General features: G+C 67.2%; 37 protein-coding genes. 16 read left to right on the forward strand and 21 right to left on the reverse strand.

The window, feature by feature from the left end; translation table 11 throughout:
- The 3 genes from QZ271_RS05060 to QZ271_RS05070 form a co-directional block, all read right to left on the reverse strand.
- Positions 1-644: IS5 family transposase (locus QZ271_RS05060; RefSeq protein ID WP_291429595.1), on the reverse strand; the 644-nt coding region annotated here is incomplete at its 3' end.
- A 539-nt stretch (positions 645-1,183) separates the two neighbouring features.
- Positions 1,184-1,891, reverse strand: a complete 708-nt coding sequence (locus QZ271_RS05065; RefSeq protein ID WP_291429597.1) for a response regulator — start codon at positions 1,889-1,891, stop codon at positions 1,184-1,186.
- Positions 1,888-3,543, reverse strand: a complete 1,656-nt coding sequence (locus tag QZ271_RS05070) for a sensor histidine kinase (RefSeq protein ID WP_291429598.1) — start codon at positions 3,541-3,543, stop codon at positions 1,888-1,890. Before QZ271_RS05070 ends, QZ271_RS05065 begins: the two co-directional genes overlap by 4 nt.
- Positions 3,544-3,749: 206 nt before the next feature.
- Between QZ271_RS05070 and QZ271_RS05075 the strand changes: the two genes are divergently transcribed.
- The 3 genes from QZ271_RS05075 to QZ271_RS05085 all read left to right on the forward strand — a co-directional run bounded on the left by QZ271_RS05075 (position 3,750) and on the right by QZ271_RS05085 (position 6,976).
- Positions 3,750-4,700, forward strand: coding sequence for a tripartite tricarboxylate transporter substrate binding protein (locus QZ271_RS05075; protein WP_291429600.1), 951 nt, complete (start codon positions 3,750-3,752; stop codon positions 4,698-4,700).
- Positions 4,701-4,949: 249 nt separating this feature from the next.
- Positions 4,950-5,486: a tripartite tricarboxylate transporter TctB family protein gene (locus QZ271_RS05080; protein WP_291429602.1), complete on the forward strand. Its 537-nt coding sequence runs from the start codon at positions 4,950-4,952 to the stop codon at positions 5,484-5,486.
- Positions 5,486-6,976 carry a tripartite tricarboxylate transporter permease gene (locus QZ271_RS05085; RefSeq protein WP_291429661.1) on the forward strand — a complete coding sequence of 497 codons (1,491 nt, stop codon included), beginning with the start codon at positions 5,486-5,488 and terminating at the stop codon, positions 6,974-6,976. The genes QZ271_RS05080 and QZ271_RS05085 overlap by 1 nt, the downstream gene beginning before the upstream one ends.
- 112 nt (positions 6,977-7,088) lie before the next feature.
- On the opposite strand, the gene sodA is transcribed toward QZ271_RS05085, so the two are convergent.
- A complete protein-coding gene (gene sodA / locus QZ271_RS05090) occupies positions 7,089-7,712 on the reverse strand; it encodes a superoxide dismutase [Mn] (RefSeq protein WP_291429604.1) in 624 nt (207 codons plus the stop codon).
- Between the two features lie 218 nt (positions 7,713-7,930).
- Between sodA and QZ271_RS05095 the strand changes: the two genes are divergently transcribed.
- Together QZ271_RS05095 and QZ271_RS05100 are read left to right on the forward strand one after the other, a co-directional pair.
- Positions 7,931-9,604, forward strand: coding sequence for a chloride channel protein (locus tag QZ271_RS05095; RefSeq protein WP_291429605.1), 1,674 nt, complete (start codon positions 7,931-7,933; stop codon positions 9,602-9,604).
- 383 nt (positions 9,605-9,987) lie between these two features.
- On the forward strand, positions 9,988-11,229 hold the full coding sequence (locus QZ271_RS05100) for an MFS transporter (protein ID WP_291429607.1): 1,242 nt from the start codon (positions 9,988-9,990) through the stop codon (positions 11,227-11,229).
- A 162-nt stretch (positions 11,230-11,391) separates the two neighbouring features.
- Here QZ271_RS05100 and QZ271_RS05105 read toward each other — a convergent pair whose 3' ends face one another.
- A complete protein-coding gene (locus QZ271_RS05105; RefSeq protein ID WP_291429609.1) occupies positions 11,392-12,216 on the reverse strand; it encodes an amino acid ABC transporter ATP-binding protein in 825 nt (274 codons plus the stop codon).
- 344 nt (positions 12,217-12,560) lie between these two features.
- Here QZ271_RS05105 and QZ271_RS05110 point away from each other — a divergent pair, with 344 nt between their 5' ends.
- The 3 genes from QZ271_RS05110 to QZ271_RS05120 all read left to right on the forward strand — a co-directional run bounded on the left by QZ271_RS05110 (position 12,561) and on the right by QZ271_RS05120 (position 17,381).
- Positions 12,561-13,529 (forward strand): TAXI family TRAP transporter solute-binding subunit, encoded by a 969-nt coding sequence (locus QZ271_RS05110; RefSeq protein WP_291429611.1) that lies wholly within the window; start codon positions 12,561-12,563, stop codon positions 13,527-13,529.
- 326 nt (positions 13,530-13,855) lie between these two features.
- Positions 13,856-16,012, forward strand: a complete 2,157-nt coding sequence (locus QZ271_RS05115) for a TRAP transporter permease (RefSeq protein WP_291429613.1) — start codon at positions 13,856-13,858, stop codon at positions 16,010-16,012.
- Positions 16,013-16,202: 190 nt separating this feature from the next.
- Positions 16,203-17,381 carry an AI-2E family transporter gene (locus QZ271_RS05120; protein ID WP_291429615.1) on the forward strand — a complete coding sequence of 393 codons (1,179 nt, stop codon included), beginning with the start codon at positions 16,203-16,205 and terminating at the stop codon, positions 17,379-17,381.
- A 251-nt stretch (positions 17,382-17,632) separates the two neighbouring features.
- Here QZ271_RS05120 and QZ271_RS05125 read toward each other — a convergent pair whose 3' ends face one another.
- The 7 genes from QZ271_RS05125 to purB all read right to left on the reverse strand — a co-directional run bounded on the left by QZ271_RS05125 (position 17,633) and on the right by purB (position 25,451).
- The gene (locus QZ271_RS05125; RefSeq protein WP_291429618.1) at positions 17,633-18,424 is read right to left on the reverse strand and encodes an amino acid ABC transporter permease; all 792 of its coding nucleotides are present in this window, start codon (positions 18,422-18,424) and stop codon (positions 17,633-17,635) included.
- 334 nt (positions 18,425-18,758) lie between these two features.
- Positions 18,759-19,517, reverse strand: coding sequence for an ABC transporter substrate-binding protein (locus QZ271_RS05130; protein WP_291429620.1), 759 nt, complete (start codon positions 19,515-19,517; stop codon positions 18,759-18,761).
- 267 nt (positions 19,518-19,784) lie between these two features.
- The gene (locus QZ271_RS05135) at positions 19,785-20,957 is read right to left on the reverse strand and encodes an ABC transporter ATP-binding protein (protein ID WP_291429623.1); all 1,173 of its coding nucleotides are present in this window, start codon (positions 20,955-20,957) and stop codon (positions 19,785-19,787) included.
- Between the two features lie 573 nt (positions 20,958-21,530).
- Positions 21,531-22,607, reverse strand: a complete 1,077-nt coding sequence (locus QZ271_RS05140) for a type IV pilus twitching motility protein PilT (protein ID WP_291429625.1) — start codon at positions 22,605-22,607, stop codon at positions 21,531-21,533.
- A complete protein-coding gene (panC, locus tag QZ271_RS05145) occupies positions 22,604-23,530 on the reverse strand; it encodes a pantoate--beta-alanine ligase (RefSeq protein ID WP_291429627.1) in 927 nt (308 codons plus the stop codon). Before panC ends, QZ271_RS05140 begins: the two co-directional genes overlap by 4 nt.
- The gene (locus QZ271_RS05150; RefSeq protein ID WP_291429630.1) at positions 23,527-23,898 is read right to left on the reverse strand and encodes a phage holin family protein; all 372 of its coding nucleotides are present in this window, start codon (positions 23,896-23,898) and stop codon (positions 23,527-23,529) included. The genes panC and QZ271_RS05150 overlap by 4 nt, the downstream gene beginning before the upstream one ends.
- Positions 23,899-24,143: 245 nt before the next feature.
- Positions 24,144-25,451, reverse strand: coding sequence for an adenylosuccinate lyase (purB, locus tag QZ271_RS05155; protein WP_291429632.1), 1,308 nt, complete (start codon positions 25,449-25,451; stop codon positions 24,144-24,146).
- Between the two features lie 261 nt (positions 25,452-25,712).
- Here purB and QZ271_RS05160 point away from each other — a divergent pair, with 261 nt between their 5' ends.
- The 8 genes from QZ271_RS05160 (at position 25,713) to QZ271_RS05195 (ending at position 35,985) form a co-directional block, all read left to right on the forward strand.
- Entirely contained in the window at positions 25,713-25,889 is a 177-nt protein-coding gene (locus tag QZ271_RS05160) for a hypothetical protein (RefSeq protein ID WP_291429634.1), read from the forward strand.
- A gap of 94 nt (positions 25,890-25,983) precedes the next feature.
- Complete coding sequence (locus tag QZ271_RS05165; RefSeq protein WP_291429664.1) at positions 25,984-26,919, forward strand: histone deacetylase; 936 nt, start codon at positions 25,984-25,986, stop codon at positions 26,917-26,919.
- 363 nt (positions 26,920-27,282) lie between these two features.
- Positions 27,283-27,909, forward strand: coding sequence for a cyclic nucleotide-binding domain-containing protein (locus QZ271_RS05170; protein WP_291429636.1), 627 nt, complete (start codon positions 27,283-27,285; stop codon positions 27,907-27,909).
- Positions 27,910-28,042: 133 nt separating this feature from the next.
- The gene (locus QZ271_RS05175) at positions 28,043-29,065 is read left to right on the forward strand and encodes a nuclease (protein ID WP_291429638.1); all 1,023 of its coding nucleotides are present in this window, start codon (positions 28,043-28,045) and stop codon (positions 29,063-29,065) included.
- A gap of 47 nt (positions 29,066-29,112) precedes the next feature.
- Positions 29,113-30,885, forward strand: a complete 1,773-nt coding sequence (locus tag QZ271_RS05180) for an ATP-binding protein (RefSeq protein WP_291429666.1) — start codon at positions 29,113-29,115, stop codon at positions 30,883-30,885.
- A gap of 255 nt (positions 30,886-31,140) precedes the next feature.
- Positions 31,141-32,121, forward strand: a complete 981-nt coding sequence (locus QZ271_RS05185; protein WP_291429640.1) for an RluA family pseudouridine synthase — start codon at positions 31,141-31,143, stop codon at positions 32,119-32,121.
- A gap of 70 nt (positions 32,122-32,191) precedes the next feature.
- The gene (locus tag QZ271_RS05190) at positions 32,192-33,757 is read left to right on the forward strand and encodes a choice-of-anchor I family protein (RefSeq protein WP_291429642.1); all 1,566 of its coding nucleotides are present in this window, start codon (positions 32,192-32,194) and stop codon (positions 33,755-33,757) included.
- Between the two features lie 422 nt (positions 33,758-34,179).
- A complete protein-coding gene (locus QZ271_RS05195; protein ID WP_291429644.1) occupies positions 34,180-35,985 on the forward strand; it encodes a DEAD/DEAH box helicase in 1,806 nt (601 codons plus the stop codon).
- Between the two features lie 486 nt (positions 35,986-36,471).
- Here QZ271_RS05195 and QZ271_RS05200 read toward each other — a convergent pair whose 3' ends face one another.
- The 9 genes from QZ271_RS05200 to ilvB form a co-directional block, all read right to left on the reverse strand.
- Complete coding sequence (locus QZ271_RS05200) at positions 36,472-37,188, reverse strand: metallophosphoesterase (protein WP_367114309.1); 717 nt, start codon at positions 37,186-37,188, stop codon at positions 36,472-36,474.
- A 20-nt stretch (positions 37,189-37,208) separates the two neighbouring features.
- On the reverse strand, positions 37,209-37,580 hold the full coding sequence (locus tag QZ271_RS05205; protein ID WP_291429648.1) for a hypothetical protein: 372 nt from the start codon (positions 37,578-37,580) through the stop codon (positions 37,209-37,211).
- 59 nt (positions 37,581-37,639) lie between these two features.
- A complete protein-coding gene (locus tag QZ271_RS05210) occupies positions 37,640-38,047 on the reverse strand; it encodes a phosphotyrosine protein phosphatase (protein ID WP_291429649.1) in 408 nt (135 codons plus the stop codon).
- A complete protein-coding gene (locus QZ271_RS05215) occupies positions 38,044-38,337 on the reverse strand; it encodes an antibiotic biosynthesis monooxygenase (RefSeq protein ID WP_291429651.1) in 294 nt (97 codons plus the stop codon). The genes QZ271_RS05210 and QZ271_RS05215 overlap by 4 nt, the downstream gene beginning before the upstream one ends.
- Positions 38,338-38,430: 93 nt before the next feature.
- A complete protein-coding gene (locus QZ271_RS05220; protein WP_291429653.1) occupies positions 38,431-40,005 on the reverse strand; it encodes a 2-isopropylmalate synthase in 1,575 nt (524 codons plus the stop codon).
- 407 nt (positions 40,006-40,412) lie between these two features.
- Positions 40,413-42,728: a DUF11 domain-containing protein gene (locus QZ271_RS05225; protein WP_291429656.1), complete on the reverse strand. Its 2,316-nt coding sequence runs from the start codon at positions 42,726-42,728 to the stop codon at positions 40,413-40,415.
- A gap of 228 nt (positions 42,729-42,956) precedes the next feature.
- Positions 42,957-43,967, reverse strand: a complete 1,011-nt coding sequence (gene ilvC / locus QZ271_RS05230) for a ketol-acid reductoisomerase (protein ID WP_291429657.1) — start codon at positions 43,965-43,967, stop codon at positions 42,957-42,959.
- A gap of 111 nt (positions 43,968-44,078) precedes the next feature.
- Positions 44,079-44,705, reverse strand: a complete 627-nt coding sequence (gene ilvN, locus QZ271_RS05235) for an acetolactate synthase small subunit (protein WP_291429659.1) — start codon at positions 44,703-44,705, stop codon at positions 44,079-44,081.
- A complete protein-coding gene (gene ilvB / locus QZ271_RS05240; RefSeq protein ID WP_291429668.1) occupies positions 44,702-46,402 on the reverse strand; it encodes a biosynthetic-type acetolactate synthase large subunit in 1,701 nt (566 codons plus the stop codon). Before ilvB ends, ilvN begins: the two co-directional genes overlap by 4 nt.
- Between the last annotated feature and the right edge of the window lie 471 nt (positions 46,403-46,873).

The following is a 46,873-nucleotide window of genomic DNA, read 5'->3' on the forward strand; positions in this document are numbered from 1 at the left end:
AGACACCGAATGACATGCTCGACCCGCAGGCGGGTCGACGCCAGTTCCCGGTTCTGCTGACGCTGTTCAGGGGTCAGGGGCGCGTTCTTCGTCGCTTTGTGAGGTGTCACCGAGTGACCGTGGTGTCGCCGAATGCCCTGGTAGCCGGCGTCGCCGATCAGCGGCGTCTTTGGATGGATCTGGACGCCCGACTGCCGGAACAGGGTGAGGTCATGCATGGATCCGAAGGCGGTGGCGACGCACAGGATCAAGCGGGTAGACACGTCGATCATGACCTGCGTTTTCAGGGTGTGTCGTTTCTTCTTGCCGCTGTACCAGCGGCGTTGCTTGCTGGTGGGCCGCTCACAGGGGGTTTCGGTGGCATCCACGGCGATGATCTGAAAGACGTCCTTTTCCTGTTTGAGGCTCTTGCGGCCAGGAAGTCGGAACGTTCCGCTCCCGATCAGGGCGGTTTCGACGCGTTCCACCGTGCGCTGCACAGTGGTTTCGTGAATGTTCCAGTCGTGGCCGAGGTGAGCAAAAGTGCGGTATTCCCGCCAGAATTCGAGTGTGAGGAGGAGTTGTTCAGCCGCGTTGAGAGCGGGAGGTCGACCAGACTTTTTCTTGGAGCAAGAGTTTCCACGCCTGTTGGAGTCGTGTGCCACACGACGTCATGAGGGCGCGCAGACGGAGAAACGTCGGTCAGCACGTCATTCTTTCCGTTGCATCCTGGAGGGGATTGTTGGCCGTGACAAGCCGTTCTCAGCCTGAACAGCCCGGAGACAAGCATCTGGGGGTCGAACATCGAGAAGGCGAGAGACGCCGGATGTCGTGTGGTGCGGGGCGCAGGGAATAGATACGCGCAGAATGCTGTGCTGACCGATGAAAATCCGTGTAGGGCCGTGATCGGCAGCGTTCTGGAAGGCATCTCGTGCCGCCTGGAAACTCTTGACAACCCGGAAGGGCACCGGGTTGCCAGCGCCACGTCCGGAACCCGCTTCGGCTCCCACTCGCTTCGCTCGGATTGAACGGTCCGTGCAGCCCATTCAACCGGAGTTCGTGTAACTTGCGCTTCACTGATAATCCGGAACATCACCGTGGTGCTTACTCCACTCCTGGAATCCGCTTCTCTCCCGCTCACTCAGCCGCGCGTTTTTTGCAATTCCGTGCCCTTTGCACCGTTCAAAGCTGGCCGGTGGTCTGTTCAGGAGGGCGGTTGCTGCGCCCGGTACAGCTTCGCGGGGCGGCCCGCCTGCCCGTACTGATGGTCGAGCTGGGCGGCCCCGCTGCGCACGAGGTGTTCAAGGTAACGCCACGCGGTGACGCGGCTGAGGCTGACCTGCTCGCCGATGTCCTCGGCACTGACGGGGTGCGGAGCGTCCCGCAGGGCCTGGGTGACGCGTTCGAGGGTATTCGGGTCAATGCCGCGCGGCAGGCTGGACAGGCCCGGACTGAGGCCCAGCAGGCGGTCCAGGCGGCCCTGGTCGAGACGGCCCTGGTTTACGTGGCCCGGCTGCGCGTGGTGGCGGGCGCGGTGGCGGGCCAGCAGGTCGTTCAGGCGCGCACCCGTGAACGGTTTGATCAGGTAGTCGAACGCTCCGTGCGCGAGCGCGAGGCGTACGCTGGCCTCGTCGTCGGCGGCGGTGATCAGGGCCACGTCGGTGGTCAGACCCTGGGCACGCCAATGACGCAGCAGGCCCAGGCCGCTGCCGTCGGGCAGGTGCACGTCCAGCAGGATCAGGTCGGGGGTCAGGGCGCGGGCCAGGGCGTCGGCCTGCGCGCAGGTGGCGGCGCTGCCGACCACATGCACGTCCGGGTCGCGCTCCAGCAGGTCACGGTTCACGCGGGCGACCCGTAGGTCGTCCTCGACCAGCAGGACCCGGGTGGGGGCGGGCGCGGCGGCTGGGGTCATGGGTAATCTCCGGCAGCGTACGGGGTGGGGTCGGCGGGGTCGCCGGTGGGGGGGCCGGGCGTCTGCGCGACAGGAAACAGGTGGGGGCGCAGCGGGGTGGGCAGCGGCAGGCTCAGCACGAACACGGTCCGCCCGGCCCGGCAGGTGTGGCGCAGTTCGCCGCCCAGAGCGTGCAGGCGCACTGTGACGCCGTGCAGGCCGTAGCCGCGCCCCTCGCCCTTGGTGCTCACGCCGCGCTCGAACAGGCGGGTACTCAGGTGCGGGGGCACGCCGGGGCCGCTGTCCTCGACCTCGATCTGCATGCCCTCAGGGTCCTCTCCGATCAGGACCGTGACCTGTCCGGGCTGGCCCCCCAGGGCCTCGAAGGCGTTGCCAGTCAGGTTGCCCACGGCGCTGACCAGCGTGTCGGCGTGCCGTTCCCAGATGGGGCCCAGGCTGCTGCCCTCGGCCACCTGGAAATCAATGCCGAGTTCCTGCGCCCTTTCGCGCTTCCCTGCCAGCAGGGCCACCAGCCGGGGCACCTGCACGTCGCGCAGCAGTTCCCGGAACTGAGAGTCGGCATGAATCTCGGCGTTCAGGACGCGTAGGGCCTCTTCACTCCGTCCCAGTTGCAGCAGGCCGGACAGAACGTGCAGGCGATTTTGATACTCGTGTGTCTGGGCGCGCAGCACGTCCACGAAGCCGCGTGCGTGCGTGAGTTCCTCGGCCAGGGCCAGCGCCTCGGCGCGGTCGCGGAAACCAGCCACGAATCCGCCGCCATCCAGCGGTTCGAGGTTCACCAGGACCGGCTGACCGCGCAAGGTCAGTTCGAGGTTCTGGTGGCGGCCCGGTGCGGCGGGGTCAGTCAGGCGGGCCAGTTCAGGCCACAGCTGCGACAGCGGGGCGTGGTCGGGGCGGCCCAGCATGCTCGCGGCGCGGTCACTGCTGAGCGTGACCTGACCGGCAGCGTTCACGGCCAGCACGCCCTCACGCAGCGCTGCCAGGACGGCCCGCTGCTCGCTGACCATCGCGGCGATCTGTTCGGGTTCCAGATTCAGGATCTCGGCCCGCAGGCGCCGGGCGGCCCACACGGCCCCCAGGGTGCCCAGGGCCAACGCCAGCACGAACCATGGCAGCAGGCTAACGAGCGCGCCCAGGACCAGGTGCCACACCTGCGGCATCAGGTACCCGGTGCTGACCACGCCCACCACGCGCCCGCCACGCACGCCGCCTGCCCAGATGGGCGCTTTACCGCGCACGCTCAGGCCCAGGCTGCCGCGCGCCACGCTGACGACTTCCTGTCCCGCCAGCGGCAGGACGTTGTCACCGCCTTCCATGGGTTTGCCCAGCCGCTCGGGCAGCGGGTGCGCCAGCCGCACGCCCCGCCGGTCCCCAACCACAATGAAATCGGCTTCGACCTCGGCGCGCAGGGCGTTCACGCGGGCGTTCAGGGCGGCGTCCGGCGCGGCGCGGGTCGCTCCGGCGATCACGTCCGGAAGGCGCGACATGATGCGGCTGGCTGTCATGGCGCGCTCCCCCAGGCGTTCGCGGGCCTCGGTGTACAGTTGCGCGGTCTGCACGGCGACCAGCAGCAGCGTCATGGCGCACAGCACCAGCAGGTGCAGCCGCACGAGGCGGCCCTGCAGGTCAGGGCGTCGGGAGAACACAGCCATCGGTACCCGCGATTCTAGGCGGCGGGCGGGCGCGGGGCCGGTTGTGTTCATTGTGTTCACGCCTGTGCGTTCCGTAAGCGCAGTGTGGCGTGCTGAGCGCACCAAACGTCTTGTCGTGAAGGCCGGGCGAGGATAGGGTAGCCGGGTACCCACAACCCAGACCGGCTGCCCACCCGAAGCGGCAGCCCACCCCCCGGAGGTCCACCATGAACGTGAAAACTGCTGCCCTTGCCCTGTCCGTCCTCCTGAGTACCGCCGCCCCCGCCACCGCGCAGAACCTGAACCTACGCGTCATGGCCCCCGCCAGCCCTGGCGGCGGTTGGGACCAGACCAGCCGCGCGCTTCAGACCGTCATGCAGGATGAGGGCATCGCCAAGCCCGTGCAAGTGTTCAACGTGCCCGGCGCGGGCGGCACCATCGGCCTGGCGCAGCTGTACAACAGCCGGGGCGACGGGAATCTCCTGATGACCATGGGACTCGTGATGGTCGGCGCGATCCAGACGAACAGCTCCAAGGTGGACCTGAGCCGCGTGACGCCCATTGCCCGTCTGACCGGCGAGTACGAGGTCATCGTGGTGCCCGCCAGCAGCCCCCACAAGACGCTGGCTGACCTGGCAGCCGCCTGGAAGGCAAACCCGGCGCTGGCCTTCGCCGGGGGCAGTGCCGGCGGCACCGATCACATGCTCGTCGGTCTGTTCGCCAAGGCGGCGGGCGTGGACACCAGGAAGATGAACTATGTGCCGTTCAGCGGCGGCGGAGAGACCCTGGCGGCCGTGCTGGGCAACCAGGTCGCGGCGGGTGTCGCCGGGTACGGCGAGTTCGAGGCACAGATCAAGGCTGGCAAACTGCGCGCCCTGGGCATCAGCGCCGCCAAGGCGCAGACGGGAATCCCGGTGCCCACCATGAAATCGCAGGGCTTTAACGTGGACCTTGCCAACTGGCGCGGCATCGTCGCTCCGCCCGGCATCAGCGGCAGCCAGAAGGCCACGCTGGTCAGCGCCATGGACAAACTTCACGCCAGCAAGGCCTGGAAGGACACCCTGAAGACCCGCAACTGGACGGACCTGTACATGAGCGGCAGCCGGTTCGACGTGTTCCTTAAACTCGAAGCGGTCCGCACCCGAGAGATTCTGAAAGACATCGGTCTGGTCAAGTAACGTCAAGTCATACGGATTCCGGTTGATTCGGTGCAGTTCTGAATCAATCCGTGCAGACGCGAGTGGGAACAGCAGACGCCCCTTCGCGGTATGGAGCCGCAAACGGTGTCGTCCCGACTGTGGCGCAGTGGAGCGCAGTCCGTATAACACCGACTTTTCAGCGATCCGGGCGGCGGCGGGTTTCCTTCGCGCCGCCCGGCTTACTGTACCTGTCTCCCCTCTCCAGGGTCTCCACACGAGGTTCGATTCATGTCTGATTCCACCGTTCCCCCCATCCCACCTGCTCCCGCGGCTCCTTCCGAGCGGCGCGGCCTGAGCGTCCCGGATCTGCTGGTCGCCCTGGGCGTGGTGCTGCTGGGCGCGCTGCTTCTGGCCGGCACCCTGCGGATTCCGTTCGGGATCAATGCTGTGGTCGGCCCGCGCGTGGTTCCGCTGATCGTGTCGGTCGGCACGTTGCTGCTGGGCACCCTGCTGACCGTGAACGTCCTGCGCGGCGGCCGCGCCGAACCGGCCGCCGAGGAGGACACCGACCCGGACGCCCAGCCCGACCTGCGCCAGCCGGGACTCATCCTGGGCGGGTTCCTGCTGGGCGCCGCTCTACTACAACCACTGGGATTCGTGATCGGCACAGCCCTGATGTACTTCAGCGTGGGGTTCGCGTTCGGTGAACGGCGCGCGCCGTTACTGGCAGGGGTGGCGCTCGCTGTGGCACTCGTCACGTATGTGGTGTTCACGCGCGGCCTGGGCCTGACCCTCCCGGCCGGCCTGCTCAGGGGCGTGCTGTGATAGAGGCCGTCACATCCCTGCTCGCGGGCTTCGAGACAGCGCTGACACCCCTGAACCTGCTGTGGGCGCTGATCGGCGTGACGCTGGGCACCCTGGTAGGCGTGCTGCCCGGCATCGGTCCGGCCCTGACGGTCGCGCTCCTGCTACCCGTCACGGCGAAACTCCCGCCCGTGAGTGCGTTCATCATGTTCGCCGGGATCTACTACGGCGGTATGTTCGGGGGCAGCACCACCAGCATCCTGCTGAACACGCCCGGCGAGAGCAGTTCGATCATCACGGCGCTTGAGGGGAACAAGATGGCCCGCAAGGGGCGCGCGGCCGCCGCACTGGCCACGGCCGCCATAGGGTCGTTCGTGGCCGGAACCATCGGCACCATCCTGCTCACCTTCGCCGCGCCCGCCATCGCTGACGTGGCCGTCATGATTCCGCCCAGCGCCAAGTTCGCGCTGATCATGCTGGCGTTCGTCACTATCAGCGCCACCTTCGGTGCGTCCCCGCTGCGCGGCCTGATCAGCCTCTTTCTGGGCCTCAGCATCGGGTTGATCGGGACCGACCTGCAAAGCGGGCAGGCGCGCTTCACCCTGGGCCGCCCGGAACTGCTCGACGGGATCGAGTTCGTCACGGTCGTGATCGGTCTGTTCGCTGTGGGTGAAACGCTATTCGTTGCCAGCCGCCTTCGTAAGGACAAGGCCAACGTCATCAAACTGGACGGCAATGCCAGCATGACCCGTGAGGACTGGCGGCGCTCCTGGAAACCCTGGCTGCGCGGCACGGCCCTGGGCTTCCCGTTCGGCGCCATCCCCGCCGGCGGCGCCGAGATTCCCACGTTCCTGTCGTACACCCTGGAACGCCGATTGAGCAAACACCCGGAAGAATTCGGAAAGGGCGCCATCGAGGGCGTCGCCGGACCGGAGGCCGCGAACAACGCGAGCGCGGCGGGCGTGCTCGTACCGCTGCTGACCCTGGGGCTGCCCACGAGCGCCACCGCCGCCATCCTGCTCGCCGCGTTTCAGCAGTACGGACTGCAACCGGGGCCGCTGCTGTTCGTCACGAACGGCGAGCTCGTGTGGGGCCTGATCGCCAGCCTGTACATCGGGAACGTCATGCTGCTCGCCCTGAACCTGCCCCTGGCCCCCGTATGGGCGCGGCTGCTGCTGATCCCCCGTCCGTTCCTGTACGCCGGAATCCTGGTCTTTTCCACGGTTGGCGTGTACTCACTAAACAACTCTGTCTTCGACCTGATTCTGCTCGCCATCTTCGGCGTGATCGGGTACGGCATGCGCCGCTTCGACTTCCCGGTCACGCCGGCCATCATCGGCGTGATCCTCGGCCCGGTCGCGGAAAGCCAGTTCCGCACAGCGCTGCAACAGAGTAACGGCGACCCCACCATCTTTCTGCAGAGCCCCCTGACGGTCTGCATCCTGCTGACCGCCCTGGCTGCCCTGATCGTCCCGGCTATCCTGAAAGCCCGAGCGCCCCGCCGTGTTTGAAAAAGCTTCCGGGTGACCGCTCATGAACGTTTTTCAAGCCGGGTCTCTCGCATGCACACAGAAGCGCCCCCGACCGTCCTGGCCGGGGGCGCTTTCTGGCGCTTGGGGGGGATTACTTGGCGGCAGTGTAGCGGCGCGCGACTTCGTCCCAGTTCACGACATTCCAGAAGGCCTTCAGGTAGTCCGGGCGCTTGTTCTGGTAGTTCAGGTAGTAGGCGTGTTCCCACACGTCCACGCCCAGAATGGGCGTTCCGCTGACGCCGGCGACGGCTTCGCCCATCAGGGGGCTGTCCTGGTTGGCGGTGCTCACGACGGCGAGCGCGCCATCCTTGACGACCAGCCACGCCCAGCCGCTGCCGAAGCGGGTCTTGGCGGCGTCCTCGAACTTCTCCTTGAAGGCGTCGAAGGAACCAAACGCAGCGTTGATGGCGGCGGCCAATTCACCGCCCGGTTGACTGCTGGCCTGGGGGCCCATGACCGTCCAGAACAGGCTGTGGTTGGCGTGACCGCCGGCGTTGTTGCGCAGGGCGCCTTTCTTATCGGCGGGCACCTGATCGAGCTTGGTGATCAGTTCCTCGACACTCAGGCTGGCGAACTCGGTGCCTTCGAGGGCCTTGTTCGCGTTGTCCACGTACGCCTGATGGTGCTTGGTGTGGTGGATTTCCATGGTGCGCGCGTCGATGTGGGGTTCGAGGGCGTCGTAGGCGTAGGGCAGCTTGGGAAGTTCGTAAGCCATGATGAGCTCCTTTACAGGCCGGGTGAGCGGTCCCGCACGGTGCGGGCCGTTCCCGGCGACCGCTGTGTATCTTACCTGCCGCGCCGCCGAGCGGAGGCCCGACCGGTTAAGGCGGACTTCATGTTAGCCGGAAGGTGCCGGGCACTGACCAGTGCGCCCCAACTGGGGACACGCACTGCGAGCGTGCGGGTCTGGTAAATGCTCTAGCATGGCCGCTAATGCGTTCTCCCCTGCCCCGCGCCGTCCTCAACCGTCTGGAAACCGGGCGGCTGGTGGTGCTCAGCGTGCTGCTGGGCGCCCTGGTGGGGGGTCTGAGCATCATCCTGCGGCTCACGCTGGACGCCGCCGTGCGGCTGGGCACGCTGATCACAGATTACGCGCCGCCCGGCACGACCGGCGAGGGTGGGTTGATGATGGCGTTCGGATCGGCCACCCCGTGGGGGCTGCTGGCGCTGCCGCTGCTCGGCGCGCTGTACGCGTGGCTGGTTCCCGCCCGGCTGGGCGATCCGCTGACGCAACTGGTGCGCGGCTACCACGCGCGTGGGCAGTGGCCGGGGCCGCTGCTACAGGTGCGGACGCTCGCGGCGACCCTGCTGGCGTATGGTTCGGGCCTGCTGATCGGGCGGGACTCGGCGTTCACCATGACCGGCCAACTGGGCGCGCGGCTGATGCAGCGCGTGACCCGCCTGGACGCGGTCGAGGCCCGCACACTGACCCTGGCGGGCGCGGCGGCGGCGCTGGGCGCGGTGCTGCACGCGCCGCTGGCCGCCGCGGTCCTGATTGCCGAGGTGCTGTACCGCCGCTTCGAGTTCGAGTTCGAGGTGGTCATGCCGTGCGTGCTGGCGGCCGTGGCGGGGACGGCCGTGTACGGGCTGGCGTTCGGGTTCGCGCCGCTGCTGGCCTTCCCGGACGTGCAGGTGCCGGCCAGCACGCAGTTCCCGGCGTTCCTGCTGGTGGCGCTGGCGGCCACGCTGCTGGGCTGGCTGTCGCTGCTGGCGTGCCGGGTGCTGCCAGAAGCGTGGTCCGGTGGCCGTATGCGGCCGCTGCTGGGTCTGATTTTCGGCGGGATCACGGCGGCCGCCGCTGCGTTCAGCACGCCGGCCGTGCTGGGAGACGGGAGCGGCTGGGTTCAGCTGAGCGCGGCCGGGTTCATGGGCACCGAGGGCCTGGGGCTGAGCGCGTGGCGCTGGTTGCTGCTGGCGCTGGGCGCGCAGATCGCGCTGGGCGGTGGGGTGCTGCCGTCAGTGGGTGTGGGCGGCCTGCTGGGCGCGGGCCTGAGCAGTCTGCTGGGCGTCGATACCGCCACGGGCAGCATGGTCGGGGCAGTCGCGTTCCTGACGGTCACGTTGAACGTGCCGCTGGGCGCCACGCTGCTGGGCGTCGCGTGGGGCGGCGACACGCTGCTGCCCGTGGCGCTGGTCGCCAGCAGCGTGGCGCACTTCCTGAGCGGCACGAGTGGGATCATTCCGTCGCAGCTTCAGGCCCGCCGGGACAGCGCCGTGCATGCCGGCCCGGCGTGGCTGCCGGACTCCGTGCGGTTCGTCACGCGCCGGAGCTCGGCCGCCCAGCCCGGCGTGCCGTTCGACGCGCCGCAGGACTCCCCGGCAGACGCGCCCGGAGCGGAGGACCTGCCGGTGGACGGGGACCTGCTGCCAGCCCCGACCGCCGAGCGCGAACTGTACCGCCGGGCCGTGCCGCCGGGCTGGCTCGGCGCGCGCCTGAGCCTCCTGAGCCTCCCGCCGGGTGTAGAGGTGGTCGGGATCGTCCGGGACGGCTCGGTGCGCCTGCCCCGCCCGGAACTGCGCCTGACCACGCAGGACGAACTGGTGTTCCTGGCCCGCCCGGAGGCTTACCACGCGCTCGAAGGCATCCTGCGACTACCGGGCCACTAAAGGCACTGCGTTTATCTTGTAGATAAACCGCGCGGAGCGCGGAGCAGAAGAAAGTACGTTGCAGCGGGAATGGAGAGGTTCCGGCGCTTTCCTGGGACCTCGCAATGTTAGCTCCAACGTACTTAGAGCCGCGATAGGGGCCGGCCGCCGACACGCACAGTTGATACGAACTGCGATAAAAGGGGCTGCAAAGACCCTTCAATCCGAACGAAGCCAGTGAGAGAGGGGCGGATTCCGTCTGTTGCTCGGACTCGCATCCGCTTGGATTAAGCTGGTCCGGCACCGAATCAACCGCAGTCCATATGAGTCCCGGGCGGGCTGTCCTGGCATGCGGAACCGACTGCGGCTGGCCCCCGGCAGCCGGGCAGCGTGCGGAGCGGATAATGCCCCGCATGACGCCTGCTCCTTTCCGCGCCTGGGACCGGAACGAACGGCTGGGCATCCTGAACGGCTGGGCGGTGTTCACCGGGGACGGGTTCCTGAACGTGTCAGTCGTCGTGGTCGGGTTTGCTGCGCGGCTCGGTGCGCCCAACTGGGTGATTGGGCTGCTACCGGCCATCGCGGCGGGTGGGTGGATGCTGCCGCAATTGCTGGTGGCTGCGCGGGTCCGCAGCTTGCCATACAAGTTGCCGGTGTACCGGTCCGCGGCGCTTGTCCGGACCGGCACGTACGTGGCGATGGTCCTGATCGCGGCCCTGCTGACCGACAGCCCGGCGCTGTGCCTGACGCTATTCGTCCTGGCCATGATGCTGAACGCTCTGGCCTCCGGCGTGTCCGGCCTGCCGTTCCTGGAAGTGGTCAGCAAGACCGTGCCGTCCGCGCGCCGCCCGCGTTTTTTCGGGACGCGCAACCTGTACGGGGGACTGCTGGCCTTCGGGGCGGGTCTGCTGGTCCGCTGGATTCTGGCCTCGGACCTGCCGTTCCCGCTGAATTACGCGCTGATCTTCGCGCTGGGCACGGCTGCGTTCACGTTCGGGTACTGGGTGTTCGGACTGGTGACCGAACCGGCCGACCCGCCCCTGGCGCGCCAGGGCACCCGCGCGGAGTTCTGCGCCATTCCCGACACGCTGCGCGACCCGCACTTCCGGGCCTTCCTGATCGTGCGCCTGCTGCTGGCCGCCGCCAGCATGAGCGAACCGTTCTTCGCCGTGAACGCCCTGCGGGAACTGCACTACCCGGCCGCCACGCTGGGCGTGTTCGTGATGGCCCTGACCGGCGCGGCCCCCCTGTCGAACGTGGTGTGGCAGCGTGTCGCCGAACGCAAGGGCTCGCGGCGCATCATCCGCTACGCCAGCGTGTTCTACGGTCTCGCCCCGCTGTACGCCGTTGCGGTCGGCGCGCTGGGCCTGAACGCCTGGGCGTACCTGGGGGTGTTCGTGCTTTCCAGCGTGGCTACGCAGGGCTTTAACCTGGGCCACACCAATCACCTCCTGAATATCGCCCCCGAAGGTGCCCGCAGCCGCTACATCGGCACGCTGAACACCCTGGTCGGCGCGGCCCTATTCACTCCGGTGATCGGGGGGCTGCTGGCCGACCGGGTCGGGTACGCGCCCGTGTTCGCCGTCAGCGGGCTGCTGTGCGCCGCTGCGTGGTGGCAGTGCGGGAACCTGCGCCGCGACGCGTAGGCCTGGCCGGAAGCCAGCTGGCTCTCCGGCCCCCCTCCCCCCTTCCGGTTGACCGTTTCCTTGGACGGTTCAACCGACGCCCATGCGGATTCAGTCTGTTTCGCTTCTAATCGCATCCGCTCGGATTGATTCGGAGCGGTCCCGAATCAATCGGAATCCGTCTCAGTGGTCCAGAATCTTGCTCAGGAACTGCTTGGCGCGGTCGTGCTGGGGGTTCTGGTAGAAGGCTTCGGGCGTGGTGTCCTCCACGATGTTGCCCTGGTCGAAGAACAGGATGCGGTCGGCGACCTCGCGCGCGAAGCCCATCTCGTGCGTGACGACCAGCATGGTCATGCCGGTACGCGCCAGTTCCTTCATGACGTCCAGCACCTCCTTGATCATCTCGGGGTCCAGGGCGCTGGTGGGCTCGTCGAACAGCATGACCTTGGGGTCCATGGCCAGGGCGCGGGCAATCGCCACGCGCTGCTGCTGCCCGCCGGACAGTTGCGCCGGGTACTTGTGCGCCTGCTCCTCGATGCCCACGCGGCGCAGCAGGTCCAGCCCCCGCTGATCGGCGTCTGCCCTGCTGGCCTTCCGGACGCGGGTGGGGGCCAGCGTAATGTTCTCCAGGACAGTCAGGTGCGGAAACAGGTTAAACGACTGGAAGACCATGCCGACCTCACGGCGGATGGCGTCCAGGTTGCCCTTGCCGTTCAGGGGGATGCCGTCCACGGTGATGGTGCCGCCGTCGTGCGCGTCAAGGGCGTTGATGGTGCGGATGAAGGTGCTCTTGCCGCTGCCGCTGGGGCCGATGATGACCACGACCTCACCGGGCTGCACGGTCAGGTTCACGCCGCGCAGCGCGTGGAAGGTGCCGAAGTGCTTGTGCACGTTCTGCGCGTCGATGATGGGTGGTCCGTCCTGCTGCCCCGCGTGCGCGCGGGTCTGACCAGGCCGGGGGGCCGGGCCGGCCGCTTCTTTCCTGAGGGACGGGGAGGAATGCGTCATGCGGGCAGTCTACCGTCCGCCCGCCGGGCACGACAGGCGTGAGGCCCGCGGCACTGGGCTCACCGTGCCGTGCGGGGCCGTGTGGGATGGGCGCGGTTCACTCGTCCCGCACCCACGGGCCGCACCTAGGTATCAGCGAGCCCAGGGCCGGCAAGGCGGGCCCGCTCGGTTTCGTTGATGGCTGGCGCACCTGTGCACGGAGCCTGCCCCGCCCATGTTCCCCACCCGGTCCCGTAAAGGGCGGCACCGTCGCTTGTTAACCCAACCTGTATGCTAAAATCACCTTTCTCACGTGCGGCCCAGTCTGTCGGCAGGCCGCCGAACCTTTCAACACAGGAGTTCCCATGAAGAAAAACACCCGTCAACTGACCGCTGTTCTCGTTCTCGGCACGGCCGCCGCCGCTCTCGCCCAGGGCACCACCTTCCTGACCATCGGCTCGGGCAGCACTACCGGCGTGTACTTCCCGGTCGCGACCGGCATGGCCAAGATGCTGAACGACACCGGCAGCGGCGTACGTGCCAACGCCCGCTCGACCGGCGGCAGCGTGTTCAACATGGGTGCCATCGCCAGCGGGGAACTCGACGCGGCCGTTGCCCAGAATGACGTCGTGTACTACGCGTATAAAGGCACGGGCCTCCAGGCATTCCAGGGCAAGGCGAACAGCAAACTGCGCACCATGGCCGTCCTGTACCCCGAGGTGCTGCACATCGTGGCCCGCAAGGACAGCGGCATCAAGACCGTCGCAGACCTGAAAGGCAAGCGCGTGGTGATCGGTGACCTGGGCTCCGGCACGGAACTGACCGCCAAGCAGGTCATGGAAGCGTACGGCCTGGGCTTTGATGACCTGGGGCAGGCGCTGCGCGTCTCGCCCGCTCAGGGCATCAGCCTGATGCAGGACAAGCGCGCCGACGCGCTGTTCTTCACCGTGGGCGTGGGGGCCAGCGCCATCGCGCAGATCGCGCAGACCGTGGACGTGAGCATGGTCCCGGTCAGTGGGAACCAGGCCAGCAGTCTGCTCAAGAAATACCCCTTCTACGTGAGGTACAACATTCCTGCCAAGAGCTACAAGGGCATCGGCGCGACCGTGCCCAGCGTCGCCGTGCAGGCCACCCTGGTCACCAGCACCGCCATGAGCGAGGACGCCATCTACCGGGCCATGAAGGGCATCTTCGACAATGAGGCCGACCTGAAAGCCATTCACCCCAGCCTGGCCACCAACTTCAGTTACGCCAAGGCCGTCACGGGCCTGCCCGCGCCGCTGCACCCGGGCGCCGTGAAGTTCTTCAAGGAAAAAGGACTGAACGTCAAATAAGACGGATTCCGATTGATTCGCTGCAGTTCTGAATCAATCCGAGCGGACGCGAGTAGGAACAGGATACGCCCCTTCGCGGTATGGAGCCACAGACGGTGCTTTTCCGTCTGTGGCGCAGTGGAGCGGCAGTCCGTATCAGTGCGGGCACTCCGGTCCGGGACGCCGTGTCCTGAACCGCAGCAGCCGGGGCCAGCCGTGGAATGATCGGGCTGGCCCCACACCTTGATTTTTCCGCTCGTTGATACCCGCACCGGTCCCCCCGCACGCACTGGTCCCCCCGCACACACCGGTCCGGGCCGTTTCTGTTCAAGGAGAACCCCACACGCATGAGTGATCCCACCCGACCTATCAGTTCAGACCCGACCCTGACACCACCCGGCACCGAGATGACCGAGGGGGAACGCCGCGCCATCGAGATGGTCGAGGCGGCCGAGACCGGCGGCCGGAAACTTCAGGGTGCCCAGAAGTGGCTGGTGACGCTGCTGGCCGTCGCGTGGTGCGTGTACCAGATGTACGCCGCGCAGGTCGGGAACATCGACACCCTGACCATGCGCGCCACGCACCTGGCGTTCGCGTTCGCGCTGGCGTACCTGGTGTTCCCGTTCCGGAAAACGCCGGGCCGTCCGCAGACGCGCGTCCCCTGGTACGATTGGATACTGGGCATCGGCGCGACCGCAACGGCCGCTTACCTGATCACGCGTTACCCGAACATTGCGAACGAGCAGGGCGGCACCCTGATTACCCCGGACGTGTGGGTGGGCAGCGGCATGGTGATCCTGCTGATGCTGGCCGCGTGGCGCACCATCGGGATCGCCATGCCGGTCGTGGCGGGCGTGTTCATGCTGTACGCCCTGACTGGCCCGCGCGGCCTGATCCGGGGCGACCTGGGACCGCAACTGCAACTGCACGCCGGGCAGACGTGGCCGCAGGTGGTGGGGCAACTGTTTGCGAACACCGAGGGCATCTTCGGGACCGCTATCGGCGTTTCGGCGCAGATCGTGTTCCTGTTCGTGCTGTTCGGCGCGATCTTCGACAAGCTGGGGGCCGGCGAGTGGTTCATGAATATCGCTCAGGGCCTGCTGGGCGGGTTCCGGGGTGGCCCGGCCAAGGCCAGCGTGCTGAGCAGCGCCCTGAACGGGATTATCTCGGGTTCGGCGGTCAGTAACGTCGTGACCGGCGGGAATATCACCATCGGCACCATGAAACGCGTTGGGTACAGCGCCGAGAAGGCCGGGGCGATCGAGGTCGCCAGCTCCAGCAACGGCCAGCTCATGCCGCCCGTGATGGGCGCGGCGGCGTTCATCATGGCGCAGAACCTGAACATCGAGTACCGCAGTCTGATCCTGGCGGCGGCCATCCCGGCGTTTCTGTGTTACGGGGCGCTGCTGGTCGTCACGCACATCGAGGCGCTGAAACTGAACCTGCGGGGAATGCCGAAAAGCGAGTTGCCGCGCGTCCGGCAAACGCTGCTGTCCGGCTGGTACTACCTGCTGCCGCTGGGCTACCTGATCGGCACGCTGACTGTCAACCCGGAGGCCACGCCGGAACGCGTGGCGCTGAACACTATTTTCATGATGATGGTCATGATGGTCGTGCAGGAGGCTGTTCTGGCAACCCGCGACGGGCGCGACCCGGGCCGGGGCTTACTGGACGGCGGGCGCAAACTGATCGAGGCGTTCGAGAGCGGCGCGCGCTCCATGATCGGCATTGCCATTGCCACGGCCGCCGCCGGGATCATCGTGGGCATCGTGACCATCACGGGCCTGGGCTTTGGACTGGCGGACATCGTGCAGCTCGCCGCCGAAGGCGTGCGCTCGTTGATGGCGTTCGCGGGGCCGCAGGTGGCGACGTTCGCGTCTTTGCTGGTGGTGCTGTTCATGGCGCAACTGATCGCCCTGATTCTGGGCATGGGCTTACCCACCACCGCGAACTACATCCTGATGAGCGCCCTGATCGTCCCGATCGTCGCGAAGGTCGCGGGCCTGGATACCAGCAATCCGGCGCAGATGCTGCCCGTACACATGTTCGTGTTCTACTTCGGGATCATGGCCGACAGCACGCCCCCGGTGGCGCTAGCGGCGTTCGCGGCGGCCGCCATCAGCGGCGGGAACCCGGTCGCGACCGGCGTGCAGGCCTTCCAGTACGAGCTGCGCACGGCGCTGCTGGCGTACATGATGTTCTTCAACCCACAGCTCCTGCTGATCGCGGACGGCCGACTGAACGGGGTGCCGTTCGGGGAGGCCGCCCTCATGGTGATGTTCGCGTTTATCGGACTGGTGGCCTTCAGTGCGGCCACGCTGCGCTTCCTGCACCGCAAGACCAACCCCGTGCAGATGCTGCTGCTACTGATCGCGTCGTTCATTCTGATCATTCCCACGCAGATCGTGTGGAACCTGACCGCGCTGGCGCTGATTGCCGCCGTGTACTTCTGGCAGAAGGCGGGCAGCCGCTCCGAGCCGCCGGCTACTCTAAGCGCCGCCTGATACGGACTCGGATGCGAGGAGGAGAAAAACGGGTTCCAGGCATGGAGCAGACAGATCGGTGGTGTTGCGATCTGTCTGCGAGACAGATGGCAGCCCGCATCGGGGTCCCACAAGGAATACCCAAGTCGAAACGCCCGGGCATGTCAGCCGGGGCGTTACGCGTGGCTGGGCGCGGTGTCAGGATAATGAGATGAACGTCCCCCCCTCTCCTGGCTCCACCCAACGCCCGGCCCGGCCCGACTGGCGTGACGCCCGCGACGTTCCGCAGCTGCTGCAGATCCTGTGGGCGCAGCCGACCGTCCGGCTGACCGCTTACCTGTTCCTGCTGCTGGCCGCCGTGTGGACGCTGGCGTGGGGTTCACAACTGATGGCCAGCGTGATCGTGACTGTCATCGCCGCGTACGGACTGGCGTTCCTGGCGAACCCACTGCTGTCGTGGCTGGAACGCCACCGCGTGAGCCGCATGGTGGGCGTCATGCTGCTGCTGTCGGTGACCATCGCTCTCACGACCCTGCTCGTCATGACGGTCAGTTCCCAGGTGACTGGGCTGATCAACGGCATTCCGGAACTCGCGCGGAACCTCAAGGGCATTACCAGTTCAGTCCTTGACCGGCTGGACAGCGTGAAGGGCGCAGAGGGCATCAAGGAAAGCCTCTCGAAGTACATCGACGAGCAGATCAACAACCTGACCACCAACACCGGTCCGCTGCTGGAACGGCTGGTGAACGCCGGGCCGGACGTGCTGGGCACCCTGTCCAGTCTGGTGGGCTGGCTGGGGCAGTTGGGGTTCATCGTGACGCTCGCCATGTACTTCATGCTGGATTACGACCGGGCGGGCCGCAGCGTCCTGAAGGTGTTCCCGCGCCGCTGGCAGCCCACGCTGCTGCGCCTCTCGGACGACGTGAGCGGCAGTTTCGGTGGCTTTCTGCGCGGGCAACTGCTGCTGATGCTCAGCACCGCCGTCCTGGCCACGGCGGGCCTGATGGCCCTGCGGGTCCCGAACGCCCTGGCGCTGGGTCTGCTGAGCGGCCTGTTAAGCCTCGTGCCGTACGTGGGCATCGTGGTGGCCGCCGCCGTGCCCATGCTGCTGGCCGCCACGCAGGGCGCGCTGACGGTCGGGCTGGTCGCTGCGCTGTACTTCTTCATCAATCAGATTCAGGGGAACGTACTGGGGCCGCTGATCATGGGCCGCACCATGCACCTGAGCCCGGCCGCCATCCTGATCGCGTTGCTGGTCGGCCTGTCTATCGCCGGGGTGCCCGGCGCAGTCCTGGCGATTCCGCTGGCCACGCTGTTCAAACGCTGGTTGAAACGCTACTGGCTGACCACCCGCGCCTACCGGGGCGACAGCATCGACGCGACGCAGTAAGTCGCCTCTCGCCTCAGCGGGCCACACCTCACGCACCGCGAGCCGATCAGGAGCAGGCACCGGACCCCCATCGCGGTCCGGTGCCTGGTCCGGTCTGCGTATGATACGGATTCCGATTGATTCGGTGCAGTTCTGAATCAATCCGAGCGGACGCGAGTAGGAACAGCAGACGGATTTCGCGATATGGAGCCGCAGGCGGCGCTTTTCCGACTGTGGTGGAATGGAGCGGAATCCGTATGGGCGGGAACCGTTCAGCGGGTGGCGATCTTCACGCGGCGTTCCAGCTGATCGGTGAAGAAGGTCATCACGGTCGTCAGGGCGAGGTACACGGCCCCCACCGTCGTCAGGACCGGTACGGGCAGGAAGCTCTCGCTACTGACCCGCTGACCGGCCAGCGCAAGTTCCAGCAGCGAGATGGTCGACGCCAGCGAGGAATCCTTGAGCAGCGCCACGAGATTGTTCACCAGGGGCGGCACGACCAGTCGCAGGGCCTGCGGCAGCACCACCGTCCGCATGGTCTGCGCGCCACTCAGGCCAAGGCTGCGGGCCGCCTCGGTCTGCCCGCGCGGAATGGCCAGAATCCCGGCGCGGATCACCTCTGCGTTGTACGCCCCGACGTTCAGGGACAGGGCGATCACCGCAGACCAGAACTCGTTGATCTGCACCTTGATCCCCAGTCCTTCCAGGAGGGGCGGTACTGCGTAGTACGCAAAAAAGATTTGAATCAGGAGCGGCGTCCCGCGAATCAACCACACGAACAGGTTGGCGGGCGCGCGGACCAGCCACGACGCGCTGGTCTTCTGAATGCCCGCCACCAGCCCGAGCAGGAGCCCGATCAGGCCACTGACCACCGTGAGTTGCAACGTGATCTGCGCGCCCTCCACGAACAGGTCAGCGCGCGGCCCAATTGGATCGGGCATCTGCCGCAGAATCACCGTGATCAGGTAGAACAGCAGCAGGAACGCGGCGGCCGCGCCGATCAGCCACAGCACAATCGCGCCCGGCCCGAGCGGCTGGTTCCGGGGGGTAGCAGGAGCGGTCAAGGGAGCCTCCGGGACAGAAGGTCTGGTGAAAAAAGCGAGCTGGTCTGCATTTGAAAGATAATGGCATACCCGCCGGACCAGGAGAAACCCGGCCGCTCAAGGCAACGCAGTCCCCCACTCCCGAGGGGTCTGCGGGCCGACTGGGGCAGCACTTCAATGAATTCCGATTGAACGGCTGTAATGCCCGTTCAATCCGAGCGGATGCGAGGAGGAGCGGGGCGGGTTCCGGGCGTGGAGCTGGCAGGTCGGACCACCGATCTTGCAGCGAAACAGACGGCAGTCCGTATGGGTTGTTGCCCACCCTTGCACCGGAGTCCGTGTCAGGACAGACCGTTCAGTTCGTGCAGCGGACGTCCGTACCGAAGTACTGCCCGCTCAGCTTGGCGTACGAACCGTCGCTGAGGCTCTTGGTCAGCGCGGCGTTCAGTTCTTTCAGCAGCCCGGCGTTCCCCTTCCTGACGGCCATGCCGATGCGCTCGTTGAACAGCAGGTTCCCGGCAACCAATTTGCCCTTCTGGGTTTTGACCACTTCCAACCCTGTGAACTTGTCGCCCACCCAGGCGTCCACGCGGCCCGCCATCAGCGCGGCCTGCGCGTCGGTGTCCCTGGGGAACGTCTTGACGTCCTTCACGCCCGGTACCTTGCGAACGTTGGCCAGGTACGTGGTGCCGACCTGCACGGCCACAGTCTTGCCTTTCAGGTCAGCGGCTGTCTTGGGGCCACCGACCCGGCTGACAATCGCCCCGCCCGTGCAGTAGTGCGGGTTGCTGAAGTCCACGGCCTTGGCCCGTTCGGGCGTGATGCCGTGGCTGGCGATCACGAAGTCGTAGCGGTCCTGCTGCAACCCGATCAGCAGGCCGTCGAAGGGCTGCGTGATCCACTGGACTTTCAGGCCCAGCTGCCGGGCAAGCTGATTGGCGAGATCAACCTCGAATCCGGTCAGTTCCTTGCCCTTAAGGAGGTTAAAGGGCGGGAACGCGCCCTCGGTGGCGATCTTGATGGTGCCGGATTTCTTGATGTCTTCCCAGGAACGGGCCTGTGCGGTCGTGGCGAGCAGGGCCAGGGCGGTCAGCGTCAGCAGTGCTTTTTTCATGGGAACTCCTTATCCGGTACTGGGACTGGTGGCCCGGAGCGGGCCGAGCAGTCAGGGGGGTCCAGTGATGGGTGCCTGAGTCTAGCGCCGCATGAAGGGCAGGTAAACACCCGCAGCGAGTGAGCGCCCCTGGCTGGCCCGATCACGCGGCGGCCTCCCGCATGCGCCCGGCTTGAGCGGCTTTGCAAGCCATACAGTCGGAGTCGGTAGGAGAACACACCGCCGGTACCTGACCACGCGGTGCATTCTCATACGGACTCCGGTGGATCAGTCGGCGCTGACAGCCTGGGTGTACTCGTAGCCCAGGCCCGGGGTATCCGCCTGACCGCGCGTGCCGGTGGGCGTGCCACGGTCGATGGCGGCCTCGCTGGTCGTGTCGAAGGCGTGCATGCGGGTCTGATCGATCAGCAGTTCGATGGGATCGCCGGGCAGTACGGTGGCTTGTCCCTCGACCTTGACGGTCAGGTGCTGGCCGTTCACGTCAACGATCAGGTCGGTCTGCGCGCCCAGCGGCTCGACGACCACGACCTGACCTTTCAGGACGTTGGTGCCCTGGGGCAGGTCGGACATGCCGACCACGCCCACATGCTCGGGGCGAATGCCCATGAACACCTCTTTCCCCTCGTGCGGCTTGACGCTCTGCGCGAGGCGGCCCATGGGGGCCACACGGTTCTGGCCGATCACGAACTCGCCGTTCTGAATGGTGGCGGTCACGAAGTTCATGCTGGGGCTGCCGATAAAGCCGGCCACGAATTTATTCTGCGGGAAGTCGTAGAGGTTCATGGGGGTATCGACCTGCATGATCAGGCCGTCGCGCATGACGACGATGCGGTTGCCGAGCGTCATGGCCTCTACCTGATCGTGGGTGACGTACACGATGGTGGCGCCCAGGCGGCGGTGCAGCTGACTGATCTGCGAGCGCATCTCGACGCGCAGTTTGGCGTCCAGGTTGGAGAGCGGCTCGTCCATCAGGAAGACTTTCGGTTCGCGCACGATGGCGCGGCCCATCGCGACGCGCTGACGCTGACCGCCGGACAGTTCCTTGGGCTTGCGCCCCAGCAGGTGCTCCATCTGGAGAATCTTGGCCGCTTCACGCACGCGCCTGTCGATTTCATCCTTGGGCGTCTTGCGCAGCTTGAGACCAAAGGCCATGTTGTCGTACACGTTCATGTGCGGGTACAGGGCGTAATTCTGGAACACCATGGCGATGTCGCGGTCCTTGGGTGGCACGTCGTTCACGACGCGGTCTCCGATCTTCAGGATGCCGTCACTGATGTCTTCGAGACCAGCGATCATGCGCAGCGTGGTGGACTTTCCGCAGCCGGACGGCCCGACGAAGACCATGAATTCACGGTCCTGAATGTGCAGGTTGAAGTCCTTCACTGCGTGCTGCTTGGTGCCGTACCACTTGTTGATGTGCTCAAGGATCACTTCTGCCATGGTGTGCCTACCTTTGCCCCTACTCTTACCCGTGAGTGGCCCAACGCCCGTGAGGCCAGGCTTGGCCCCTGAGACCGGGGTTGAAGATCGGGTAACCGGGGTGCATGAACGAGAATGCCCGGGGTTTACGCTGGCGCCTTGCTGACAGCCCGGAGTTTACCACGCTCCCTGAACACGTTCCCCGACCGTGCCGCCTGACCACTGCGGGCTGTCAGTGACACAGACGACATTCGTATCATACGGATTCCGTAACTGCTCAGCACGATAAACACGGCAAAAAACGCTTGTTCCCGTTTTGTATGAGCATAATATTTACTGCAAATCTGCCTTGGACGAACCAATTCGCCCATATCGGCAATTTCAGTCATTTGAAAGCAGCTTCTTAGCAATTTATAGGGCTGAATTCAGATTCTGAGCAATTTACCCTGCTGAGCAGTTACCGGATTCCAATTGATTCGCTGCACTTCTGAATCAATCCGAGCGGACGCGAGTGGGAACAGCATACGCCCCTCCGCGGTGTGGAGCCTCAGTCGGCGCTGTTCCGACTGTGGCGCAGTGGAGCGGCAGTCCGTATCAGTACGCGACGCCGCTGCGGGTCAGCATCAGTTTCAGTTCATGCGGGCTGGTCGCGGCCGACAGGGCCTCATCCAGGGTGATCAGGGTATTGCGGTACAGCTGCGACAGGTGTTGATCGAAGGTGTGCATGCCGCGAATGTTGTCCTCGATCAGGGCGTCCTTGATCAGGTGGGTCTTGTTCTCGTCTTTCACGTACTCCTGAATCAGGGGTGTGTTCATCATGATTTCCAGGCCCAGTACGCGGCCCACGCCGTCCGCGCGGCGCAGCAGGCGCTGGCTGATGATGCCGACCAGAGACTCGGCCAGTTGCAGGCGCACCTGATCGCGCTCATAGGGCGGGAAGACATTGATGATGCGGTTCACGCTGCGTACAGCGTCCTGGGTGTGCAGCGTGCTCAGAACCAGGTGGCCGGTCTGCGCGGCGCTCAGGGCGGCCTCCACGGTTTCCTTGTCGCGTATCTCGCCGATCATGATCACGTCCGGGTCCTGGCGCATGGCGAACTTCAGGGCGGTGCGGAAGTCGCGGGTGTCGCTGCCGATCTCGCGCTGCACGACAATACTCTTCTTGTTCTTGTGCAGAATCTCGATGGGGTCCTCGACCGTGATGATGTTGTACGCGAACGAGCGGTTGATCTGGTCGATCAGGCTGGCCAGGGTGGTGCTCTTGCCGCTGCCGGTCGGGCCAGTCACGAGAATCATGCCGCGCGGCGCGTTGGCCAGGTGCCGGAGCACGTCAGTGGGCAGACCCAGCGCGTCGAAACCGGGAATGGCGTTCAAGACGGTGCGCATGACCACGCCGACGGCGCCACGCTGACGGAAGACGTTGCAGCGGAAGCGGCCCAGGCCCGAAACGCTGTACGCCAGGTCCAGTTCGTTGCGGTACGTGAAGTCGTCCCACTGGTCGGCGGTCATCAGCGCCTGCGCGAGCATCTGCGTGTCGGGCGGCATCAGTGGTTGCGTGCCGAACGGGACGAGTTGCCCGTCGATGCGGCCCATGGGGGGACTACCGGCCTGCAGGTGCACATCCGAGGCGCGCCGGGTGACCATCTCACGCAGCAGCTCGTCAAGGGTCACGCCGGGCTCACCGTGGGCGAGCTCAGCGTGGGCTGACTGAGCGTCGCAGGGGGGGCCAGGGGCATGTTGTCGATCAACCGGACGCCGAACATGCGGGCAGCCACAAGGACGCGGTTCATGGAGTCACTGTCCATGATTTCCCTTTCATGCATGTCACTGCCCACGACACTCAGGTAATCCAGGGTCAGGTCCGGGGTGGCGTTCAGTACGTCCAGTCCGGCCTGCCGGAGCGCGGCGCGGCGGCGTTCCCCGCGCGCGTAGGCGGCCTGCACGGCCTGTAATGCCCGCGACAGCACGGCGGCCTGGGCCCTTTGCTCGGGGCTCAGGTAGGCGTTGCGGCTGCTCAGGGCCAGACCGCTGGTCTCGCGGACGGTGGGCACGCCGCGCACGTCCACGTTCAGGTTCAGGTCGCGGACCATGCGGCGCACGACAGCCAGCTGCTGCCAGTCCTTCTCGCCGAAGAACGCGGCGTCCGGGCGCACGAGGTTAAGCAGTTTCAGAACGACGGTCGCCACGCCCGTGAAGTGACCGGGCCGCGACGCGCCGTCAAGCGGTTCGCTGATGCCGGACACGCTGACACTGGTGCTGAACCCGTCGGGGTACATGGTGGGCACGTCCGGGTGGAACAGCAGGTCCGCGCCCGCCGCGCCCGCCAGACGCCGGTCGCCCTCCAGGTCGCGGGGGTAGCGGCTCAGGTCCTCGTGCGGTCCGAATTGCAGGGGGTTCACGAACACGCTGACGACCACGCGCCCGCCGGGCACAGCCGAGCGCGCCTCGCGGATCAGGGTGGCGTGCCCCTCGTGCAGCGCGCCCATGGTGGGTACGAACGCCACTGCCTGCCCACGCAGCGCGGCGCGCAGGTCGGCGGGGTCCGTGATCAGGGTGGGCTGCGGGCCGACCCCCGGTTCGGGCGGGGCAGTCACGGCTGGCGTCCACCATCCAGGTTCAGGGCGCCTACAACGGCGTCCAGTACCCAGGAGATCAGCGCCAGGATCACGGCCCCGATGATCGCCGCGCCGAAGCCCGCCACGTTCAGGGCCGTCACGCCCGCCACGAGGTACAGGACCACACCGTTCACGACCAGCGTGAACAGGCCCAGCGTCAGGATGTTCACGGGCAGCGACAGGAGCAGCAACACCGGACGGATCAGGGCGTTCACGATGCCCATGACCAGGGCTGCGATCAGGATGCTCAGGACGTCCGCGCCCGGCTCGAAACTCACGCCTGCGTACACGCGGGCCAGCAGGTACAGGGCCAGTGCGTTCACCAGCAACCGAAGAATGAAACCCATGCCCGTAGGATACGGGATGCGCCGCGCCCGTATGGACAGCGCCCCCGGATGGCCGAGGGCGCGGGGATTTTCGGAAACTGGAAACCCCCCCAACCAGAAGCCGTTTCTTTCTGCCCGCGCCGTGGCGCAGCTCTGCGAGTCCGTGTTACGCGGCTTCCGCTGCATACCGCACAGGGGTGTACGTGGTTCCTCCTCGCATCCGCTCGGCTTGATTCAGAACTGCAGCGAATCAACCGGAGTCTAGATTACAGCCCGAAGCGGGCGTAGATGTCGTCCACGTGCCGCAGGTACCACGCCAGGTCGAAGGCGGCGTCGAGTTCCGCGTCGTTCAGGGGGTTTTCCGGGTCGGCCCTGAGCAGGTCACGCAGGCCCTCGCCGGTCTCCCAGCTCGTCAGGGCGCTGCGCTGCACCAGGCTGTACGCGGCCTCGCGGGTCATGCCCTTCTCGTCGATCAGGGCGTGCAGGACCCGTTGACTGAAGACCAGGCCGCCCAGGTCGTTCAGGTTCTTCAGCATGCGGTCCGGGAACACCACCAGGTCGCGCAGCACGCCGGTCAGGCGGCGCGCGGCGTAACTGGCGGCGCTCGTGGCGTCGGGCAGGATGACGCGCTCGGCGCTGGAGTGACTGATGTCGCGCTCGTGCCACAGCGCCACGTTCTCCAGGCCGGTGGTCAGGAAGCCGCGCAGCAGCCGCGCGAAGCCCGTGACGTTCTCGGTCAGGATGGGGTTTTTCTTGTGCGGCATGGAGGAGCTGCCGGTCTGGCCCTTCCCGAAGGGTTCCATGGCCTCGCGGACTTCGCTGCGCTGCAGGTGCCGGATCTCCACGCTGATTCGTTCCAGGGTCGTGCCGAAGATCGCCAGGGCCGCGAGCACCTCGGCGTGACGGTCCCGGGCGAGGGTCTGGTTGGTGACGGGCGCGGCCTGCCAGCCCCACGCGGCGGCGACCTCTTCCTCGACTTTCGGGGAGACGTGCGCGTACGTGCCCACGCTGCCGGACAGCATGACGACCTGCACGCGCCCCCGGGCGGCGTGCAGGCGTTCCAGGTCGCGGTCCAGGGTGGCCATCCAGTTCAGAAATTTCAGGCCGAAGGTCATGGGTTCGGCGTGAATGCCGTGCGTGCGGCCCACGGTGGGCGTGTGCTTGAACGCCAGGGCCTGCGTGCGGCACACCTCGCGCAGCGCCTCGGCGTCCGTGATGATGATGCCCATCGCCTCGTCGAGCAGCAGGTTCTGGGCGGTATCGACCACGTCGGTGCTCGTCAGGCCGTGGTGCACGAAGCGGACTTCCTCGCCGTAGCGTTCGGTCAGGGCGCGCGTGAAGGCGACAATATCGTGGCGGGTGACGGCCTCAATTTCGGCGACCTTCTGCGCGAACGCCTCGTCGAGCGGATCGGCCTCGCTTCTGGCACTCAGGGCGGCGTGCGCCTCGGCGGGCACCTCGCCGTGGTTCACCTGGGCGTGCATGGCGGCCAGTTCCACGCGCAGCCACGCTCGGTATCGGCTGGCCTCGCTCCACAGGGCCTTCATTTCCGGGGTCAGGTAACGGTCAATCACGCCCCCGACGCTAACACGCCCGCGCGCCCGTGCGCCGCGCGGTGTCCAGCCTGCACAGGCGGCCCAAGTACCTTGAAGCTCACATGGCGCCATGCCGGAAAAGCGCCGGAACCTCTCCATTCCCGCTTCAATGTACTTTCTTCTGCTCCGCGCTCCGCGCGGTTTATCGACAAGAAAAACGCAGTGTACTTAGACTGCCGGGGTGAACCGTGCAGGGATGAAAGCGGCAGCAGCGGTCCGGGACGAGCGTGAGAGCCGGGCGTGCTGACCGGTCTGGTCGTGCTGATGCTGCTCAGCATCAACCTGGGCGGCCTGATGAGCGTGATCCTGCAACTCGGGCAAGGCGAGTGGCTGGCGGGACTGGCGTCACTGGGGACGCTGGCCGCGGTGGACGCCCTGGGCTTCCGGGTGCTGCGCGGCCTGCGCGGACAGGACTGAAGAGCGGGGGCCTGGGCTGTGGCTTTGCCTCCCGTTCGGGGGGCCGGGCTGCGGCAGACTGCCGGGCGTGACTGACGACGTGCCCGATGCACTCATGACTGACGCCGCCACGCCTGCCCCGACCGGGTCGGGGTTCCGGCATGCGTTCCGGGCATACTCTCCGGCGGACTACGGGTTTCCGCTGCCGGACGGGCACCGCTTTCCGTATTACAAGTACGAGGGGGTACGGCGGCGCATGTCCCCGCTACTGCCGGTGCTGGACACCCCGGCGCTGCGCTGGGCGGACGCGGCGCGAGTGCATGACCCGCACTGGTTGAGGCGCTGGCGGCGCGGCGAGGTGGACCGGCACGAGGAACGCGCCTTCGGGCTGCCGTGGTCGCCGGGTGTGGTCGAGAGGGCCCGCCGCGCGGCCGGGGGATCGCTGGCGGCGCTGCACGACGCACTGCGCGTGGGGTGGGGAGCGAACCTGGCGGGAGGCACGCACCACGCGTTCCGGGACCGCGCCGAGGGGTTCTGTCTGGTGAACGACGCGGCGATCCTGACCCGCACCGCGCTGGATGACGGGCTGGCCCGGCGGGTGGCGGTCGTGGATCTGGACGTGCATCAGGGGAACGGCACGGCGGCGCTGCTGGGCGGCGAGGCACGGGCCTTTACGCTGAGCGTGCATGGCGAGCGTAATTACCCGTTTCGCAAGGAGGTCAGTTCACTGGATATCGGGCTGGGGGACGGCGTGACCGACCAGGAGTACCTGTCGGTGGTGCGGGAGCGGGTGCTGCCGCCGCTCGAGGCGTTCCGGCCGGACCTGCTGCTGTACCTGGCGGGCGCGGATGTGCTGGCCGGCGACCGCTTCGGGCGGTTCGCGCTGACGCTGGACGGCGTGCGCGCGCGCAACCGCGCGGTGCTGGGCTGGGCGCGCGCGGCGGGCGTGCCGGTCGTGACCATGATGGCCGGCGGGTACAACCATGATCACGCGCTGACGGTCGAGGCGCACGCGAGCGTGGTGCTCGACGGCCTGGAAGTCATGGGGTAAGGACACTGCGTTTATCTACTAAGTACGTTCCAGTGGGGTGTCCAGACCTGTATCCACCCGGAGAACCTTCATCCGGTACCTGGGTGTGTTGGGGGGACCGCGAGAGGCATGCGGCTGTGCAGAGGACAGGAGGCGAGGGAAAGGCAAGCCCCGTCTAGCGGCCTCACGTGAGGTTTCCCTGAACCGTTGAATGTCGTCTGGAACGTTCTTGATGGAGCCCGATGGGCACCCATTGATTTCCTTTTCATAGTGTATGACGTGAACGTTTCAGGGTTGTACAAGGGTTATACACTGCCTGTCACACGAGTCCGTCCCCACCCCGCCGCACCTCTCGGGTGCACCCGCACCCTTACAGGAGTCACCATGACGTACCTTGCCCCCGCCGCCCTACCCCAGAACCATGACCTGAACCGCACGGTGCGCCGTGGCCAGACCCTGTACTACGCCGGAGACAGCGCCCCCAGCCTCTACCGCCTGGAGAGCGGCCTGATGCGCGCCGTGCGCCTCACGCCCGAGGGCCGCAACCTGACCGTTCGCCATATCCGACCCGGCGACATTTTCGGTGAGGAATGCCTGCACGGCCAGACGCGCGGGCATCAGGTCGTCGCTCTGACCGACACGGTGCTGGTGCCCATTCACCCGCAGCACCTGAGTACCGCTGAACTGTGGGACCTGACCCGTAGCCTCAGCGCCCAGTTGCAACGCATGATGACCGACGGCGTTCACATTCAGGACGGCGACCTGCGCGAACGCATCGCCCGCTACCTCCTGAACCTCGCCGACAGCACCCTGGGCGGCGCGCACGGCGACGGCACCCGCTTCGTGCGCGCCACGCACGAACTGATCGCCGAGGGCACCGGCGCCACGCGTGAAAGTGTCAGCAAACTGATCGGCGAGATGCGCGACGACGGCCTGTTGAGCCCCGCCTACCGCTGCCTGACCCTGACCGACGAGGACGGCCTGCGCCTCCTGAGTGGCTACCACGGCTGAACTGCACCCCGCGCCCGTTTCCGGGAAGCGCCGCCCCGTCCCCGCATGGACAGGCGGCGCTTTTGGCATGGTCTGGGCCACAGCGCACCAGAGCAGCCGATCAACATTCTGTCCAGCGCGTAGAATTGCGGGCATGCGTATTCGCCTTGACCCCTGGCCCGTGGATATCGAGGGCGGGCAACTGAGCCTCAAAGAATTCAACGGTGAGATTCACGATGTCGAGACTCCGCGCTGGGCCGCCATTCACGCACGCCCGATCCCGGAACGGCTGCGGCAGGTGTTCGTGGTAGACGGCAAGCGCCGCATGGAATCCCGTCTGTTCATCGAGGACGATCACGGCCAGAGTGGCCTGGGCGGCTTTGGGGCCTACGTGGTGGGCGCCGTGGAACTGTGCCCGCACGGCACCCGGCAGGCCGAACTGCGGGCCGTGAAAGCCGCCCGCATCCTGGCACACGCGCCGGACCTGCGCGTTGATCCCATGACGCTCAGCCCCCGCAACCCGCACACCGGGCGTCTCGAATATACCCCGGTCGCCATGCAGGGCACCGATCCTCTGGCGGCGCTGAACACGTTGCAGCAGCACATGCTGGCCGCCGAGCAGAACCTCTCTCACGACCTGGCTTCCAAGGTGCCGGCCGACGAGCAGGATGACCGGGAGTGGCTGAGCGCCCTGACCGTTCAGGACGGCACCCTGCGCGGACGCAACCTGAACGGGGCCGTGGTCGGGTGCGTGAAGACCATGGAGACCATGTACCTGCCCACCGACCGCGCGGGGCTACTGGCGGAACTGAAACCCGGCGAGCGCACCCCGGTCATGCGCATGACCTACAGCAACGGGCAGTTCACGCGCCTGATCTGGTACGTGCGGCTGTGCGGCGCCGCTTTCTACCAGCATCCCATGGCGGGCGTCATGCGCCTGGAGATGTTCGCGCCGGACGACCCCGGTTTCCTGCCGCCCATCGTCCGGCAGGTCGCGAACCTCAGCGGCACGCTCCTGATGCGGCTGGGCGCGCACGCCCACAAGGACCCGCGTGCGCCGCAGAACCTGATTCCCACGGGGGCGCTGGAGCAGGCGATGGGCCGCAGCATGGGCAGCGCGGACCTCGTGACGCGCCGTATCCGGGCGCACATCGCGGGCCTGCAGGGGGTCGCGTGACGAACCTGAAGCTGGGCGGTCCTGACCCAGCGGGCGCGCAGGTGGGCATGGTGCTGGGCACGCAGGACGTGACGCCCGTGAGCTTCTGGTTCGCGGTGCTGCCCGGCGCGAGCGTGCAACTCGATGATCTGGTGGCGGTGCAGACCCGCAAGCCAGACGGGTCGATCGTGAACTTCTACGGGATCGTGGATCACGTGCGCACCCGTCATGAGGGCGTGACCTTCGACAGTGACGTTCAGGACGTCGTGGCGGGCCTGCTGCCGGCCAGCGTGAGTTACGCGGCGCGGGTGCTGGTCACGCGCGTGAACCCCGAGAACTTTATTCCGCCGCAGCCGGGCGACGGGGTGCGGCACGCGCGGGGCGACGACCTGCGCATGGCCCTGAGCGCCGACAAGATGGGCGAGAAGGCCTTCCCCGGCGGGCTGCTCGCAGACGGTCAGGTGCTGCCCATCAACTACCGTTTCGTGAACGGCGAGAACGGCGGGCACATCAACATCAGCGGAATCTCGGGCGTGGCGACCAAGACGAGTTACGCGCTGTTCCTGCTGCATGCCATCTTCCGCAGTGGCGTGATGGGCGCGGGTGCGTCGGCGGGGCGGGCCCTGATCTTCAACGTGAAGGGCGAGGACCTGCTGTTCCTGGACAAGCGCAACCGCGAGGTCGAGTCCCGCGAGGCGCAGGCTCAGGCGCAAAAGGGCCTCTCCAGTCACCGCTACGCGCTGATGGGCCTGCCGGTCGAGGCGTTCCGGGACGTGCAGTTCCTCGCGCCGCCCCGGCCGGGCAGTGCGGGCGCGGCCATCGTGCCGCACGTCGAGCAGCGCGGCGAGGGCGTCACGCCGTTCCTGTACTCGCTGCGGGAGTTCTGCGCGCGGCGGATGCTGCCGTACGTGTTCGTGGACCGCAACGCCAGCGTGAACCTGGGCTTCGTGATCGGCAGTATCGAGGAGCGCCTGTACCGCATGGCGCAGGGCGCTGAAACGCCGTACCTGACCGTGGACGACTGGCAGCCGGACACCGAGCAGATCCTGGAAGAGGACGTGCGCTTCGACGAGATGGGCAGCGCCCGCATCAGCACCTTCGCGCAGCTCGTCGCGTACCTGGAGTACAAACTGCTCGACGCGAACGACGGCGAGGGCGACCGCCGGTGGGTGGGCAAGCAGGCCCCGGCGACCCTCCAGGCGTTCATCCGCCGCCTGCGGGGCGTGCAGAAACACCTGACGCCCCTGGTGCGCGGCGACGTGAGCGCCGAGCAGGCCGCCCGCTACCGCCCGGACCCGCTGAAGCCCGGCGTGCAGACGACCGTGGTGGACATTCACACGCTGTCCGCCACCGCGCAGATGTTCATCGTGGGCGTGCTGCTGCGCGACCTGTTCGAGCACAAGGAACGCGTGGGGCGGCAGGACACGGTGTTCGTGGTCCTGGACGAACTGAACAAGTACGCGCCCCGCGACGGCGACAGCCCCATCAAGGACGTGCTGCTGGACATCGCCGAACGCGGCCGTTCCCTGGGCATCATCCTGATCGGCGCGCAGCAGACGGCCAGCGAGGTCGAGCGGCGCATCGTGTCGAACGCCGCGATCCGCGTGGTGGGCCGCCTGGACCTGGCGGAGGCCGAGCGGCCCGAGTACCGCTTCCTGCCGCAGAGCTTCCGCGCGCGCGCCGGGATCCTGCAACCCGGCACCATGCTCGTCAGCCAGCCGGACGTGCCTAACCCGGTGCTGGTCAACTACCCCTTCCCCGCCTGGGCCACCCGCCTGGACGAGGTGGATGACCTGCAAGGCAAGAAGGTCGAGGAAGTCGGCGAGGACTGGCTGCACTGAATGGCACTGGGGTAGGCGGGCCAGGAGCCTGTGCCCACCCCCCTCCTGCTGGGCCCTTCGGTGCGCGCCTGATTCGGACCGCCTCTGTTTCTTTGACCACCCGGCGCATAGGCGGGCTGCCAACTCCAGGCCCGGAGCCCGCCGTTCTCCTGGTTGCTCCGCCCGAACCATTCAACCGGCGTCCACATCCCCGCAGGACGGTGGCGGGCGGCCGAGGAAGGCGGCGTGTGGCTGGGGGGCGGTACACTGCGCGCCGTGAATGACGCTCCCCACCCCGACACCCGCACGCTGAGCGCCACGCCGGGACGGCTGGACGCCGTGCTGTCGGCCATGACCGGCGCGAGCCGCTCGCAGGTGGCCGCCCTGATCACGGGCGGGTTCGTGCAGGTGGCGGGGCAGGTCAGCCTGAAACCGGCGCTGAAGTTGCGGGGCGGCGAGGTCCTGAACGTGACGGTGCCGCCCCCGCCGGACGCGACGGTGGCCCCCGAGAACGTTCCGCTGGACGTGCTGTTCGAGGACGAGCACCTGATCGCCGTGAACAAACCGGCGGGCATGATCACGCACCCCGCGCCGGGCGTGAGTACCGGCACGCTGGTGAACGCCCTGCTGGGCCGCATGAACCTGCCGCAGCAGGACGGGCACGACGGTCCGGACGGATACCGGCCCGGCATCGTGCACCGCCTGGACCGCGATACCAGCGGCGTGATCGTGGTCGCCAAGACCGTCGCGGCGCACGCGGCCCTGGCGGCGGCATTCAAGGACCGCCGGACCTGCAAAACGTACCTGGCCATCGCGGCGGGGCAGTGGAAGGCGCTGGAGGCCGTGCAGGTGGACGCCCCGGTGGGCCGGCACCCGGTGCAGCGGCAACGCATGACGGTCGGCGGAGCACAGCCGCGAGACGCGCAAACGCTGTTCACGCCGCTGGGCAGCGTGCCGGACGGGCACGGGCGCACGCTGGCGCTGGTGCGGGCGCAGCCGCGCACGGGCCGCACGCATCAGATCCGCGTGCACCTGGCGCACCTGGGCAGCCCGGTCCTGGGCGACGGCGTGTACGGGCGCGCAAGTGAGGTCATGCCCCGGCACGCGCTTCACGCGCAGTTCCTGACAGTCCCGCATCCGGTCACGGGGCGCGACCTGCACCTGCACGCGCCGGCCCCGGACGACCTGCTGAGCGCCTGGGTGCGTGTGGGCGGCGGCGTACCCGACGATCTGGAAGTCGCGCCGCGCGGCGGGTGACAGCCGCCACCCCTCACGCCGCGCACCGGCCTGACACTCCTCTGATCCGCGCCTCCTACCCTGAGTGACGATGAGAAAACTCACGTTGCTGATGGCGGGCCTGACGGCGCTGCTGACCGCTTGCACCCTCGATGACACGCCCGAGCGGCCCCTGGTGAGCACCGCTGATTTCACGGCGTTCGACGCCCAGCGGGGCACCCTGAAAGCGGCGGGCCTGCGCGACGGGGCCAGCAAGCAGGTGTCGCTGGACGCCGAACCGGAGTACATCACGGTCAGCCCCGACGGCCGCACCGCGTGGATCAGCGTGCAGGAAAGTAACGCCGTTGCCACGCTGGACCTGGACTCGGGGAAGATCACGGCGCTGACGCCCCTGGGCTTCAAGGATCACGCCCTGCCGGGCAACGGACTGGACGCCAGCGACAAGGACAGCGGCGTGAACATCCGCTCCTGGCCCGTGATGGGGGCGTTCATGCCGGACTCGGTCGCGTCGTTCAGTGTCGGCGGGAAGACGTACCTGCTGAGCGCCAACGAGGGTGACACGCGCGACTACGCCAGTTTCACCGATAACGCCCGCGTGGCCGACCTGAAACTCGACCCGCTGAAGTTCCCGAACGCGGCGGCCCTGCAGGCCAAAGGCGCGCTGGGCCGCCTGACGGTCAGCACGCTGGACGCCGATACGGACGGCGACGGGGACGCCGACCGGCTGGTGTCGTTCGGTGCGCGTTCTATGAGCGTCTGGACCTCCGACCTGACCCTGCTGGCCGATACCGGTGACCTGTTCGAGCAGCAGACGGCAAGCCGCGCGAACTTCAACTCGAACGGCACGTCTCAAACCTTCGACACCCGCAGCGACAACAAGGGCCCGGAACCCGAAGGCGTCACGACCGGCGTGCTGGGCGCACGGACCTTCGCGTTCGTGGGGCTGGAACGCACCGGCGGCGTGATGGTCCTGAACGTCAGCGACCCCGCCAAACCGGCCCTGGTGCAGTACATGAACCCCGTGAACGAGAAGGCCGACGCGGCCAGCGGCCTGGCGGGCGACCTGGGACCCGAAGGTCTGCTGTTCATTCCGGCGGCCAGCGCGCCCGGCGGGCAGGCGCTGCTGGTCGTGGCGAACGAGGTCAGCGGCAGCACGACCCTGTACCGCGTGGCCGAGACTGGCATGCTGACGCAGGCGGGGCGGTATCAGGTGACGCCGTTCGCGTTCGATGTGGGGGCAGCCGAGATTCCGGCCTTCGACCCGGCCAGCGGCCGCCTGTTCGTGGTGAACGGCGCCTCGTCCAGCGTGACCGTACTGGACATCCGCGACCCGGCCGCGCCCAGGTACGTCAAGGACATTCCCCTGAGCGCCTACGGACGCGGCGCGAACAGCGTGGCGGTCAGCGGCGGCGTGCTGGCCGTGGCGGTCGAGGCGGCCGTGAAGACCGATCCGGGCCGGGTGCTGCTGCTCGACCGCGACGGTGCGCCACTGGCTGCACCTGTGACGGTGGGTGCGCTGCCTGACATGCTGACCTTCACGCCCGACGGAACGCTCCTGCTGGTCGCAAACGAGGGCGAACCGAACGACGGGGGCACCATCGACCCAGCCGGGTCGGTCAGCGTCATCAACGTCAGCCGGGCACTCAACACCCGCTGATCTACTGAGAAGCTGACAGGGACGAACGCCACACCCTCTCCTCCACTGACCCCACCTGCCGCGCCCTGCTGGCAGGTGGGGCCGCGGCCTGTGAGCCTGCCTGTCACTCTCCCGGTCTGCACGGTATTGCAGTCTGTACGGTGCTTTCCGGCTGACCTGCGTACGCTAGACTGCAATGAAGTGAAAGCCGGGCGCGTCCCATGGATTCAGATCAGACTTGACAGGTAGTCTACCCGCTTCCAGGTTTTGTGCGCCGCCGCACTTGCATTCCGGCTGATTCTGGTGTAATCTTTCAACTCGTGCGCCGCAGCGGGAGATACCCGGGCGGCTGGAGAGTGCCCCCACTTTCAGGACATGCGTGATGCCGGGATTCAAGGCGTTTGCTGGTTCACTGGGGCTGTGCTTTCCCGAAAGGACCACAAATGAACTTTGACCAACTGATTGCGCCCGAACTCGCGGCGCGTCTCGCCGAGCGCGGTATCACCGAAGCCAGCCCCATCCAGGCCGAAAGCCTGCCTCATACCCTGCAGGGACGCGACATGATCGGCCGCGCCCGCACCGGGACCGGCAAGACGCTGGCCTTCGCGCTGCCGATCATCACCAAGCTGGAAGCCAGCCGTGAACGCGGCCGTCTGCCCCGCGCCATCGTGGTCGCCCCGACCCGCGAGCTGGCCAAGCAGGTTGCCGAGGAATTCAGTAAGAGCGGCCAGGAGCTGACGACCGTCACCGTGTACGGCGGCGCCGCCTACGCCCCGCAGGAGAACGCCCTGCGCCGTGGCGTTGACGTGATCGTCGGCACGCCCGGCCGTCTGATCGACCACATCGAGCGCGGCAACATCGACCTGGCTGCCGTCGAGTTTGCGGTACTGGACGAGGCCGATGAGATGCTCAGCGTGGGCTTTGCCGACGCCATCGAGACGATCCTCCAGCGCACCCCTGAAGGCCGTCAGACGCTGCTGTTCAGCGCCACGCTGACCAACGACATTCACCGCCTGTCGAAGAAGTACCTGAATAACCCCATCGTGATCGACATGGTCGGCGAGGGCAAGAGTCAGGCCGCGCAGACCGTCGAGCACCTGAAGATCCGCGTGGGCCGCGCCCGCACCCGCGTGCTGGCGGACCTGCTCACCATCTACAACCCGGAAAAAGCCATCGTGTTCACGCGCACCAAGCGTGAAGCCGACGAACTGGCGAACGAACTGATCCACCGCGGCATCGAGTCCGAGGCCCTGCACGGCGACCTCGCACAGAGCCAGCGCGAACGCGCCCTGGGAGCCTTCCGTAATGGCCGCGCCAACGTGCTGGTCGCCACCGACGTGGCCGCACGCGGCCTGGACATCCCCGAGGTTGATCTGGTGGTCCAGTACCACCTGCCGCAGGACCCCGAGAGCTACGTGCACCGCTCCGGCCGGACGGGCCGTGCGGGCCGCACCGGCACCGCCATCATCATGTACGGCGACCGCGAGCAGCGCGAAGTGATAGGCCTGGAACGTGTGACCGGCGTGCGCTTCATCGAGCGTCCGCTGCCCACTCCCAAGGAAGTGCAGGCTGCCAGCGCCCGCACGAGCGCCGAGATGGTCCGCAAGGTTGACAGCGGCGTCGCGCAGACCTTCCAGGAAGAGGCCGAGCGTCTGTTCAGCGAACTGGGCCTGGAAGCTCTGGCGCGTGCGCTGGCCAAGATCAGTGGCGTGACCGAGCCTGTGAAGGCCGCCAGCCTGCTCAGCGGCGAGGAAGGTCAGACGACCATCATCCTGCACGCCGAGCGTATGAGCGTGGCGCGCGCCGTGGCCGTCCTGGCCCGCAACGGCGACATCGACACCCGCCGCCTGGGCAAGGTCCGTCAGTGGCGCGGCGGTGCCGTGGCCGACATTCCCAGCGAACTGGTGCAGAAACTGATGGCTGCCAGCCCACTGGAAGGCGAAGTGACCGTGGAGGTGGCGCAGGAACTGCCGGAACTGTTCGAGCAGCCTACCCGTGAACGCCGTGAAGGCAGCTACCAGGGCGGCGGCCGTGGTGGCCGTGACGAGGGTGGCTACCGTAGCGGTGGCAGCCGTGGCGGCTATCAGGGTCAGGGCGGCGGCCGTGGCGGCTCCCAGGGCCAGGGCGGCGGCAACCGTGGTGGTCAGGGCGGAGGTGGCCAGGGCCAGGGTCGCTGGAGCCGTGACGACCGCGGCGGCCGCCCCCGCGAGGACTTTGCGGACCGTGAATTCGTTCCTTCTGGTCGCTGACCTGCGGTAACAGGAGCCCCGGTGTCCTGAACGGGTCAGTAAAAGAAAATGAAGAAGGCGTCCCGACCATCCGGTCGGGACGCCTTTTTCACTGCCTTCATCCCCCGGCGGCCAATTCTGTTCGCATGGGTGCTGCCTGGGCGGGTGCTTATGAACTGGCTCTGGTCACATGAACTACTGCCTGCTTCTGCCGTGCCTTACCTTCACGGGCAATTCTGAGACCGGTCGGCCGCGACCGCATCAGTGGCGTCGGGGGGCGTGCCAGGAACCCCCGTGGTGGCAAGTCACCTTGACATCAATCTCATAGCCTGCGCGCCCACCGTGGCCGCGCAGGAACAGGGACGAAGCAAAGCTGTGTCCGGCCGCACGCTGACTGCTACCCGCCTGCAGGACAGCCTAGACGCTGGAGACCCGGACTGGCATGCTCAACATCCGCCGCATGGCCGTCCAGACGCCCTGACGGCAACTGGGAAAGGCAGGAACGGCTTAGGGTTCCCGGCCACCCCTCAACCACCCGGCCTCCAGGTCGCCAACCCGCTGCGGGGCGTGTGCCTGGCACCAGGCCACCGCCCCGGCCACGTCATACTCCGTGCGGCGAAACTCGGGCATCCAGTGCCCGGCACGGCGGGTCAGGAGCGCCCAGCGCGCCAGCGGCAACCCGTCCTTCTGGCGTGAAACCGGGCCGACATTCAGGACGGTCACGCCGTCCACGACCGCCAGCATCTCACGGTGGGTGTGGCCCACCACGCACACCTGCCCTCCCGCATCCGCCGTAAAACCGTCCAGTCGCTCGCGCAGCTCGCTCAAGCGGGCCGGGCGGGTGCGGCCTGCGGTCTCCGGGCCTGCGGGCTCCTCGGTCAGCATCAGGTCCTCCCAGGCGCTGCGGGGACTGCCGTGCGCCGCGCGCACCTCGCCCCCGGCCACATCCAGCCGCACGGGCAGGGCCGCCACCCGCGCGGGCACCGAGTCCGGAATCTGTGAGCGTACCCAGGCCCGCATGTCTTCCTTGCCTTCCCGCAGGCCCGCCACGCGCTCATCGGTGTTGCCGCGCACGCTGGGCGGCGCGAACTCCGCCTGCAACGCCCAGGCCGCGCCGGGATCGGCGGCCCCCCACACCGTATCCCCCAGGTTCAGGATCAGATCCGGGGACGCCGAGCGGATATCGTCCAGCACGGCGCGCAGCGCGAATGCGTTCCCGTGCACGTCTGATAGGACCGCGATTCTCAACGGCCAGCCTGCGGGCGGCGCAGCGCCGCGAAGATGAGCGAGAAGAGCGCGACCGCGATCACGTACCCGACCAGGGAAGCCGCCGGATTGAACGCCGGGCTCAGCACGTCACCTGTGAACTTGTACACCGCATACGGCACCGCCCACCCGAGCGCGAACAGCCCCGCGCGGCGCCCGTACTCCGGCGTGACGCTCGCCTGCGGAAAGTACCGCATGGGCAGCGTCATGGCCGGGATCAGCAGCAACTGCGCCACGTAGAACCACCAGGGCAGCCGGTCCAGACCATAATCCAGCGCGGCAAACACGATATTCACAGCAGCGATCACGAGACCCGTGATCAATGCAGTCCTCAGAAGCGGATTCTTCACGTGCCCATGCTGCCACGCCCGGCCGCACCAAACGACCCGCCCGCATGAAGACACCTGAATCAGCCCGCGCGGCCTGTTCCCTCAGTGCCGGCTGCCGGGCGGGGCCGGACGGACTCCAGACGCCACGGCACCAGCCGGCGGAGCTGCCGTACCAGTTCCTCGTCCATGAATTCGAAGTCGTCCGGGATGCCCAGGGTCAGGATCCGGTCGTCCGGCAGCGCCCCCCGGAACCGCTGACGCAGGATGTCCCGGTGCCGTTTCTCCATGCAGACCGCCACGTCTGCCCACTCCAGCAGGTCACGGCTGACTGGCACCCCGGCGTCCCGGTTGGTTCCGGCCGACGCGACCTCCCAGCCGTCCACGCCCCTGAAGATGCTCTCGGCCGTGGGGCTGCGCAACCTGTTCTGCGCGCACACGAACAGCACGCGCAGTGGCCGGGTCGTGGGCGGCCCTGATGACCGGGTCACAGAGCGACCCCTACAAAATGCTCGACCGTCGGGAACGGATCGTAGAAGTGATGCAGCAGCGACCGCCACTCCTGGTACTCGGGGCTGCCCCGGAAACCGACCGTGTGGTCTTCCAGCGTCTCCCACCAGACCAGCAATGCGTACCGGTGACTGTCTTCCAAGCAACGCTGAAGCTCGTGCCGCACGTACCCGACCATGCCCGCGATGATGCGCTGCGCCTGCGCGAAGGCCGCCTCGAACTCGGGGGTCTGGCCGGGGCGAATCTGAAGCAAGGCAAGTTCCAGGATCATCTGCCCTCGTGCATACCACGGGGAGACCAGTGCACCCGGCCTCCCCGTCCTTCAGCCGCGAAGCAGCGAACCCATCACCTTGCGACTCTCACCTCAGATGCGGCCGGGGGCGAATTCGCCCTGTCGGCGTTCGGCGCCCATGCCGGCGACGATCATGTTCTGAATGCGGATCCAGGCGCGCGCGCTGGATTCCACGACGTCCGTGGCGACACCACTGCCGTGCAGCAGGGTCTCGCCGTAGCGGGCGCTGATGCTGACCTCGCCCAGCGCGTCGCCGCCACCCGTCACAGCCTGAATCCGGTAGCTTTCCATGGTGGGCGCGAGGCCCGTGATGCGGTTGATGGCCTGCACGGCCGCCTCGACCGGGCCGTCACCGTGCGCGGTGGCCTCCACGGACCCGTCGGGGGTGGTCAGGCGAACGAAGGCGACGGGGGTCATGTTCATGCCGCTGGTGATCTGGAAGGCTTCCAGCGTGAATGTCTGCGGCACGTCGGTGCGGGCATCAACCAGGGCGCGCAGGTCGTCGGCGAAGATCTGGCCTTTGCGGTCGGCCATGTCCTTGAAGCGGGTGAACAGGTGCTGGACCTTGTCGTCGGGCAGATCCGAGTACCCCAGGTCGGTCAGGGCCTTGCGGAACGCGGCGCGGCCCGAGTGCTTGCCCATGACCAGCACGGCGGCCTCGCGCCCGACCAGTTCGGCGTTCATGATCTCGTAGGTCTCGCGGGCCTTGATCACGCCGTCCTGGTGAATGCCGCTCTCGTGTGCAAACGCGTTGTCCCCGACGATGGCCTTGTTGGGCTGCACGGGCATGCCGCTCAGGCGGCTGACCAGGCGGCTGGCGCGGTACAGTTCGCGGGTGCGGATACCGGTTTCCAGGCCGTAGTGGTCGCGGCGGGTGTGGAAGGCCATGACCAGTTCTTCCAGGCTGGCGTTCCCGGCGCGCTCACCAATGCCGTTGACGGTGCACTCGATCTGCCGCGCGCCGCCCTCGGCCGCCGCGATGGAGTTCGCGACGGCCATGCCCAGGTCGTCGTGGCAGTGGGCGCTCAGGATGACGTGCGCGGGAATGGCGGCGCGGATCTCGCGGAACAACGCGCGGATCTCCTCGGGGGTGGTGTACCCGACCGTGTCGGGAATGTTCACGGTGGTCGCCCCGGCCTCCACGGCCGCCTTGAAGATGCGGATCAGGAAGGAAATGTCGCTGCGGGTGGCGTCCTCGGCGCTGAATTCCACGTCGTCCACGAAGGTTCGGGCGTAGGTCACCGCCTGCACGGCACGCTCCACGACCGCGTCGGGTTCCAGTTGCAGTTTCTTTTGCATGTGAATGGGACTGGTCGCAATGAACGTGTGAATGCGGGGTTTGGTGGCGGCCTCGACGGCTTTCGCGGCGGCCTCGATGTCGGGCCGGGCGGCGCGGGCCAGCGCCGTGATGATGGGGTCGCGCACCTCGCGGGCAATCCGGCTCACGCCTTCCAGGTCACCGGGGCTGGCGATGGGAAACCCGGCCTCGATGACATCCACACCCAGGCGGGAGAGCTGGTGCGCGATCTCCAGTTTCTGCGAGTGGTTCAGGGCCACGCCCGGGCTCTGCTCGCCGTCACGCAGGGTGGTGTCGAACATGATGATGCGGTTGGAATCGGTCGATTGGGCTGCGGTGGTCTGGGTCATGGCGGGGCTCCTGTGCAGGCGTGAATGGGCAGGCGTGAATGGGCAGGCGTGGGGGGGGGCGGGAGAGTGGTGCGGGGGCAGGGGCCAGACATGAAAAAACCCCGGAGGGGAGTCCTCCGGGGGCGTTCCAGGCATGCGCTGCTTGCCGTTCACTCCACCGGAGGACGGGTAAGAAGAAGCAGACCGAACGCGTTCATAACCCGGAGTGTAGGCGCAGACCCGGGCCAAGTGCAAGAGTTGTCTGGAATGCGGGCCTGCCGGGCCGGTGTCTCCGGGGCGCAGGCGGGAACCTGGAGTCGTCTGGCACGGGGCGGTTGGCACAGGGCGGTTGGCACAGGGCGGTTGGCACAGGGGCCATTGCTACAGCCCCGTCACAGAGTCCGCCTGCGCGGCTGCACGGACCGCACTCACCGGACGCTGGCGCGGAAGCACACGCTACCGGTTTCGCCGGTAGGTATGGCGCCCAGGCGCACGCTGATGTCCTGACCGGCGATGCTGCCAGCGTCGGTGTCGGCGGCCGAGGTAAGGGTGGCAATGCTGGCGGGGCGGGTGAGGAGCAGGCCCAGGCCCGCCCCGAACGCGCTGCTCTGCGGGAGGGTCTGTGGGGGCGCAGTGTCGCGCAGCACGAAGTTGACGGCATCCCCATCACTGACGCGGTACGCGACGCAGTACTCGAGGATCTCGCCGGGCAGCGCACTGGACGCGGTCCCGGCCGCGCCGCTCCGGGTGACGTTCCGGACGCTCTTGGTGAGCAGCACGACAGGCGGCTGGGCGGTCACCGTCACCGCGTCGCTGGCGGCGTTGTTGCTGGTCTGGGCGGCGGTCTCTCCTCCTCCGCTGACGCTGGCCGCGTTGGTGTACGTGCCGCCCGCACTGACCAGCACGCTCAGGGTCACGTCCGGGTAACTGCCGCCGCTACTCAGGGCGTCCGTGCGGGTGCAGCGCAGGGGCGAGAGGCTACAGGTCCAGCCGGGCCCGCTGATACTCTGCGCGGTCATGCCGGCGGGGAGCGTGTCAGTCAGGGTCACGGTGCCGGTCGTGGAGGCGGGACCGGCGTTCGACACGCGCAGCGTAAACGTGCCGGGCACACCCGTGCGGAAGGTGCCCGCGTGGGCTTTGCTGACGCTGAGGTCAGGGCCAGCGACGATGACGCGGGCCGGTTGATCTCCGGCCGTGACGGGGTCGCTGTCGCTGGTGTCCGAGACGACCGAGCCGAGGGTCTGCTGGCGGTAGCTGACGGTGCCGGTGTTATCGATGAAGGTGCCGCCCGGCGTCCCAGCGTTCACGGTGACCCGAAAACGAACCCGGGTTTCCTCGTTGGGGGCGACCGCGCCGCCCTGCACGGCGTTCGCGCCCGTCCCCACGCGGAACACCACGCGTTTTCCGGCGGTGTCGAATTCGGCCTGGTCGTCACCGGCCAGGTCGGTTTTCGGGCCGGCGTTCGCGCCGATCACGGTCATGGAGTCCGGCAGGTAGGTGGTGTCAGCCGGGATGGGGTCGGTCAGGATGACGTTCACGGCGCCGTCGTTGCCCTGGTTGCGAATGACCAGTTCGTACTCCAGGGTGTCGCCGGGCAGCAGCGCGCCGCCGTTCAGGTCGGTGACAGTCTTGGTCAGGGCGTCCTTGATGTTGGGAACGAAGATCTCGGTGGCGAGCGTGATCACGCCGGGGTAGATCACGTCGCCGCTCGTGCCGATCACGCGAACCACGGCGGAGGTGCTGCCGTTCGGGAGCGGCGTGTTGGGCGTGAGGGTATCGATGTCCAGGCCCAGGGTGTTCGTGAAGGCCGGGTTGCGGCCGCCCGTGACGTCCGCGCCGCCGCCTGCCGTACCCGTGGTGGTAGAGATGGTGGAGTTGAATACGTCGTTGACCGGGTTGACCGTGTTCGACACGGTGTTCAGGGCCGCAGTGTTCGGCCCGAAGCGCAGGCTGCCCTGCGGGGTCGCAGACATACCTTCCAGGGCGCCACGGTCGCCGTCGTACGCGACGACACCGATGGTGCTTCTGACCGTGCCCACGCTGGGCGTGATGAACCCACTCACCGAGATGTCCACCGGAACGGCTTCATTGTTCGCCTGAAGGAACCCGTCGAACACCGCGAGGTTCCGGGTGGGCTGGGCCGGGTTTCGGTACGCGACGACCAGTGTCCAGCCGGCCCAGGAACCGGCGCCAGCCGTGCTGGCCACGTTCCCGGCGGTGTACGTGCCGCTGCCGCCAGCCTGCACGAGCGCGGTGACATCCACGAACGACTGATAGTTACTGCCCATGACGCTGGTGCGCGTGGCGCTCAGGGGGACGCTGGCGCTGGCAGGCGTGGCCAGACGCACGGCAGCGCGGTTGGCGGCGCTGGTACTGATGCCCGACCAGTACAGTCCAGCGAACAAGACGCTGCTGCCGCTGCCCAGGGTCAGCGTGGCGGAACTGGAGTTACTGGTGGCGGAGTCGGTGTCCGTATCCACGGCCTGCATGTATACGCCGTTGTTCGTGGCATTCCCCCCGGAACGGGCCGTGTTGCAGGCGGTGATCTGAGAGGCGCTGGCAGGAGTGGCCGTCACGCAGTGGAAGTTCACATTCCCGATCAGGACGATGTCGCCGTTCGTGGCAGTATTCGTATAGCGGGCTCCGAAGGCCTGCTGCGCCGACACGCTCCCCAGCAGGAAGAGCGGGACCAGCGCCATGAGCAGCCGGGCAGGCCAAATCAGCAGAAAGAACGGGAGGCGCATACTACCTCTCACACTACTGGTTTTCGCAGGGTGATCTCATCATATAGGCCCTCCCCCCCACTGGGGCGATGAGGAACGGCACAGGGGCAGAGCTTTTCACGAGGGAAAAGTCTGCCCCTGAATGGCGGGAGCCGGTACGCACCGCCGTCTGTCTCGCGCACAATCCGCCCGTAAGACGGATTGCCACGTCCACGTCCGGAACCCGCTCAGCGCCTACCCGAATCCGTCTTAGACTTCGAGTGCCTTCTTGGTGATGAACGGCATCTGATCGCGCAGTTCTTTTCCGACGACTTCGAGGGTGTGGCCGCGCATCTTGCCGCGCTGTTCTTCCATGAACGGGAAGCCCGCCTCGGCGTCCGCGATGAAACGCTCGGCGAACTTACCGGTCTGGATGTCGCTCAGCACGCGGCCCATCTCCGCTTTCGTCTCGGCGGTCACGACGCGCGGCCCGGTCACGTAGTCCCCGAACTCGGCGGTGTTGCTGATGGAGTGGCGCATGCCCTCGAAGCCCTTCTCGTAGATCAGGTCCACGATCAGTTTCACCTCGTGCAGCGTCTCGAAGTACGCGATTTCCGGCTGGTACCCGGCTTCGACCAGCGTCTCGAAGCCCGCCTGGATCAGGTGGGTCACGCCGCCGCACAGCACGGCCTGCTCGCCGAACAGGTCCGTCTCGGTTTCTTCCTTGAAGGTGGTTTCCAGCACGCCGGCGCGGGTGCAGCCGATGCCGCTGGCGTACGCCAGAGCAATCTCGCGGGCCTGACCGGTGGCGTCCTGCTGCACGGCGAAGATGCCGGGCATGCCCGCCCCGTCGGCGTACACGCGGCGCAGCATGTGGCCGGGACCCTTGGGCGCCACGAGGAACACGTCCACGCCAGCGGGCGGCGTGATGCGCCCAAAGTGCACGTTGAAGCCGTGACCGAAGGCCAGGGCCTTGCCGTCCGCGAGGTTCGGGGCGACGCTCCGCTCGTACACGGCGGGCTGCTGCTCGTCGGGAATCAGGAGCATGACCACGTCCGCTTCCTTGGTGGCGTCCTCGATGCTGGCGACGCGCAGTCCGGCCTGCTCGGCCTTGGCGCGGCTGGCGCTGCCTTCACGCAGGCCCACGACGACGTTAAAGCCGCTGTCGCGGAGGTTCTGCGCGTGCGCGTGCGCCTGGCTGCCGTAGCCGATGATGGCGATCACCTTGTTCTCGATGGGGGCGGTGCTCACGTCGCGGTCGTAGTACATTTTTGCAGCCATGATGGGGATTCTCCTACAGAAAGTGAGTGGGAACGGAATGCAGGCTAGGCGGGTTCAGGGGGGTGGATGGTTGATGGGTTTTCTTTCGACCATTAACTTTCAACCATCAACCTAGAACAGATTGGGGACTTCGCGGGCGCGTTCCTCGCGGGGTTGCTCGATCTGCACGGCGGGCCTGAGAGCCTGCGTTTCACCGTGGTAAACGTGGCCGGGAATGTCGGCGTTGCTGCCGCGCGTCAGGGCAATGCGGCCCGTGCGCATGGTTTCCAGGATACCGAAGGGGCGCATCTGCTCGATGAAGGCCGTCAGTTTCCCCTCGTCGCCCGTGACCTCGAAGGTCAGGGCGTGGCGGCCCACGTCCACGATGCGGCTGCGGAAGTCCTCGGCGATCTGGCGGACCTCGACACGGTTTTCTGGCGTGATGGCGACCTTCACGAGCACCAGTTCACGGTCCACGTACTTCTCGAGGCTGTGGTCGATGATGCGGATCACGTCGTGCAGTTTCTCGAGTTGCCGGATGGCCTGCTCGACCACGCCCCGGTCACCGCTGACGACAATGGTCATGCGGGACACGCCGGGGTGCTCGGTGCTGCCGACCGACAGGCTCTTGATGTTGTACCCGCGCCGGCCGAACAGGGCCGTGATGCGGGTCAGGACGCGGGGTTCGTCGCGGACCAGCAGGGAGAGCAGTTGCTCGGGGTTGGGTTCACGCTGGTGGGGAATGGTTGCCTGTGTCATGCGTTGCGGGCCTCCTCGGCCACCTCGGCCATGTCGGGTCCGGGGGTGCGGGCGGGTTCGCTTTCCAGCATCTCGTACAGCGCCGCGCCGGCCGGGACCATGGGGAACACCGCGTGCTCGTGCGGAACGACGACCTCCAGCAGGGCACTCTTCGGGTCGGCCAGCCACGCGTCGATGGCGGCCGGGAGTTCCTCGGCGCTGCTGGCGCGGTAGCCGGGTACGCCGTAGGCGTCCGCCAGTTTAATGAAGTCCGGGTTGCTGTCGCCCAGCCAGACCTCGCTGTAGCGTTTTTCGTGGAACATCTCCTGCCACTGGCGGACCATGCCCAGGAACGAGTTGTTGATGATGCAGATCTTGACGTTCCGCACGTCGTACATCTTGAGGGTCGCGAGTTCCTGCGCGGTCATCTGGAACCCGCCGTCCCCGGCGATCACGACGCTGCGCACGCCGGGTTCGGCCATGCCAGCGCCGATCGCGGCGGGAAAGCCAAAGCCCATCGTGCCCAGCCCACCGGAGTTGATCCAGCGGCGCGGCTTCTCGAAGCGGGCCAGTTGCGCGGCGAGCATCTGGTGCTGACCCACGTCGGAACTCAGGATGTCGTCCGGGCCGAGGCGGTCCACGACGGCCTTCACGGCGTACCCGGCACCCCAGCTGACCGGCATCTGCGTGCGGGACTTCCACTCCTCGAGCCGCGCTTTCCACTCGGGGCGGTCCAGGGGATGGGCGCCCCGCATCAGCATCTGCGCGGCCACCTTCGCGTCGCCGCGCACCGGGACGTGCGTGCGGATGATCTTGCCGATCTCGGCGGCGTCGAGTTCCACGTGAATGATGCTGGCTCTGGGCGCAAAGCCGTTCACGCGGCCCGTCACGCGGTCATCGAAGCGCAGGCCGATGCCGATCAGCACGTCCGCCTCGCTGATCGCGCGGTTCGCGGCGACGCTGCCGTGCATGCCGGGCATGCCCAGCCACAGCGGATCGCTGCTGGGGAACGCCCCCAGGCCCATCAGGGTCGTGATGACCGGGATGTCCCACGCGCGGGCCAGGGCAGTGACCTCGGCGGCGGCGTCCAGGCTACCGCCGCCCACCATGATCACGGGCTGCTGCGCCGCGCGGATCAGGTCCAGGGCGCGGTCAACGGCCTCCTGACTGGGGGCCGGGATTTCCGGGCGGGCGTGCGGGGAGGGAATCTCGCCGTGGTACGGGGCCAGCTGAATGTCCTTGGGAATGTCCACCAGCACCGGCCCCGGGCGGCCCGAGCGGGCGATCCGGATGGCTTCGGCCACCACGCGCGGCAGTTCTTCCACGTCCCGGACCACGTAATTGTGCTTGGTGATAGGCAGCGTGATGCCGGTAATGTCGGCTTCCTGGAAGGCGTCGGTACCCATCAGGTGCGAGGCGACGTTCCCGGTGATGGCCAGCAGCGGCACGCTGTCGAGCATGGCGTCGGCCAGTCCAGTCACGAGGTTCGTGGCGCCGGGACCGCTGGTCGCCATGCACACGCCGAGCTCGCCGGTCGCCTTGGCCCAGCCCTCGGCGGCGTGCGCGGCGCCCTGTTCATGGCGCGCCAGCACGTGCCGGACTTCCGGGTAGTAGGTCAGGGCGTCGTACACGGGCATGATCGCCCCGCCGGGGTAGCCGAACACGGTGCTGATGCCGTGGCTGGCCAGTGTGGCCCACAGGGCCTTGGCGCCGTTCATGTCGCCCCGCCCGTCTTGGCCGGGCTCCTGCTTCGTCTGGTCGTGTGCGCTGTCTGTCCTCATGACTCCTCCTGGCCTGCTCCCTGCTCACCTACTGCCTGCTCGATGTGATGATCACTCTGGCCTGCCTGCTGCCCTGCTGCGCTCTGAGAATGAAAAACCCCCGCTGGTGGGCGGGGGTGTGCGAAGGGGCGCGGACGCCTAGCCTCGGAAACCCCCGATGCTAAGAAGTACCACCACAATCTGCGCACTCATACCCACACCATAGGCCGAGCATTGAACCCGGTGCAAGGTGCGTCTAGACCATAAGGCGTTCCGGAGCGGGGAACAAACGAACGTTCGTCAGTGGGGTTAAAGGCAAACAGCTGATGGTTGATGGACTTCGACTCCATCAACTGACATCTTTCAGTTCTAAGCCACATGCTGGCGAGTGCCGTCCCAGACGGCTAAAATCCGTTCCATTTCTCTTTC

Origin of the sequence: Deinococcus sp., from assembly GCF_018260555.1 — a bacterium.
In the GTDB taxonomy this organism is placed as follows: Bacteria; Deinococcota; Deinococci; order Deinococcales; family Deinococcaceae; genus Deinococcus.

What these genes read in the sequence shown, in the direction of transcription:
- sodA (WP_291429604.1), bottom strand. Translation starts at nt 7,712, where the DNA reads ATGGCTTACGAACTTCCCAAGCTGCCCTACGCCTACGACGCCCTCGAA.
- ilvB (WP_291429668.1), bottom strand. Translation starts at nt 46,402, where the DNA reads ATGAACGGCGCCAAGGCCCTGTGGGCCACACTGGCCAGCCACGGCATC.
- ilvN (WP_291429659.1), bottom strand. Translation starts at nt 44,705, where the DNA reads ATGACACAGGCAACCATTCCCCACCAGCGTGAACCCAACCCCGAGCAA.
- QZ271_RS05065 (WP_291429597.1), bottom strand. Translation starts at nt 1,891, where the DNA reads ATGACCCCAGCCGCCGCGCCCGCCCCCACCCGGGTCCTGCTGGTCGAG.
- QZ271_RS05115 (WP_291429613.1), top strand. Translation starts at nt 13,856, where the DNA reads ATGAGTGATCCCACCCGACCTATCAGTTCAGACCCGACCCTGACACCA.
- QZ271_RS05095 (WP_291429605.1), top strand. Translation starts at nt 7,931, where the DNA reads ATGCGTTCTCCCCTGCCCCGCGCCGTCCTCAACCGTCTGGAAACCGGG.
- QZ271_RS05150 (WP_291429630.1), bottom strand. Translation starts at nt 23,898, where the DNA reads ATGGGTTTCATTCTTCGGTTGCTGGTGAACGCACTGGCCCTGTACCTG.
- QZ271_RS05170 (WP_291429636.1), top strand. Translation starts at nt 27,283, where the DNA reads ATGACGTACCTTGCCCCCGCCGCCCTACCCCAGAACCATGACCTGAAC.
- QZ271_RS05130 (WP_291429620.1), bottom strand. Translation starts at nt 19,517, where the DNA reads ATGAAAAAAGCACTGCTGACGCTGACCGCCCTGGCCCTGCTCGCCACG.
- QZ271_RS05105 (WP_291429609.1), bottom strand. Translation starts at nt 12,216, where the DNA reads ATGACGCATTCCTCCCCGTCCCTCAGGAAAGAAGCGGCCGGCCCGGCC.
- ilvC (WP_291429657.1), bottom strand. Translation starts at nt 43,967, where the DNA reads ATGGCTGCAAAAATGTACTACGACCGCGACGTGAGCACCGCCCCCATC.
- QZ271_RS05135 (WP_291429623.1), bottom strand. Translation starts at nt 20,957, where the DNA reads ATGGCAGAAGTGATCCTTGAGCACATCAACAAGTGGTACGGCACCAAG.
- QZ271_RS05120 (WP_291429615.1), top strand. Translation starts at nt 16,203, where the DNA reads ATGAACGTCCCCCCCTCTCCTGGCTCCACCCAACGCCCGGCCCGGCCC.
- QZ271_RS05175 (WP_291429638.1), top strand. Translation starts at nt 28,043, where the DNA reads ATGCGTATTCGCCTTGACCCCTGGCCCGTGGATATCGAGGGCGGGCAA.
- QZ271_RS05190 (WP_291429642.1), top strand. Translation starts at nt 32,192, where the DNA reads ATGAGAAAACTCACGTTGCTGATGGCGGGCCTGACGGCGCTGCTGACC.
- QZ271_RS05215 (WP_291429651.1), bottom strand. Translation starts at nt 38,337, where the DNA reads ATGATCCTGGAACTTGCCTTGCTTCAGATTCGCCCCGGCCAGACCCCC.
- QZ271_RS05080 (WP_291429602.1), top strand. Translation starts at nt 4,950, where the DNA reads ATGTCTGATTCCACCGTTCCCCCCATCCCACCTGCTCCCGCGGCTCCT.
- QZ271_RS05075 (WP_291429600.1), top strand. Translation starts at nt 3,750, where the DNA reads ATGAACGTGAAAACTGCTGCCCTTGCCCTGTCCGTCCTCCTGAGTACC.
- QZ271_RS05165 (WP_291429664.1), top strand. Translation starts at nt 25,984, where the DNA reads ATGACTGACGCCGCCACGCCTGCCCCGACCGGGTCGGGGTTCCGGCAT.
- QZ271_RS05100 (WP_291429607.1), top strand. Translation starts at nt 9,988, where the DNA reads ATGCCCCGCATGACGCCTGCTCCTTTCCGCGCCTGGGACCGGAACGAA.
- QZ271_RS05220 (WP_291429653.1), bottom strand. Translation starts at nt 40,005, where the DNA reads ATGACCCAGACCACCGCAGCCCAATCGACCGATTCCAACCGCATCATC.
- QZ271_RS05110 (WP_291429611.1), top strand. Translation starts at nt 12,561, where the DNA reads ATGAAGAAAAACACCCGTCAACTGACCGCTGTTCTCGTTCTCGGCACG.
- QZ271_RS05225 (WP_291429656.1), bottom strand. Translation starts at nt 42,728, where the DNA reads ATGCGCCTCCCGTTCTTTCTGCTGATTTGGCCTGCCCGGCTGCTCATG.
- QZ271_RS05070 (WP_291429598.1), bottom strand. Translation starts at nt 3,543, where the DNA reads ATGGCTGTGTTCTCCCGACGCCCTGACCTGCAGGGCCGCCTCGTGCGG.
- QZ271_RS05180 (WP_291429666.1), top strand. Translation starts at nt 29,113, where the DNA reads ATGGTGCTGGGCACGCAGGACGTGACGCCCGTGAGCTTCTGGTTCGCG.
- QZ271_RS05195 (WP_291429644.1), top strand. Translation starts at nt 34,180, where the DNA reads ATGAACTTTGACCAACTGATTGCGCCCGAACTCGCGGCGCGTCTCGCC.